This window comes from Deinococcus arboris (genome assembly GCF_009755355.1).
In the GTDB taxonomy this organism is placed as follows: Bacteria; Deinococcota; Deinococci; order Deinococcales; family Deinococcaceae; genus Deinococcus; species Deinococcus betulae.
The window spans coordinates 55,287-111,720 of sequence record NZ_WQLB01000012.1 but is presented as its reverse complement, the minus strand read 5'-3'; the positions used below and the strand labels follow the sequence as shown (position 1 = coordinate 111,720).

Here is a 56,434-nt window from a genome sequence, read left to right as displayed (position 1 = left end):
GCGTGACCTGGTGCGGCTGCGGCGCGTGCGTGACCGGATAGACCGTGATTACGCGCAGCCGCTGGATGTTGAGGCACTGGCTCGCAGCGTCAATATGTCGGGCGGGCACCTCAGTCGCCTCTTCCGGCGGGCGTATGGCGAGTCGCCGTATGCCTACCTGATGACGCGGCGCATCGAACGGGCGATGGCGCTGCTTCAGCAGGGGCATCTGAGCGTCACCGAGGTCTGTTTTGCGGTGGGCTGCTCGTCGCTGGGGACGTTCAGCACCCGCTTTACCGAGCTGGTGGGCATGTCACCCAGTGCTTACCGCCGTGACCGTGCCGGCGCGAGTGCTGGCCTGCCGCCCTGCGTGGCGAAGCAGGTCACGCGGCCGGTCAGGAATCGAGAAGCGCTGGCCGCTGGACCCGGCCTAGAGTAACGGCATGACCCTGACCGTTCACCAGACTTTTTTGCCGCACACCGACCCAGACGCCTCGCTGGCCTTCTACCGGGACGCCCTGGGTTTTGAGGTTCACAGCCAGGTGGAATACGGCGGCCTGCACTGGATCACGGTGGGGTCAGTTCAGCAGGGCGGCGTGTCTATCGTGCTGTATCCGCCGGCGGCCACCCCAGGCGTGACGCCAGATGAGGGGCGCACCATTGCCGAGATGATGGCCAAGGGCACCTACGCGGCCCTGGTGCTGGCCACCCCGGACCTGGACAGCACTTTTGAGCGCCTGCAGGCCCAGGCCGAAGTGGTTCAGGAGCCGACAGAACAGCCGTATGGCGTGCGCGACTGCGCGTTCCGCGACCCTGCTGGCAACCTGATTCGCATTCAGGAATGCCGCTAAAGCCCTCGCCGCTCACAGGTCGCGTTTTTAGGTTCTAGAACAGCACTGGAACCGAGCCAGTGCCACCCTAACGTCCTGTGTTCTCGCTCGCTTCATCCAGAGATGAACGGCGACCTCTTCAATAAGGAGTGACCTCTATGCCGGACAAGACACGTCAGAAAGCCGCCGCCACAGCCGGTTTTACCGAGGACGAACGCGCCGCCATGCAGGAGCGCGCCGCCGAATTGAAGCGCGAAGCCCGCCGCCCACGCGGGGCAAAGACCGATGAAACAGCCGAGGTGCTGGCCAAGATTGCCGAGATGTCAGAGCCAGACCGCGACCTGGCCACGCGGCTGCACGCGCTGATTCTGGCCAGTGCCCCGGTCCTGTCACCCCGCCTGTGGTACGGCATGCCCGCCTACACCAAAAACGGCAAGGTGGTCTGCTTCTTTCAGAGTGGGCAGAAGTTCAAGGCCCGCTACGCGACCCTGGGCTTCAGCGACGCGGCGGCCCTGGATGATGGGACCCTCTGGCCCACCGCCTTTGCCCTGACCGAGTTGACTGCCGAGCATGAGACCAGACTCAGCGAGCTGGTGAAGCGGGCAGTCGGTTAAGGGGGTCGGGGGGCGACACAGGCGCGGCGCTGATGCCTCTCTCCACACGCGCCAGGTGCGCGGTGCGGTGTTGTGTTCGCCCCTCTCCCCGCACGCTTCATCTGGGGCTGGCAACCTCTTCAGGTCAACGTTTCGGTCGCCGCCAGTTCCCGGTAGACAGCGCCCAACTCCAGGGCGGCCTGAAGGTCCGGCAGGCGAAGGGCCGCTGAGACCCGTCCGTTCGTCACCCGGAACAGGGTCTCCACCCTGGTCGGGGCCTCGCTGTCTGGCCAGGTGGCGTCCTGCTCCACGGCCATCAGGCGGTCGCTGACCGGGTGCCACGTCAGCGGCACCCGCCGAATCCCCGAGCGCTGAATCCAGCCGGTAAACTCGGCGGGACTGAGGGTCGCGGCGCCTCTGGGTCCCAGCACCACAGTGGCTGGCGCCACCACCTCGCTGGCGGCGGCAAGGTCGCCGCTCCCCACCACTTCATGCCACCGGGTAATGACCGCTCTGCTGTTGGGGTTCATCAAACCTGTTGTACACCACGGCCTACAGAGGCCAGCGGGGCAGTGGCGTTCAGGATGCCGCAGTCCAGCGTCCAGCTGTGGGTGGATGGTGGTCAGGTCCATTCTGAGGCCAGGGGTGCCTCCCAGGTGCCCTGGATGCTGCGGTGGACTCTGGCCGCCTAGCCCACGGCACCTCGCTGGAACACAACCTCCACGCCCGTTTGCCTGCGTCAACGGCGGCCTTGCTGCAAAGGCTTCCAATGGGCGGCCCTCCTGTCCTCTCACGCACGCGGTTTATCCTGCGCGGCATGATGCGCCGCACTGCCCTGCTGGCCGCCCTGCTCCTGGTGGGCGGCGCGGCGGCCTACACCGTCAAGCCTGGCGACACCCTGTATTCCATTGCGCGGCGGAGCGGCACCACTGTCGAGGCCCTCGTGCGCCTGAACAGCCTGAAGGGCACCACGCTGGAAGTGGGCCAGACCTTGCAGCTGCCTGGCGCAGCGGCCCCCACACCGGCCCCGCCCGCCCGGCCCGCACCTTTACCCGCCGCGCAACTGGCCCCCACACCGTCCACCGTCCGCATTGCTGGCGTCAACATCACAGTACCGGCCAGCCTGCGCATGGGCGAGGCGTTCGTGTTGCGTTTAAGCGGCGCGCGGGCGGGGCAGGCCACCGTCCGTTTTCCCAGTGAGGTGGGCGAGGATGTGCGCCAGCCTGCCGAGGCCCTTAAGCCCATCGGCGCGGCGGGTGAGTATGCCGTACCGGGCCGGGTGGTGCTGGGCAAGACCACCCCGGTGGTCTACGAGGTGACCCTGGACGGGGCGCTGGTGCGTGGGCGTATCCCTGTCAATAGCCTGGAGCAGCCTATTCAGCACCTGAATCTGCCCGCGCGCATCAGCGGGGTGCTGCAGGACCCCGCCCGGCAGGCAGAAGACGCGCTGGTGGAAAAGGCCTATGCCCGGCGCACCACGCAGGCCTGGACCCGGCCTTTCGCCCCGGCCCTGGAGGGGGTCAGGCCCACCAGCAGCTCGTTTGGGCAGCCGCGCACCTATGTGGCGGGTGGTCCGGTGGCTTACCACTTTGGCACCGATTACCCGGCGCGCAGCGGCACACCCGTACTGGCGGTCAACGACGGCACGGTGGTGATCGCCGGGCGCTACCCGGTGCGCGGCGGCCTGGTGGTCATTGACCACGGCGCCGGGGTGACCAGCCTGTACTTCCACCAGAGTCGCGTGACGGCCAAGGTCGGCCAGAAGGTCAGCCGGGGCGACAAATTGGGCGAGGTGGGGACCACCGGCCTGAGCGCCGGCCCTCACCTGCATCTGGAAATCCGGGTGCGCGGCGAGGGCACCAATCCGGCGGGCTGGATGAACCGCCTGTGGCCCAAATAGGCCAGGCCCGTACCGTATCTTCGGCGCATGACGCCTGACCTGGACGCCCTGCTGATCGTCACGCCGCATTCGTCTGGCCACCTGCCCGCCGACGTGCTGCGCGACATGCTGGGCGAGGCCGCCTTTGACACCCCCACGCGCGAGGCCTTTTTGCGCCGCATCTTTCTGGACGGCGACCCTTACACCGACCTGCTGTACCACGTGCCCGGCGCGCGCCACGCCAATGCCCCCTGGAGCCGCTTTGCCGCCGACCTCAACCGCGACCGGGATGACCGGGTGGACAACGGCGTCCTCAAGGTGATTGGGTTTGACCGTCAGTCCCTCTATCCGGCCGGATTCACGCTGACCGAGGCGGCGCGCGAGGCCCGGTTGCGCCGCCTGTGGGACACCTTTGACGCGCTGGTGACGGCCGAACTGGCAGGCGCCCGCCTGATGATTGTGGGTCACAGCATGGCGCCCAGTGGGCCGGCGCTCAGCCACGATACTGGCACGCCCCGTCCGGCGATCTGCCTGATGCCCGGCACGCCCGACGCACCGAGCTTTCCCGCCGCGCAGTGGGAGGCCCTGCGCCGCGCCTGCGAAACAGCCTTTGCTGAAGTGATTGCCGCCAGCCCCGACCCGCGCGTGACGATTGGTGAGCCGTGGGCCACCGATACCCTGAGCCTCAACCACAGCCGGCGCAGTGGTGTTCCTGCCTTCGGAATAGAGTTCAATGCCGGGCTCTATCTGCGGGGCGGTGAGCCTGTGGACGGCGCCATCCGCGCCCTCAACCGCGCCTTTACAGAGTTCGCCCGCACCGCCCTGACCCTGGTGTCCTGAGGGTCCGGGGTGGGGAGGCGCCGCTCTGGGCTTTCGGTGTGAGTAGCACTCAGCCCATCAAAGACTGCGCGCAGAGCCCGGCGTCACCCCCCAATGAGCCCTTCAGGCCTCGCGGCTGGCGAGGGTCCGTACTGTCCTCAGCAGTTCGGCGGCGGCCTGCTGGTCCGGCGCCCCCTCAAGGGCTTCACTCAGCGCCTGCAAGCCCATCTGCGCCTGCTGGTCGGCAAAGGTCTGGGCGCTGGTCACGCAGCCGCTGGCCAGGAGCCAGGCATGAATCTGGGCAATCTGGGCCGGGTCTTTGGCCGGGCGGTCCCGGCGCATCTGGTTCAGAAACACTTCGCGCTGTGCGGGCGGGGCGCCCTCCAGCCAGCGCAGCACAATCAGGGTGCGTTTGCCTTCCAGCAGGTCGCCGCCGATCTCCTTGCCGTATTTGGCCGGGTCGCCCTGCAGGTTCAGCACGTCGTCCCGAATCTGAAAGGCCGTGCCCAGCGCCAGCCCGGCCGCCGTAAAGCCGTCGTGGGGCGCAGTGCCGGCCGCCAGCGCCCCCAGTTGCAGCGGCACCACGACGGTGTAGTACGCAGTTTTCAGGCGCACCATCTCCAGATAGTCGGCCTCGTGCAGGCCCCACTCGCGGCGCTCTACCCAGCACAGGTCAAGGTGCTGGCCCTCGGCGGTGCGGTGAATCATGTCCAGAAAGGCCTCCATGGCCCCCGGCACCCCCGCGCGGTGAACGGCAGCCCACATATAGGCGTGCAGGCCGTCGCCCGCGTTGATGGCCAGGGGGGCGCCGTGCTGGCGGTGCAGCGCGGGCTGGCCCCGGCGCTCCTCACTGTCGTCTTCGATGTCGTCGTGAATCAGGACCCAGTTCTGAAACAGTTCCAGGGCGGCGGCCAGCCACAGGGCCGCTTCCCAGTCTGGGCCGCCTTCCTGAACGCCGTGGGCGCGGGCACTGGCCAGCAGCAACTCACTGCGAATGCCCTTGCCGCCCCGCTGCGGGTAGTCGCGCAGCAGGGCGTAGTAGTCGCGCAGTTCTGGTCGGGCGGCCTGGTCGGGCAGCAGGGTCAGCACGCGGGCCAGCAGTTCGGGGCGCATCGCCGGGCAGCATAGAGCAGTGACCTTCAGTCCGGTGAACGGACTGGGCCGCAGGAATGAAGATTGACTGACCGCACGCTCAACAAAGGGTAACGGCGCGGGATAGGGGAGCCGTTTTACGCTGAACGAATCTATGTCGGCCCTCGCCCCTGCCCCTCAACAGCCGCTGACCCTGCTGGAAGACGCCTGGTCGCTGCGGGACACGGCCCCGGACCTCGCCCGCCAGATGGCCCAGACGGACGGGCGATTTGTGGACGGTCACCCGAGCCCCGAAGCGGGGGTGCTGCTCGCCTACCTCAACTGGCGGGCCGGGCACCTGAGCCGTGCGGTGTCGCAGGTGGGCACCGCCCTGCTGGACCTGCGCGCGCAGGCGGCTGGCCCCTGGCTGATGCGCGCCTTGAATCTGCTGGCGGCCCTGCACAGTCGCCTGGGCCAGCGGGACCAGGCCGCTGCCCTGTACGAGGAACAGCTGGGCCTGTCGCGCGTGGTGGGCGACCCGGAATGCACCGCCATCGCGCAGCATGACCTGGGGGTGACGTTGCGGGCCAGCGACCCGGTGCGGGCCCGCGCCCATGTGGCCGGCGCCCTGGAGACCTTTCAGGCGCTGGGCAACCTGTACGCGGCGGCGGTGGCGCAGCTGCACCTGGTCCGCTTTGACCGTGAAGCGGGCGACCTGTCGGCCGCACAGACCACGCTGGAGCAGGTGCTGGCCTGCCCACTGCTGGGCCAGCACCCGGCCCTGGCGGCCGCCGCCTACGCCGAGGAACTCACGGTGGCTCGGGTGCTGGACCACCCCGAGCGGGTGAAGCGGGCGCGCCGCCACCTGCGAGAGCTATGCGCGGCCCATGACCACCCCGAACTGCACATCACAGCGGCCCTGGCGCTCAGTGTGGGTGCCCAGCCGGCCGCCGCGCTGGCCGTGCTGACGCCTGCGGTGGCAGCGGCGCGTGCTCTGGGGGCCAACGGCAGCCTGCCCACCCTGCTCGAACGGGTGGCCGAGGCCCAGGCGGCGCTGGGACAGCATCAGGACGCGGTGGCGTCTCTGTGCGAGGTGCTGACCCTGGAACGCGAGCTGCACCACGCCGAGCGCCGACAGGGCTTCCGCATGCTGGACGTGCTGCACCGCTTTCATCACTTGGAGGCGGCAGCCCAGGAGCAGCAGCGCTACACCGCCGAGTTGCAGGCCCACCTGCGCGACCTGCAAACCCTCAACGCCCGTATCCGGGAACTGAGCCGCATTGACGGCCTGACGCGGCTGCACAACCGCGACTATCTGTTTCAGGAGGGGGGCCGCCTGGCCGAACTGTGCAGTGCGCAGGCCCCGCTCTCGGCGGCGATGCTGGATATCGACCATTTCAAGTGGGTCAACGACACTTGGGGGCATCAGCTGGGAGACGCCGTTTTGCAGCGCCTGGCCCAGATGCTGCGCGCCGTGGCTGAGCCAGGGGACATCGTGGCGCGGTACGGCGGCGAAGAATTCGTGATGCTGCGCCCAGGACGGCAGGACGCGCTGCGGGCCAGCTGTCAGGCCCTGCAGGGGGCCGTGCGCGACCACGCCTGGGGCGAGCTGCGTCCTGGGCTGCGCGTCACCCTGAGTATTGGGGTCGCTCACACCGAGGCCAACGACTTCGATGCGCTTCTGGGCGAGGCCGACCGCCGCCTGTACCGCGTGAAATCAAGCGGCCGCAACGCCATCTGTGCGGCGGACTAAACAGGGTCAAGCAGTAGAGAACGCCTCGTCCTAGTACACACCAGCGGAGACTCTCGGAGAGGACAGGCTGGACAGAGCTGCTAAAACGTCACTGCTTGAGGCGCGCTGAAGGGGTGCCCTCCAACCTGTAGTGGAACGCAGCTTTGTTGGGCCCCCACGCCTTTTATTGTTCCAATCGGTCATGCAGTTCCTGCCTAACTGGGCTGACGTCTGAATCAAGCGTCAGGTCATAAACCCTCCCCTTTGCCTCTAGCATGCGGCCATGACCCTGCCGGACGCCCTGACCCCCCGCCTCCTTGTCTGCGACGTGCTGTACACCGGCATGGGGGGTGCCCAGTCGCCGGGGGCGGTGGTGGTGGCCGGGCAAACAGTAGCGGCCACCGGCGCGCCGGACGCCCTGCGTGCCGCTTACCCCCACGCCCGCGAGGAACGTGTGCCCGGCGTGATTGCGCCGCCGCCTGTCAATGCCCATACCCACCTCGACATGAGTGACTACGCTTTTCAGGCGCTGCCCTATTTCCGCTGGCTGCCGGAGGTCGTAATCGCTCAGCGCGAGCGGCGTGGGGTGGCTGGCGCGGTGGCCGGCGCTGATCGGCTCGCGGCCCTGGGCGCCGGAGGTGTGGGCGACATCGTGAATGTTCCAGGCGTCATGGACGCGCTGCTGCCCCGTGAAGACCTGAGCGGCGTGCTGTACGCCGAGGTGCTGGGCACCTTTCCTGGGCAGGCAGACGAACGCTTCGCGGCGGTGCGGGCCCAGGTAGAGGCCTGGCGCCGCCTGGAACGGCCCGGCGGCCTGCGCGTGGGCCTATCGCCTCACACGCCCTTTACGGTCAGTCACCGCCTGATGCGCCTGGTGACCGACTACGCGGCGGGCGAGGGCCTGCCCCTGCAAATCCACGTCGCCGAACATCCCGCCGAGAGAGAACTCTTTGAAACCGGCGGCGGCCCGCTCTGGGACCACCGCCTCCCGGCTTATTACCCCGCCGACTTTGCCGAGGTCATCGGCCGTGCCCCCAAACCCGGCCTGACGCCGGTGCGGTATCTGGACGAACTGGGCGTGCTGGCCGCCCGGCCGACCCTGGTGCATATGGTCAACGTCACGTCAGACGATATTGCCCGTGTGGCCCGTGCGGGCAGCCCAGTCGTGACCTGCCCGCGCAGCAACTATCACCTGAGCTGCGGCACCTTTCCCTGGACCGCGTTTGCCGCCGCCGGGGTCGAGGTGGCCCTGGGCACCGATTCTGTGGCCAGCGGCGAAACGCTGGATGTCCGCGACGAGGTCCAGTTTGCCCAGACTATTTACCCCACCCTTGATCCTCGCCTGATAGTGCGGGCAGCGGTCAAGGGTGGGCACCGGGTGCTGGGCACCTCCACGCCCGTCCTGCGGCGAGGAGAAGCCTGGCACGAAAGCTCTATCTGGTCGGTCAGGGCTGGCTGAGGGTGGCCTGGCAGCTGCCAGTGGCCGTGTTGCCTCCCTGCCTCAGGGTCAGGCGGCCCGCGTAGGGCAGGCTCAGCAGCGTGTCGATGGCACAGACGTAGCGCTCGCCCTGCTCGCCAATCCATTCAAAGTTCAGGGTGCGGCGGTCATTGTTGTAGGTGGCCACGCCAAAGCCCGCCTGAGCCCGCGCAAAGGCGTCGGCCTGGTCGCGCCCACCCACGCTGGCGGTGCTGCCCGCCACCTCCACGAGGTCGCGCACATTGATGGTGGTCGTCACGGTCCGGCCGCTGACGGGGCCGCTGACCGTCCACGTCTGGCCCACCGTCAGCGGGCCGGCGCTGCGGGGCACTGGGCCGTCCTGACTCGCCAGCATGGACGTTAAGGGCGCGCAGGACGCGAGCAGAGGCAGCAGGGCAAGAGAAAACAGCAGGCCGGGCTTGGTCATGGGCGCAGCATAGGGTGACTCTATGAGCGTGATACCCATCACCTTCACCGGGGCCAGAGCGGCTGTTCATGGTCCCTGAGCCCTGGCGGCTCAAGTTGCTTATGCGCCCCTCACTGAAATCGCAGCCGCGTGGCCAGGCCAGGGGCGTTATACTCGCTTGTCATGTTCCGTGTCCTGAACAAAATGTTTGATAACAACCAGCGCGACGTGGCGCAGATCGTCAAGGCGATTGTGCAGCCCGTGGGTGCCCTGGAAGAAGAGACCATGAAAGTGGACGACCTCGCCGCAGCGTTTATGGACCTGCGCCGCCGTGTTCAGGAAGGCGGCGAGTCTCTGGACGACGTGGTGGTGCCGGCCTTTGCGCTGATCCGCGAGGCGGGGCGCCGCTCGATTGGCAAGCGCCACTACGACGTGCAGCTGATTGGGGGCTACGCGCTGCACAAGGGCCGCATCGCCGAGATGCGCACCGGCGAGGGCAAGACGCTGGTGGCCACGCTGGCGCTGGCGCTAAACGCCCTGGAAGGTCGGGGCTGCCACCTCGTGACCGTCAACGATTACCTGGCGCGCGTGGGCATGGAAGAAATGGGCCTGCTGTATCGCACCCTGGGCCTGACGGTGGGCCTGGCCAGCCGCGAGCTACAGCCCGCTCAGAAGCAGGCCGCCTACGCCTGCGACATCACCTACGTCACCAACAGCGAACTGGGCTTCGATTACCTGCGCGACAACATGGCCCAGAGCCGCGAGGCGCTGTCACTGCGCGCCGACCATCCCCTGAACTTCGCCATCGTGGACGAGGTGGACTCGATTCTGATTGACGAGGCCCGTACGCCGCTGATCATCTCGGGCGCCGCCGAGAAGGCCACCGACCTGTACTATGTCTACGCCAAGCTGATTCGCCGCCTGCAAAAAGGAGAGCCTGCCGAGCCCGGCGTGCGCCCCGAACCCACCGGCGACTACACCATTGACGAGAAGGGCAAGCAGGTGCACCTCACGGAAGGCGGCATCGGCAAAATTGAGCGCCTGCTGTCGCTGAGTGACCTCTACAGCCCCGAGAACATGGACAAGGCCCACATGATTACCCAGGCCATCCGCGCCCGCGAGCTGTACCAGCGCGAGAAGGACTACATCGTGAACGCCGAGGGCGAGGTCATCATCATCGACGAGTTTACGGGCCGCTCGATGCCGGGGCGCCGCTACGGTGAGGGGCTGCACCAGGCCATCGAAGCCAAAGAGGGCGTCAAGATCGAGAACGAGAACCAGACGCTCGCCACGATTACCTACCAGAACTTCTTCCGCCTGTACAACAAGTTTTCGGGCATGACCGGCACCGCCAAGACCGAGGAAAAAGAGTTCCTGGATATCTACGGCAGCGACGTGCTGGTGATTCCCACCAACAAGAACATCCTGCGGAAGGACTCTGACGACCTGGTGTACCGCAGCCGCCTGGGCAAGTACAACGCGGTGGTGCAGGAAGTGATCGAGATGCACGCCACTGGGCGCCCGGTCCTGATTGGCACCGCCAGCATCGTGACCAGCGAGCAGCTGAGCGATCTGCTGAAAGCAGCTGGGGTGCAGCACAGCGTGCTGAACGCCAAATTTGAGGCCCAGGAAGCTAGTATTGTGGCGCAGGCCGGCCGCAGCACCACTGTAACCATCGCCACCAACATGGCCGGGCGCGGCACCGACATCATGCTGGGGGGCAACGCCGAATTCATCATTGGCGAGGCCATCGAACAGAACTTTGGCATCAGCCGCTTTGCGCCCGAGGCCGAGAACTTCATCAAGGCCGTCAGCCGCCAGGACGAGGGCGCCGTGGCGCTTGCCATGCAGATTCCTGGGATGACCGAGGACTTCGCCCGCCAGGCGGTGCAGCTTCAGGCCGACATCCTGACCGACCGGCAGAAGGTGCGCGACCTGGGTGGCCTGCACATCATCGGCACCGAGCGCCACGAGTCGCGCCGCATTGACAACCAGTTGCGCGGGCGCGCTGGGCGTCAGGGTGACCCGGGCAGCAGCCGCTTTTACGTGTCGTTTGAAGACGACCTGATGCGCCTCTTTGCCAACGACCGTGTGGTGGCCATGATGGACCGCCTGGGCATGGACGACAGTGCGCCCATTGAGGCCAAGATGGTCACAGGCGCCATTGAAAAGGCGCAGGCCCGCGTGGAGGACCGGAACTTCAGCACCCGCAAGCAACTGCTGGAGTTCGACAACGTAATGAGCAAGCAGCGCGACACGGTCTATGCACAGCGCCGCGAGGTGCTGCTGGGGCCGGACGCCGACGTGGAAGAGAGCACCGAGGGCATGATTGCCGACTTCGTGGACATGCAGCTGGCCACGCATCTGCCGGTGGAGCAGGCCGCTGAGACCTGGGATATCGAGGGCCTGCGCTCGGGCGTGGTGGACGCGGTGCCGCCCCTGGAAGACTTTGACTTTGAAGCCTTGCGGGCCCTGAGTCCCGCCGAAGCCCAGGACACCCTGCTGCAGGCGGTGGCCGACGCCTTTGACACCCGGAAAGAAGAACTTAGCCCCACGATGCTCAACAGCCTCAGCCGCTACGTGCTGCTGCAGGTTGTGGACCAGCACTGGAAAGAGCACCTGCACGGCATGGACGTCCTGCGCCAGGGGATTGGGCTGCGCGGCTACGGCCAGCGCGACCCCTTCACCGAATACAAGTTCGAAGCCACCAATATGTTCAATGAGATGATTGACAGCCTGAAGGCAGACGTGACGAAGTTTGTCTTTAGAATGCAGTTTGGCCAGACAGGCTAAGACGCTTTCGCTTTTCAACACGCTGAGGGCGCTCACTGAGTTGTGGGCGCCTTTTTCTGTTTGGCGTTGCGTGGCCTCTCACTGATTCATTGTCTTGATAGCTCCAGCGGTTCAGAGGATAGATAAAAAGAAATCACGGTTGAAGGCTCAGTAAGAGCGCCGATCTGCGCCAAGAACAGCGACAAGACGATCTCTGTGGAGACCATTACCAGGTGAATGCCGTCTTCTATAGCTGCTGGTCTGGCATACAGCCACTCAATATCGAAATATAAAAGGCGCTTCAGGTGAGCAGAGGCTGGCCGGCCAGAGGGGTGCGTAGCGTGACGGCACATGCACCGCACCATGACCATCACGGTTCCAGCTGACCGGACCCACGAACTGAGCCGCCGCCTGGCCGAGATGGACGCGGTGGTGAGCCTCACCCTGAGCCGGGGCGCTTCTCTCAAGCCACCGGGTGATGTGTTCACCGCGCATGTGCTGAACCGCGGCGCCGACGCTGTTCTGAAACAGGTTGAGGAACTGTGTCCCCATTTTTCCGCCACCACCAGTGAACTCAGTGCAATTCTTGACCCTCAGGCACATGACGAGGTGCTGGCCGATGTCGATGAAGCCCTGTGGGAAGAGATTGCCGCCGGCCTGCGGCATCAGATTCGCGTGACCTCCAACTTTGTGGCGCTGATGGCGCTGGGCGGTCTGCTCTCGACGATCGGCATGGTGTCTGGCGGCACGCCGCAGGTGCTGGCCTTTGTGGCTGCCTCGATTGTCGCGCCAGGGTTTGAACCCTTCGCCAAGGTGGCGCTGGGCCTCGTGGTGCGCCAGCCCAAAGCACTGACCATGAGCCTGTGGTCAGCGGCTGTGGGGTACGCCGTATTTATCGCCTTGGCGGGCCTGAGTTTCTGGGGACTGCGGTTACTTGGGGTGGTCGAAGTCACTGACTTTACGGGCAACCCGGAATTGGCCCGCCTGGCGAACCCGACAGCCGTTGAGGTGCTGTTCTCGGCTTGCGGCGCGCTGGCCGGCGCAGTGGTGATGGCGGCGTACCGAGAGCGGGTGATTGCCGGGGCGCTCGTGGCCCTGGTCCTGATGCCAGCCGCCGCCACGGTCGGCATGGCCCTGAGCCTGGCCCGTTGGGAGCTGGCGTGGGAAGGGCTAGAGCGGCTGGGCCTGGACGCTCTGCTGGTGGTGGGGCTGTGTGCGCTGGTCTTTGGGTTAAAGCAGCGTTTTGTGCATCGCCGTCGCCCGCTGCTGTAGAGGTCGGCTAGGGCAGCCTGGGCTGGGACGTGGCTTTTCTTTCGAGAGAAGGTTCCTTCCCACTCAGGTCTGGCTGTTGCAAGGGTCCTTCATCCTTGAGCGGTTCACCCGTAGAGCCGAGACGAGACTGGCCCTCTGTTGCATGGCCGGTCCCATCTTCATTGAGGACAAGCAGTCGTCTTCGCAGGTTCAGAGGATAGGGGGCAAGGGGAGGCTGAGCGCCTCTGGCTTATTTCGTGGGGTTGGCCACCCTAGTCACGGAGCAGCTACGCCGATGAGCAGAGGGGCGCCCCTTCAGCTCAAGCGCGGTGTCTGATACTCCGAACGGCCACAGCGGCCAGTCCCAGTCCCAGCAGACCCAGCCCAATTACGCGTGAGTGCGCCGCTGCCTCGGTATACAGACTGATCTTTTGCACCATGCCCGGGTAGTCCCCGCGTTCACGCAAGTTCTCGGTGGCGTGCCGCAGGATGCTGGCGCTGGGTGGCAGCGCCGGCTCGTCGGTCTGCATGCCGGGAATCACGGTGGCGGCCATACCGCGCTCGGTCAGGCCTGGCGCGAGGGTGCCCAGTGCCGCCATACCTTTGCCGCCGCCCCCCACGTACAGTTCGCGCGTAGGGGTGCTGGCGGCGTGCAGAACGGCGCGCGCCACGGTTTCTGGTGCATATACGGGCGGCACGTGCTTGGGCTTGACCGGCAGATCATTCTGGGCGTTCAGTGGGAACGGCGTGTCAATAGGCCCCGGCTTAATCAGAGTGACCATCACTGGCGCCCCGTCGTGTTCCAGTTCCATACGCAGGGCGTCGGTAAAGGCCTTGACCGCGTGTTTGGTGGCGGCGTACCAGCCTTGCAGCGGAATAGCCTGTTCCGACACCACGCTGCCCATGTTGATCAGGACACCGCCATGCGCTTTAAGCTGCCGCAGCGCTGTGCGAGAGCCGTGCACCACACCCCACAGATTTACGTCAAATAGGCGGCGCATGTCGTCTTCCTGGGCGTCTTCCAGTTTGCCGTACATGCCTACGCCGGCATTGTTTACCCAGGTGTCAAAGCCGCCATAGGTCTCTATAGCCTGCTGCGCTACACGCTGAACATCGACCTCCTGGCTGACATCCGCCACCACCGCCACCGCCTGCCCGCCGCCCCGGCGAATCTCCTCGACCAGGATCTGAAGGGCTTCTGTGCTGCGCGCGACCAGGACCAGCCGCACGCCGCGGCGCGCCGCCTCACGGGCTGTGCTCAGGCCAATGCCGCTGGACGCGCCTGTAATGACCATGACCTGCTCGTTCAGAGGTTTGGGCTGGAAGGAGGACATGACCCAGTATGTGCGGGGGCGCCGGGCCGGGGCTGGGTGAATAGGGTATCGCTCAAGCCCACCTACAGGGCGCCTGAAGATGGGCCCCCGACCCTGGTGTCTGGGTGAGAAGAGGGCTTCCAGAGGCGAGGCAGGAGCTGGCAATCCTCTCTGCCTGGGGCGGAGATACGGCGTATAAGGCGATCTGTTCAGCTCTACACCGCGATCTGAAGACCTAGAGGCTTGCTGCGCGCCGTGTTAAGACGGCCGGAAGTAGCACACGTCCGTCTTGCCGTCCTTGGTCTTGATGCAGTCCATATATTCTTCGTCCTCCAGAGGCTTGCCTTTCAAGATGCTGAAGAAGCTGGCGTCTCGGCGGTAAGTCAGGGCGACCTTGCCGTCCAGGGTCGGCGGCAGGTCAGGACGACTGTTCGGGAATTCAATGGCGTGGTCGCGTGTTCCGAAGGTCAGGCTCATGTACTGGGCGCCGGCACCGTACCCCGTGCCGATCACGCAGGGGGCGCGCTGCGTCATCTTGCCGCTGACAAACACGTAGCAGATGCCCAATCGGTCTGGATAAGGCCGGGCCTCAACGGTGGTCATCAGAGTCAGCAAGGTCAGTGTGGCAACAAAGACTTTCATCGGGCACTCCTTGGGCGGAAAGGCTTGGAACAGGTGATTTGCCCCCCTACCTTAGCGGCGCTGGCTTGATAGGGGTGACAAGGGTTGCCTAATGCACGGGTAAGAGATGGAAGGCCAAAGGTGGCTCAGAACCGACTCTTTCTAGAGAGGGCGAGCGTTGAACTTACGTTTCATGCCTCTCCCCTCGGAGTTATTGGCCAAGCACTCTGCCTGTAAAAAAGAGCTTCATGCACTATTTTGAATGCTTCAAAAACTAAAGCAGACATACGCAATCCTGAGGCCGGGCTCACGTTGGGTGCCTAGGCTACAGATACCCACAATTCAAACCGACCGGGTGAAGTCGGTGAAGGGCCACCCCGCCCCGTGCGGGGTCTTTTCTGGCTGTCTGCCGAACATGGGCGTTCTCTCAGGGTTGACTTGAGATGCGGTCAAGAAGCCGTAACCGCCTCTTGAGGGTCGCGTCATGGAGCCTGAGCAGAAGGCCCGCACACTAAACCTATGAATCTTCTGCTGTTCATGGCGGCCCTGACCATCCTGGTCATGCTGATTGCCTTTATGGCGCTGACGCATGAAGACCGCGCTCTGATGCGCGAGCAGGAAGACCTTCCACTGCGCGGCCTGCAGGCCGGTGACTAAAACTCCTGTCCCACCACGCACGCCGCCCTGGCCTCACCCTCGGCGGCGTTTGCATGGATTGAACGACACGTTTTTTCCTGGTGCTGGGCAAGGCAACTGACCAGTATCCGTGCATCGTCCACAACCTTCAGCTCACGCCGAGGATCTTCGGTCGTCTTGGAGAAAAGCGTCGGTATTCACCAAAGCTCCATGCCGTACTGCACGCGGGCCACGCCTATTACGCCCACAGTAGAATGGTCGGCATGACTGCCGCCGCTCCCGACACGCTGGTGCTGATTGACGGGCACGCTCTGGCGTTCCGCTCGTATTTCGCGCTGCCGCCCCTGTCCAACAGTGGGGGCGAAATGACCAACGCCATCGTGGGGTTCTTGCGCCTGACGCTGCGGCTGGCCCGGCAGAAAAGCAATCAGGTGATCGTGGTGTTCGACCCACCCGTCAAGACGTTCCGCCACGAGCAGTTTGATGGGTATAAGTCCGGCCGTGCCCAGACGCCCGCTGACTTGCCGGGGCAGATTAACCGCATCCGGGAACTCGTGGACGCCATTGGTCTGCCGCGTCTGGAAGAACCGGGCTACGAGGCCGACGACGTGATTGCCTCACTGACCCGCAAAGCTGAGGGCACCGGGATGCAGGTGCGTATCGTGACCAGTGACCGCGATGCCTATCAGCTGCTGGACGATCACGTGAAGGTCATTACCAACGACTTCAAGCTGATTGGCCCGGCCGAGGTGCTGGAAAAATACGGCGTGACTGTGGCGCAGTGGGTGGACTACCGCGCGCTGACAGGCGACGCCAGCGACAATATTCCCGGCGCCAAAGGCATTGGCCCCAAGACGGCGTCCAAGTTACTTCAGGAGTACGGCACCCTGGAGGGCATCTATGCCGCCGCCAAAGCGGGGACCCTGAAGCCTGACGGCACCCGCCAGAAGCTGCTGGACTCTGAGGAAGCCGTGCAGTTCAGTCACCAGCTGTCGTGCATGGTCACCACCCTGCCCCTGGATGTCGAACTGGGCGCAGGCCGCCTGCCCGGCGATCCGGCGCGGCTGGAAGAACTCCTGAGCGAGCTGGAACTGCATTCGGTGCGCCGTGACCTGCTGGCCCTGGACGGCCGCGAGGCGGCGCTGCCCGACAGCGTGCACGACGCCCAGCACCGCGCTGCCCCGGCGGAGGGAACGCCCGCAGAGGAGAGCGCCGCGCCGGCTCTTCAGGTGACCCAGGCCGAGTGGCGTACCCCACGCGGAGGCGTGGTGTGGGGGTACGTGCTGTCGCGTGAAGACGACCTGACAGCCGCCCTGGTGGGCGCCGCCACCTATGAACAGACGCACGGGCAGGCCACCGTGCGCGTAGCCCCCACTCAGGAGCCAGCCGAATGGGCACAGACGGAGGCCGCCGCGCCACCAGCCGGCCTGTTTGATGACCCAGACACGGCGCCGGCACCCCTGACCAAAGCCCAGCAGAAGGCGGCCGACAAAGTCCAGAAAGACATCGAGAAGGCGGCGGCCAAGCTGCGTCAGCAGTTCCCGGCCACCGTGGACGAGGCTGAGTTCGTGGGTCAGCGCCGCGTGACGGCCGCTGGGGCCAAAGCGCTGGCCACCCACCTGAGCGTGCGAGGCCTTCAGGTGGAGCCGGGGGACGACCCGCAACTCATGGCCTACCTGCTGGACCCCGCCAACACCACCATGAGCGCGGTGTGCAGCCGCTACCTGAATGTCCCCTGGCCCGACGACGCGGCTGGACGTGCGGCCCTGACGGCGCAACTGCTGGACCTGCTGCCCCCGCAGCTGGACGCGGCGCGGCGCGAGCTTTACGACGGGATGGAAGTGCCCATGTCCAGTGTGCTGGCGCAGATGGAGGTGCGCGGCGTGCGGCTGGATGCCGACTATCTGCGTGGGCTGTCGGCGTCCACTGGGGCACGTCTGGCCACCCTGGAGGCGCAGATTCATTCGTTGGCTGGGCGTGAGTTCCAGATTCGCAGCCGGGACCAGCTCGAAGCGGTGCTCTACGACGAACTGGGGCTGGCAAGTGGGAAGAAAACCAAACTGACCGGCAAGCGCTCCACCGCCGTCGCTGCCCTGGAGCCACTGCGTGAGGAACACCCCATCATTCCGGCCCTGCTGGAATACCGCGAGCTGGAAAAACTGCGCGGCACCTACCTGGACCCGCTGCCCAACCTGGTGAACCCAAAGACCGGGCGCCTCCACACCACCTTTGCGCAGGGCGCCGTGGCCACCGGCCGCCTGAGCAGCCTGAACCCCAACCTGCAGAATATCCCCATTCGCAGCGAAACGGGGCGCGAGATTCGCAAGGGCTTTATCGCTGATCCTGGCTACTGCCTGATCAGCGCGGATTACTCGCAAATCGAGCTGCGGCTGCTGGCCCACATCGCCGACGACCCCCTGATGCAGCAGGCGTTCCAGGAAGGGGCCGACATTCACCGCCGCACGGCCTCGCAGGTGCTGGGGCTGGATGAGGCGACCGTCACGCCCAATCAGCGCCGCGCCGCCAAGACCGTGAACTTTGGCGTGCTGTACGGCATGAGCGCCCACCGCCTGAGCAACGACCTGGGCATTCCCTACGCCGACGCTGCCAGTTTCATCGAGACGTACTTTGCGACCTACCCCGGCATTCGCGGTTACATTGACCGCACGCTGGAGTCTGGCCGCCAGCAGGGCTACGTGGAAACGCTGTATGGCCGCCGCCGCTATGTCCCAGAGCTGACCGCCACCAACCGCACGCTGCGCGAGGCGGGCGAGCGGCTGGCGTACAACATGCCCATTCAGGGGACGGCCGCCGACATCATCAAACTTGCCATGATTCGTCTGGAACAGGAATTGGAAGGCACGGGCGCCCGCCTGCTGCTGCAGGTGCATGACGAACTGCTGCTGGAAGCGCCCGAGGGCAAAGCCGAACAGATTGCCGACCTCGTGAAGACCATCATGGAAGGGGCCGTGCAGCTGAAGGTGCCGCTGGCGGTGGAAGTCGGCGTGGGCCCCAACTGGTACGACACGAAATAGAGAAGTGGGGCGTGGGGAGTAGGAAGTGGGAACAGCGTTCGGCTGCTGTTCCCACTTTTATATGGGCTCGGATTAAATCGGGCATTCCGCTCGATTTAATCCGAGCGGAGCGGGCAGGAGAAGATATGAATTCTGCGATATGGAGGCGCAGATGGCGCCCTCCCGGTTGTGCCGTAATAAAGTGGAATCCTTATCAGCCCTGTTGCAGAAAGGCCTTGACTGGGCCCAGTCCGCCGGTGTCGAGCAGCAGCCGGCCACTAGGGCGGTGAAGTAGGGCTGGAGTCCGGGTCAGGCGGCACGCTTCTGCCAGCGCCTCAAAGCGTTCAGGCTGCTCTTGCCGGTGCACGACCTCAATCTGATCATCAAAGGCGCCGCGCAGGGGCAGGGCCAGCATGCGTTTTAGGGTTTCGCAGGCGGGGCAAGCGTCCTGGGTAAACAGCACGAAGGGGCGCTCAGTGGACACCGGCGACCTCCTGGGGCCACAGTTCCGCGAAATCCTCATCCTGCAGAGGTTCCACGTTCAGCTTGGCGTAACTGCTGCCCTTGGCGCTGAAGAAGTCGTGGGTGGTGCCACGCGAGCGAATGCCGTTCAGGACCACGGGATTGACATCGTCGTCCTCAAAACGGCGCGGGAGGGCGAGGTTGTCGGCCAGCACGTTGAAGTTAAAGCGGATAAAGCGGCCCACATCCCCGGTCAGACCAACGCCACCGTAGAGGACTTCGGTGTAGGCCAGCTCGTTGGCGTAGAGGGTGTCCAGCGCCGCCTCGTACCAGGCCACCGCCTCGGCCTGTTGGGCGTCGGTCAGGGCGGCAAAGCGCTCCTGGGCCAGGAGCGCCACGTACACGCCGTGCACCGCTTCGTCCAAGATAATCAGGTTGAAAATCTCGCCTGCCGACACCATGCGGCCCTGCCCAGCCAGCAGCAGCGGATAGTAAAAGCCACTGTAAAACAGCGCCGTTTCCAGCATGCAGGACACGACCATCTTGCGCCACAGCCCAAAGTCGCTCTCGTCGGGGTCGGCGAACACATCCTGAATGAAAGCGATCTTGAATTGCAGCTGCGGCTGCGCCTCCACCCAGGCGAACACCGCGCGCTCCTCCAGAGTCGTCAGGAACGTCTTGTTCATTAGGCTGTAGGAGCGGGCGTGAATGTCCTCCATCATGCCCTGAAACTGCAGTGTGGCCTTGCGGATGTGGCCTGGCACCAGCCCCCGCAGGGCCGGCATCCCCACTTCGCCCTGCAAGGTATCCAGCGCGTTCAGGCCCGCCGAAGCGTGCATGTAGGTCCAGCGCTCGGTATCCGAGAGCGCCTTCCACGCCAAGGCGTCGTTGCTCAGTGGGATTTCCTCAGGAAACCACAGCTGAGAGGTGTATTTCTCGTAGAACGTGACCGAAAAACTGTCTTCGGGTTCGCTCCAGTTGGTGGCAGTAAAGGGGGTGCGGGACATGGGGACTCCGGGAAGTGGGGAGTAGGAAGTGGACAGTGGAAAAAGCGGCGCACCTGTGAGCTGCCGTCTTACACCGCGCAGTTCAGGCAGTCTTCGATGCTGACTTTTTTCAGGCGGGTGTAGTACAGGGTTTTCAGGCCGCGGGCGTAGGCGTACAGGTAATAGCGCTGAAGGGTCCGGGTGGTGGCGTTACTGGGCACGAACAGCGTGCAGGAAATCCCCTGGTCTACATGCTTTTGGGCCGTTGCCACGGTGTCCAGCACGCGGCGCTGGTCCATGTCATAGGCTTCCTCGTAAAACCACTCGGTGCGTTCATCCAGGTGCGGCATAGGGTAGACGGTGCGGGCCTTGTTGCTGGTGCGCGTTTCCACCCGTTCGGTAATCGGCATGATGCTGGCCGAGGCGTGCGAGACGTAGCTGATGGACCCGGTGGGTGCAATCGCCATGACAAAAGAGTGCGCCAAGCCGTGCATCTGGATCTCAGCCACAAGCGCTTGCCAGTCCTCGCGGGTGGGTAGGTGGTGCCCTTCAAACAAGGCAGACACTTCAGGCGTGCGCGGCAGGAAGTCCTGGGTCAGATATTGGGCAAAGTGCTCGCCACTCTGGTAGCGGCTCCCCTCGAAGCCCCGAAACACGAAGCCGGTGTCGCGGGCCAGTTCCATACTGGCGCGGCGGGCGTGGTAGTGCACCGCCGCGAAGTACACGTCCACAAATTCCAGCGCTTCGGGGCTGCCGTAGATCAGTTCATTCTTCGCCAGGAAGGAATGCAGGCCCATGGCGCCCAGGCCGATGCTCCGCATCTCCTCGTTGGCGCGCTTGACAGCAGGGACCTCGTGAATGCTGGTCGAGCGCGCCACGTTGTCCAGCAGCTTGACAGCGGCGCGCACCACGCGGCCCAGGTCGCCGCTCCCCAGACTCTGCTCAATAACCAGCGAGGCGAGGTTGCAGCTTACGTCCAGCCCCACCTCGTCGCGGTGCTCCTGCCCATAAGCGTGAAAGGTGCTGGGCAGCGTGGGCTGCAAAATCTCAGAGCAGAGGTTGCTCATCTTGATGCTGCCCACGTTGGAAATGGGGTTGACGCGGTTGGCATTGCCCTCGAACAGCAGGTATGGGTAGCCACTCTCGCCCTGCGTGATCGCAATCTCTTCCAGAATGCGCCGCGCCGACACGCGCTTTTTGCGGATGGCCGGGTTGGCAGCCAGCGCCTCGTACTCGCGCGTCCAGTCAATAGAAGTAAATTCGCGCCCAGTCTCCTGATACAGCGAGTGAGGGTAAAACTGGTAGATGTCTTCGCCGGCGCGGGCCTTCTCCATGAAGATGTCCGGCACCGTGGCGCCCACCGACAGGGTCTTGAGTCGCGCGTCCTCGTCGGTGGCAATCTTTTTGGCACTCAGGGTATCCAGAAAGTCGGCGTGCATGACCGACAGGTAGATGGCGCCGGCGCCAGGACGCTGGCCAGCCTGGTCGGCGTAGCGCAGCATGTTGTCCAGCATCTTCGCCACGCCCATGACGCCCTTGGTGACGTTCTGAATGCCGCGCAGTGACTCGCCGCGCGCCCGCAGATTGCTGACTTCCACGCCAATGCCGCCGCCGCCCTTACTCAGCTCGGCCACGAAGGAAAGCGTCTTGGTAATCGAGTCCAGATTGTCGGTGCAGTCCTGCAGCAGGAAGCAGCTCACCAGGCGCCCGGTGTTCGCCTTGCCCGAGTTCATCAGGGTCGGCGTGGCAGGCGTGAAGGTCTGGCGCACCAGATGCTCGACCAGTTCCAGCGCGTCCTGGGCAGTTTCACTGCGGGCCAGGGCAGTCACACTCAGGCGGTCCTCGTAGCGCTCTAGCCAGGCCTTTCGATCGGGTGTCATGGTGGCGTACTCAGAGTAGAACTTGTAAGCGCCCATAAAAGACCGGAATCGGAAGTTCAGGCTCTCGGCGCGGGTAAAAACCGCTTCCACCTCGGCTGGCGTGTAACGCGCAAAAACTTCCGGGTCCCACACGCCCCGCGCGATCAGGGCCTCAATCTTGGCGGCCAGACTGGGAAAGGTCAGGGTGTTGGGACCGACCTTCTGCTCCAGGTAGGCGGTCAGGGCTGCCTGGTCGTGGCTGGTGTCGGCGGCGGTGCCGGACAGCACGCGGTTGTTCAGTTCAATCCAGGGGTCCATGTGGGTGTCCTTTGGGGTTGGGGTAGGGGCGCAGCGGCGGCGCGCAGCCAGGTCAGCACCTGCTCGCGGTCGGCGGCGGTGCCGCTCTTGTTGATCTGCGCGACCAGCGGTACTTGATAGTCGGCGGCGATCAGGGCGCCGGCCCGGGCAAAGTTGGCACCCCAGTGGTAACTGCCGCTGGAGACCACGCCGCACAGGCCACTGCGGTGGCGTCGCAGAAACGCCTGTGTGCTGGCGGGCACCTGTCCCTGTCCGAAGGTGTAGGTCAGCAGCAGATAGGGCTCCTGCGGCCTGGCCTCCTGCACCCCCTGCATGGTCAGGCCGCCGGCCGCCTGTGCCACGGCCTGCGCGAAGCGGCGCACATTGCCCGTCAGCGAGTCAACGATGAGGTGCAAGGGCGCGCTCCTCTGCGGTGTTCAGGGCGGGTACGGCCACCGGCTGCCCAGCATCGTCTAGGGCCACCAACGTAAAGGTGCCAGTGCAGGCCAGTTCACGCTCATCGCTGTACATGTCCTCGCGGTAGAGGTTGACCAGTACCCTCATGCTGGTGCGCCCGGTGTGCGTAACCTGCGCCACCAGTTCCACCAGCGACCCCTGCGGGATGGCATGACGAAATTCCATAGCGTCCAGATGCCTCGTAACCACCTTGCGCCGGCAGTAGCGGGTGGCGGCGATAAACGCGGCCGAGTCCATCAGGGCCAGGGCTTCTCCGCCAAACAGGGTGCCGTGGTGGTTGGTATCGCCGGGAAAAACGACGTGGGTAACGCGGGTTTCGCCCGTAAAGGGGCGGGGGAGGGAAGCCAGAGTAGACAGAACGACCTCGTACGGCACAGGGCAGGGACGCGGCCCCTGTGACGCAGGGCCGAACGTAAAGAGAGACAGGGCGCCTCAGACCAGAGGGCAGGGAAGACCAGCGTGAGATGGACTGTTCAGAGCAGGGACCGCCTTGTGCCCCTGACGCGGGGGCCGGTAAAGAGGGCGAGGTCTCCGCGAGGCGAGCGTTCGGACTGAAACCGTGGCGCGACCGTGCCGGACTGAAGACCCCAGCTGGGGGCGTAACCGGACTTCCCTCGAGTTCCTGCGGAGTGTTGCCACCTGGCAACTGTGACGAGAGTCTACATCTTGTATCTTCCCTGGTCAAACCGGGCGTCTGGGTACAAGATCTGGACCAAAGAAGCGGGCCACCCCACGACAGGAGGCGGCCCGGCACGCCCAGTAGCTTACACCTTGACAAATTCCTGCACGCCCATCACGAACATCACGGCGCCGCCCACCGGTACCTCGACCGGATCATTGACCAGCCCTTCGTTCTGTTCGCCCATCGGCACGCTGGGGGCCACCAGACGGGTGCGGGTGCGGCAGGTCCGCTGCACGTGCCGCTTGAGTTCGTCCAGGCGCGTATCGTCCACGCCAATCATCAGGGTGGTGTTGCCTTCCCGCAGAAAGCCGCCGGTGCTGGCCAGTTTCGTGACCTCAAAGGCGTTTTGCGACAGCACACGCACCAGCGCGGTGGCGTCGGCATCCTGAATCACAGCCAGCACAAGCTTCATGCCCCGCAGAATACCAGACGGTTTCTCAGTCGCCCGTCAGGTGCTGGTCAGCCAGCAGGGAGGGGCGTGAGCGGGCTGAATCTCAGCTTGCTTGAGCTGAAAAGGTCTTCAAATCTACCGTTGACCCAGACGAAGGATGTTCGGGCAGGCAACAGGCAGGTATGGCGGGGAGCTGACTGATAGGGGCCTTCAAGACACCAAGCTCTGTCAGCAGCGGCTGAGCAACTCGGCAACGTGCCGTAAGAAGACCGGCCAGGACCGTGCTCATCCTGTCCAACAAAAAACCCCCGCCGGAGCAGGGGTCAGCAGATGGGCAGCTTAAGCGACGTTCTTCTTGCGGCCGGTGGCGACCTTCTCGGGGGCCGCGCCTTCCTGACCCAGGGCCTGCGTTTCTTTCAGGCGGAAGATCACCAGGCTACCCACAAAGGTGCAGGTGATCATGCCGTGGGCGTTCAGCAGGCTCAGGGCCGCCATCACGTCTTCACGGGTCATGCGCAGCTGATCGCTCATGTACAGGGCGCTGTCGGCGCGGCCTTCCAGGTAATCGCGCACCTTCTTGGCGTCGTTCGTCAGGGGCGTGGCCGGCACGTCGGCCAGGCCAGGGTCAGCCAGGCCGTAGACCGCGCGGGTGCCGGTGCCGGGGAGACGGCGCACGCGGCCCTGGTCCAGGAGGCTGGCCAGCGCGGCGCGCAGGTGCGACAGGGCCAGACTGGTGGTCTTGGCCAGTTCGGTTTCAACCCATTCGGGTTTGCTTTCCAGGGCGCGCAGCACCAGCTTCTCGTTGGCGCGGCGGGTTTCTTGCAGGTCTTCCAGGGTAGGGGGGTTAAACATGAACAGCCTCCGGATGTGCTGCGGCGCCGCAGAGGGCGCGCAGAAAAAGCGCGGGGTGATGAAGTCGTTTCAGCCTAGAGCCCAAGGGGACTGCAGAGCAGAGAACCAATGAAACTGGAAAAATGGACGGCGTCCAACGAAAGCCAGCGGGATGCGCCTGGCAGCGCAACTTTCCTATTGTTACAGATTTTTTCTCATCTTGCATGAGGCGCGGGGGACTTGCTTTTCAAGGCCGTCCTATGAAGCGGAACGAGGCATTGAGGGACTTCTAGACGGCGTCAGCGGACTCACACCGTTCTCATGTATAAAATGGTCTGAAATCGCGCTTGATGACCCTTGACCAACGGTGCAACTTTCACGGTTCGCATCCCGTAGCCTCTTGACACGGCACACCACTGCCTTGCCAGGAGGCCCATGCTCAATATTCAGACCGTTACCAAAAGCTACGGCACATTCAAGGCGCTGCGCGGCGTCTCTCTGCAGGCGCAGGGCGGCGAGGTCTTTGGCCTGCTGGGCCCCAACGGCGCCGGCAAAACCACGCTGCTGCGGATCCTGGCTACATTGCTACGGCCCGACGGCGGCGCCGTGACGCTGGCTGGTCACGATATTCAGGCGGACCCCGAAGCGGTCAGGCGCTCGGTTGGCGTGGTGAACGGCGGCATGGGTTTACCTGCGCGCCTCACCGGGCGCGAGGTGCTGCGCTCGTTTGCCGTGCTGTATGGCCTGAGCCGTGCCCAGGCCGACGCGCGCATCGCCGAACTGGATGACCGACTGGAACTGGGCCGCACGCTGGACACCCGCGCCGGGGACTATTCCACCGGCATGAAGCAGAAGGTGGTCATTGCCCGCGCTGTACTCCATGACCCGCCCGTGCTGGTGCTGGACGAAGCGGCCAGTGGCCTGGATATCTTTGCGCGGCGCACGCTGCTGGACTTTGTGCAGGCTACCCGCGCGCCGGGGCGACTGACAGTGTATTCGACCCACGTCATGAGTGAGGTTGAGGAGGTCTGTGACCGCGTGGCCATTCTGCACGAGGGCGCCCTGGTGACCGTGGGCCGTCAGGCAGACATTCTGGCAGCGACGGGCGAACGCAGCCTGGAACGCGCCTTCTTTGCGCTGGTGCGGCCAGAGGTGAGCCGTGCGCGCTAGGGCGGCCTCGGGGAAGGGCTTACGCCCGGCTCTGGTGTGGCAGGTGGCAGCCCGCGACCTGCTGGCGACCCTGCGCGACCGCCGCACCCTGAATGCCACCATCTTTATGCCTCTGCTACTCATTCCGCTGCTGACACTGGGCCTGCCGCTGCTGATGGGCAGCTTGCTGGGCGGGCAGCAGCAGGAGCGGCAGACTGTGGGGGTAAGCGGGCCTTTGCCAGCGGCGTTGCGCGCGGCCCTGGAGCGGGACGAGACGCTGCCAGGGGGCGTGGTGGTGCGGGCTGGCGTGAAGTTGCAGGCCGTGCCTGACGCTCTGAAGGCCGTGCAAGATGGCACAGTAGACGCCGCCGTGCGCGCCGATGGGCCGCTGCCCCAGCGGGCGGGCGACGGCACCGGCACCCTGGAACTGTATGCCAAGCTGGGGAACCTGCGTGCCCAGGCCGGCGCTTACAGCAAGGTGTCCGACGTGGTGGAAGGTTACAACCGCACGCTGGCCGTCGAGCGCCTGGGGACGCTGGGGCTGGACGAGACCGCTCTGGCCCCCATTGCCCTGAAACCGGTGGACGCCAGCACCACGCAGGAGCAGCGCAGCGGCCAGCTGGCCTTCCTGATTCCCATGCTGATGGTGCAGTTCATTCTGTCTGGGGCGATGGCCACCGCCCTGGACGCCACTGCCGGGGAAAAGGAGCGCGGCACCTTAGAAAGTCTGCTGGTCTCGCCTGTGCGCCGCGCCGAGGTGGTCGCTGGGAAGTTGCTGGCCACGACCCTCACAGCCCTGACCAGTGCGGCATTTAGCGTGGTGGGCTTCCTGGTCAGTAGCCTGGCCATGCGCGCCTGGCTGAGTGGGCAGCCGGACAGCGTGGTGCCGATGGTGCAGGCGCTGGGCGGGCAATTGAGCCTGAGCCTGGGCAGCGTGCTGGCGCTGCTGGGGGTGGCTGCCAGTGCGGCCCTGGTGGTCAGTGCTCTGCTGATGGCGCTGGGCATCTACGCCCGCTCGTTCAAGGAGGCCCAGACGTACGCGGCGCCCATCACCCTACTGCTGGTGTTACCGGCCATCCTCCTGCAATTTGCCGATTTTTTGCAGGTGGGGCTGGGGGTGTACGCCATTCCGGTCATTGGTGGTCAGGTGGCCATTCTGGAGATGGTGCGCGGCGCCCCCCAACCGCTACATGTCCTGCTGGCCATAGCGGCCAATGTAGTGGGCGCCGCTCTGCTGTCCGGCGTGGCTCTGCGGTCCTTTGGCCGCGAGGAAGTCATTTTCCGCAACTGACGCAGGGAGCGGTTAGGGGTAAGGCGGGGCACCGGCGGTGAGAGTCGCGGGTGCCCCGCCTCTTTGCCTGGTTGAGTGAGCCTTCTGTGGGTCGAGGTTTGAACCTCCAGAACGGTCTATTGTTGCACCTCCGCCTTGTTAGAGAAATCACAGCAGAACCCTCCACCACTCTGGGGCGAACGAAATGAGTCGCTGGAAGGGACAGTGGCAGCGGTGGAATTGAGGAAGAGGTTTTGACCCCTCAATGGAAGTGGCAGCCGCTGTCACATCTCTCTGATCTGCCCCTGAGTCTTCCGATAGCCTTGCCCTACAATGCGGCCCGGATGAGGGTGGCGGTTCTGGCGGATATTCACGGCAACGCCGATGCCCTGAAGGCCGTGCTGGCCGATGCCTCAGCGCAGGGCGCCGAGCGGCTGCTGGTCAACGGCGATGTGGTCAACCGTGGCCCCGACTCGGTGCAGGTGATGGAGACCCTGTTGGAGCGCCCGGATGTGCAGTTCACGCTGGGCAATCATGACGACCTGCTGCGGCTGTGGCATGCGCGCAGCACAGCGCTGCCAGATGACTGGCTGTCTGACCCCTTCTGGGGAGCCACCGACTGGAGTGCCCAGCAACTGGCCCAGGCTGGCCTGCTGGACATCCCAGCCATCTGGCCCATGACCCTGACGCTGGACGAACCAGGGGCCGGGCGGGTGCTGGTGGCCCACGGCACCGCCGACCACTACCGCGAAAGCCTGAGCGAGCACACTGCGCCGGAACGGGTGCGTGCCCTCAGTCGGGACGCGGCCGGCGGCCCTTACGACGTGCTGGTGGGCTCACATATTCACCGGCCGGTTCACACAGTGGTGGCAGAGACGCTGGTGCTGAATACCGGTGCAGTAGGGGCCCCGGCCAATGGCGACCCACGCGCCCAGTACCTGCTGCTGACGGCCACGGCGGGAGGCTGGGTGCCTCAGTTCCGCGCGGTGCCCTACGACCGCGCCAGGGTGCTGCGCCGCTTCGACACCTCTGGCCTGCTGCGCACCGGGCTCAGCGCCGAGATTTTCCGCGAGGAGGTGCGCACAGCCCGCAGCCTCTACACGCCCTACTGGCTGTGGACAGAAGAAACAGGGACGCCCCGGACTCCCGCCAGTTGGGCGCAGTTTCTGAGTGACAGAACCACAAAAACGGCCCCGCCTTGAAGGGTAGGGCCGCAGGAAGGGTGAGGGTTTAGCGGAGGGTCGGGGGCAGCAGAACCGTGTCGATGGGGTAGACCACGCTGTTGCCTGCGTCGGCGCGGGTGCTGACCAGACCGCCGGTCACGGTGTCGCCGCTGCGGACGCCCACGCGTACGTTGCCGCCTTCCATCATCAGGTCCAGGCTGCTGCCTTCCACCGAGCGCAGCTGCAGCACATTCAGGGCGTCATCCACCACGCGGCCTGTGACCACATGGAACTGAAGCACTTGCGTCAGCTTGGCGGGGTCGGCCAGCAGGGCGTCCAGGGTCGCCTGAGGCACCTTGGCAAAGGCGTCGTTGGTGGGGGCGAAGACGGTCACGTCGCTGGCGGTCAGGCTGGTGACCAGGTTGGCGCGCTGCAGCAGGCTCAGCAGGGTGCTGAACTGGGGCTGCGACAGCACTTCGGTCAGGTTGTTGCCCGACTGCGCCGAGGCCAGGCTCAGGGGGGCCACGGTGGTGGTCGTCGTGGTTGCCGTGGTCGTGTTGGTCGTCGTCGTCGTGGCGGCCGTGTCCGTGGTGGTCGTGGTGTCTACGGTCGTTTCACCAGTAGGCGCCTGCGGCAGCACCAGGTCGGGGGGCAGCAGCACCACATTGATGGGGTAGATAAAGCCGTTGCTGGCTTCCAGGGGGCTGGCCGTGACCATCCCGGTGTTCACCATCTGCGAGCTGCCGTCCAGGCGCAGGTCGAGGCTGGCGCCCTGCTCGCTGCGCAACTGTCCGCCCTGCTCCAGCTGCTCGCCGGTCAGGCGGCCACTGACCACGTGGTACAGCAAGACGGCCTTCAGGGTTGCGGGGTCGCTGGCAATCAGGGCCAGGGTGTCGGCGTCCACGGCCTCGAAGGCCTCGTTGGTGGGTGCAAAGACGGTGTACTCGTTGTTGATGAGCACGTCGGTCAGTTCGGCGTCGCTGAGCAGATCGCGCAGGGTGCTAAAGCGCTCATCCGTCGAAATCGCGTCGTACAGCGTGTTGCCGTCCACCACCGTAGCTGTGGTGTCGGTCGTGGCTGTGGTGTCCGTGGTGGTGGTCTCGGTCGTGGCGGCCGTGTCGGTCGTTGTGGCGGTATCGGTCGTCGTGGCCGTATCGGTGGTCGTCGTTGTGGTCGTGGTCACCGTCGTGCCAGTCACAGGCAGGGCCGGAATGCGGGTGATGTCGGTGGCGGCCGGGGCGGTGCTGGGCGCCGGAGTGGTGACCGTGGCAGCCGGCGTGGGGGCTGGTGCCGGGGTCGTGGCCGCCGGTGCCGGGGCCGGCGCGGGAGCAGGCGTCGGGGCGGCGGCCGTGTCCATCGCGGGCATCAGGACGGTGTCAATAACGTGCACCACGCCGTTACAGGCGGCCACATCGGCGCGGGTCACGGTGGCGTTGTCAATCATGACCTTGTTGCCCATCATGCTGACCAGGAAGCTGGAGCCCTGCAGGGTGCGGCCCGAGGACATGCCCATCACTTGCTTGGCGGTGACTTTGCCGGGCACCACGTGGTACAGCAGGATGCTGCGCAGCATGGCGGCGTCGTTCAGGGCCATCGCCAGGGTATCGCTGGGCAGCTTGGCAAAAGCGGCGTTGGTGGGGGCAAAGACCGTGTACTGGCCGCCCCTCAGCGTCTGGCTCAGGCCAGCAGCCTCGACCGCCGTGGCCAGGGTGCTGAAGTTGGGGTCGCTCATGACAATCTGGGCGATGGTCTTGCAAGGTGCGGCGGCAGGCTGGGCCACAGGCGCGCCAGCGCCACCGGCAAGGGCGGGCGTGACAAGCATCAGGCCAAGCGTAATAAAGCTGGTTTGCTTCTTCATGGAGTTCACCTCGGGGGGAAATTTGAACTGCTAATCCGGCCCCTAATGTTCACCAAGTCGCCCCCAAAAGCAACTTTAGGAAGCTTTCAAACAAGGGACATAAACGAAAAAGGCGGCCCTGTTATGCCACCTCTCATAGAGGGCTAATGACCTAAAGGTTTTGTTGAGATTTGTGCGCTCTCCTTCGTTCAGCGGCCGAAATATTCGGGTAACTCGGCCTCGCTGATCAGGACGTCGCGGGGTTTGCTGCCCTGATGCTTGCTGACAATCTTCATGGCTTCCAGCAGGTCCATGAGCTTGCCGGCGCGGGCATGCCCCACCGACAGGCGGCGTTGCAGGCGGCTGACGCTGCCCTGTCCCTCTTCAATGCAGATCTGGGCGGCCTGACGTAGCAAGGGGTCGGAAAAGTCCATGTTGCCGCTGCCGGTGCTGGGCCCACTGGCTTCCACGCCACCTTCAAAGTCGGAGCCGTAGGCCTCGACAAAGGCGTCCTCGAAGACCTGACGGCGCAACTCGTCGGCAATGCGCGCGGACTCCACCTCACTGATATAGGGCCCCTGCAGGCGCACCGGCTTGATGAGGCCCGGCTGGTAAAACAGCATGTCGCCCATGCCGGTCAGGCGCTCGGCGCCCAGGGCGTCCAGAATGGTCCGGCTGTCGTGGCTGCTGCTGACGGCAAAGGCGATGCGCGCCGGCACGTTGACTTTAATTAAGCTGGTCAGGATATCCACGCTGGGGCGCTGGGTCGCCAGGACCAGGTGCATGCCGGTGGCGCGCGCCATCTGGGCCAGACGCATAATGGCGCTTTCCACTTCTTTGGGGCTGGTGATCATCAGGTCGGCCAGCTCGTCAATGATGATGACCAGATGCGGGAGCTCGGGTTCGCCCACCTGGCGCATCTTGGCGTTGAACTGCTCCAGGTTCTTGGCGCCCACCTGCGACATCATCTTGTAGCGCCGCTCCATGTGGGCCACGGCGCCCAGCAGCACGCCCGCCGCGTCCACGGGGTTGGTGACCACGCCGCGCACCAGATGGGGAATGCCGTCGTAGGGCGTGAGTTCCACCATCTTGGGGTCAATCATGAGAAAGCGCAGTTCGGTGGGCAGGTATTTAAACAGCAGCGACGTAATCAGGGTGTTGACGCACACTGACTTGCCCGAGCCAGTACTGCCCGCCACCAGCAGGTGCGGCATCTTGGCCAGGTCGCCCACCATCAGTTCGCCGTCAATGCTCTTGCCCAGGATGATGGGCAGCTTGGCGCGGGTGCTCTTGAAACTGGGGGCCGCCGCCGCCTGGTGAAAGGTCACGGGTTCGCGCTCGGCGTTGGGCACCTCCAGGCCAATCACGCTTTTGCCGGGCACCGGCGCCTCTACACGCACGCCACCCACCGCCAGAGCGCGCGCCAGGTCGTTGCTCAGGCCTGCAATGCGGCTGATTTTCTCGCCGGGCGCCGGCTCGATTTCGTAGCGGGTCACTGTGGGGCCTCGGGCGTAGTCCACCACGCGCGCCTGAAGGTTGAAGTGCCGCAAGGTCTCGTCAATCAGGCCAGCCCGCTGCCGCGCAGAGACTTCCAGCGCTGCCATGTTGAGTGCCGCCGCCGGCAGAGGGTCCAGCAGGGCCTCGTCCGGCCGGGCCAGGGGAAGGGCACCTTGAACGGGGCGCGGCGCATTGGCTTCGCCGGTAAAGAGGGGCACCTGGGTGGTGGGCCGGGGCGCGGCGACCTTCTCGGGGGCCGGGCTTTCCCAGGGGGCGGCGCTGGGAGCTGGGGGCGTGGGGCTGGCTGGCAGAATGCTGGCCGGTGGCCCGAACGGCAGGTCGTCGTCGTCCCAGTCGCCGAAGGGGTCCAGACCGTTCAGCAGGGGGTCGGGCTGAGCCTGGGGGGCCGGGGTGGGCACAGGACGGGTGACCGGTGGGGGAAGGGTGACCGTCGCCGCATGTGGTGGGGGGCTGACCGCTGGCAGCGGGTCGGGGGCCAGTGCACTGAAACTGGGTACGCCCTCTAGCTCTGGCGCGGCAGTTCGGCCCGGCGGGGACCAGAGGGGCGCCGCTCCTGCTCCCTCTACGCTGCCCGCTTCAAACCCGGTGAAGTCGAAATCCAGTGTGGGCAGCGCCGCTGGCATCCCCATGGCGTCCACCCGGCGGCGGGCGTCCTCCTGGGCCTGGGCCAGGACGGCGCGCCAGCCGCCGGGGTCGAGCAAGGTGCCCTCGGGGTCCTTGTCGAGGGCCGCTTCCAGCTGGGCGGCAACCTCGGTGGGGGCGCGGTCAAAGGCCGCCACCAGGTCAGGCCAGCCGACATACGCGGCGGCGCGGCCCCGCCAGGCGGTGAACTCGTGGCTCAGGGCCGTCCAGTCCTCGGTGCGGGTGCGGTGCGCCGGCCATTCGCGGGCCAGGCCCGCCGCATCGGCCCTGGCCAGGCCTTTTTCGGCGGCCTTGCGGTCCCGTTCCAGTCGGCCTGCGCGCACAGCCAGGCGCTGGATGTCAGCCACCAGCGCGCGACGGTAGCGTTCCAGGGCGCCGCAGGCCAGGGTGCTGGGCAGCTCGGCGCTCAGGTCATGCCGCCCGGCGCGCAGTTCGTTGGCGGTCGCCTCGGCCTGCGCGCCCGCCTCGGGCGCCTCGGCGGCTACCAGGTCACGCAGGTCGCGCGCCGCGTCACCGACAAAGGTGGTCAGCACCTCCTGCCAGCCGGTCAGGGTGCGGTCCATGTTCTTCAGCCCCGCCTCATCCAGAGCACGCACCTCGCGCTGGGCGTCCCGGACCTCGGCCTGAAGGTCACGCAGGGGCCGGGCTTCGGGATAGAGGCGGCGCAGGCCCTCCAGTTCGCGCGTGAGGGCCGCCAGCCCCTGCCGCGCGCCAGTGCGGGCGCGCGCCGATTCGCGGCCGTCCTGCCGCGCCTCGATGACGCCCTGTACCTGCGCCGCGCCGCCGCCCAGCAGCACGCTGGCCCAGCGGAAAAAGCCCTTGAGCAGCGTCAGCGGGGCCAACCGCAGCATGATCTCGGCCCCCAGCGTCAGGGTCACGAGCGGCAGCAGCACTGACAGCAGATTGACCGCCCGGTACAGAGGCGCCATGACCTGCGCGGCCAGCGCGCCGGCCTGTCCGGGCGCAAAGACCTCGTACAGCGCCAGCAAAGAAGCCACCACGACGGCGCCGCCCAGCACCCGGCGGGTCAGGTTGCCCAGGTCGCGGCCCAGGAAAATCAGGGTGCCGTAGGCCACGGGCACAGTGGGCAGCAGCCACGCGGCCCAGCCCAGAAAGGTGAGCAGCAGCCCGCGCGCCTGCCCCATAAACTGCGCGGACGCCGCTTCGTCCTGCGGTAGATACACCGTGACACCCAGAAAAATGCCCAGCGCAAACAGCACCAGGCCCAGCGCCTCTCCATCGAACCGACTGACCGGAGCGGCCCTTTTTGAACGAGCCTTCGCCATAGCGGGCAGTGTACCCCAAAGCGGGGCGCGCAATTGCCCGCCAGCACGGCGTTCCCGGCCCCTGACTGACCTAGAATGCCGGCGTGAGCCTCCTGCTGCCCCCGGCCCTGCACCGCGAGCTGTGGCGTCACGCCCGGCAGGAGGCCCCGCGCGAGTGCGTGGGCGCCCTGGGCGGCGTGCGCCTCCACGGAGGCTGGGAAGCCCGCACCCTCTACCCGCTGCCCAACATTGACCCGCAGCCCGAGCGGGCGTATCTGGCCGATCCCGGTCACCTGCTGCGTGCCCTGCGGGCCATGGAGGCTGAGGGCCTGGAACTCGTGGGGCTCTATCACAGCCATCCGCGCGGCCCGGCGCGGCCCAGCCTGAGTGACCAGGCACTCGCCGCCTACCCCGTGCCCTACCTGATTGCCGATGTGGCCGGGGGGACCCTGCGGGCGTACCGGCTGCCGGGTGGGGAAGAGGTGGAGATTGGGTAGCGAGAAGCGGTGCGCGGGACGCGGCAACAACGGTCAACCGCGCACCGCCCTCTGCCTAGGGCAGCCGCCCGATGCGCTCCAGGAGCAGCTCGAAAAACTCGTCATCCCGCACGCCCACCGCCACCTGGGCATTGGCGGGCTGGGCGGTCACGCCGTACAGGTCGCAGACGGTGCGGCCCAGGTTCAGGCCCTCTTCGGTCTCGACCTGCACGTTCATGGGGTGCCAGGTGAGCAGGTCAGGGCGCAGAGCGGCGGCGACGGCCAGCGGGTCGTGCAGGGCGCCCCCGCTGAGGCCGTAGCGGCGCTGGTACACCGCCGCGTAAAAGGTCAGCAGCTCGGCGCACACGGCCCCGGCCTGGTTGCCCAGGGCGCGCAGGGCCGCCACCCGCTCTGGTGTGGCGATGCACTGCATGGTCACGTTCAGGCCCACCATCTTCAGAGGCACGCCCGCTTCAAAGACGATCTGCGCGGCGTGGGGGTCGGCCAGGGCGTTGAATTCGGCGGCGGGGGTGCGGTTGCCCTGCGCGGTGCTTCCGCCCATCCACACGATCTCACGGAGAAGGGGCGCGATGTCCGGGGCCAGGCGCAGCGCCAGGGCCACGTTGGTCAGAGGGCCGGTGGGAATAAGGGTGACCTCGCCGGGCCGCTCCCTCACCGTGCGGATGATGAACAGGGCGGCATGTTCCGCTTCGGGGTCACGCCCCGGCTCAGGCAGGTGCTTGGCGGGGAGGCCGGTGTCGCCGTGAACCGCTGCGGCGCTCAGCGGTGGGCGCACCAGGGGTCGGTCGGCGCCAGCGTAGACGGGCACCTTCTGCCCCGCCTCGCCGGCCAGTGCCAGCGTCACCCCAGCATTACGGGTGGTCAGCGGCAGGGCCACATTGCCGTGCACAGTGGTCACGCCCAGTACGGTCAGGTTTTCAGGACTGGCCAGCGCCAGCAGCCAGGCCACGGCGTCGTCCAGGCCAGGGTCACCGTCCAGAATCACGGGCAGGGGAGAGTGGGTCATGGGCGGCAGCATAACGAAGGAATGCCGCTCAGGCGCGGGGTCGGAAAGCAGCCTAGGTGAACCTCTTTTGCGCTCGGCTCAGCTTGGTCGGGAAGGGCTTGACGTGCTGTATACCTGTGTCACAGCTTTGGTAGTCAACGTGGAAGACCTTTGACCGTTGCACCCACGACATCCTGAAGATCAGCTACTGGGCGCAGAAGGATACATAAGTCTTGTGGCGGCAGTAGGGCGAAATGGAGATCTCTGACCATGTGCTGCTCTGAGCGGTGTTCGTCCCAATGAATACTGATTTGGTCGCCAGATTGAAGGTGCCCCGTCCACTGCTCAAATACCAGAATCAAGCCTGTCATGGCGGACATAGGGAAGACGGCCGAGACTCGTCCCAAGAAGGGTTCGGTCTCAGCCGTTTCATTCATGTAGTTATCTTAGCGCTCGCATTTCCTCGCTCTGGTGCAGCATTTGTGCCACAACAAGAAATATTCGAAACCTCGCGCGCTCAAGCCTCTTCTCATTTCCCGACGAACACCGCCGTGGTCAGGGCCGGCACCGTCACGCTATTGCCGCTGGCCTTGCTGGTTTTGACGGTTGCGTCGGTGCTGGCGGCTAGCACCGGATGCAGGCTCAGGTTCAGGCCCGAGAGCGCGGCGTCTTGCAGGGTCACGCTCTGGTCGCTGGCATTGAAGACCACGACGACAGTGCGGTACGGGTTGGTGGCATTTACCGCTCCACTCAGCTTCATGGCGATCACGCCCGGCGTCTGGTTCGGTCCCACGTTCAGGAAGGTCAGGCCCTGTCCCACCTGCGCCGCCGTATCCATGCGGAACAGGGTGCTGGAGTAGCGCACGCGCAGCATCTCCCGGTAGTGGTCAAAGGCGCGTCCGATCTCGGCAGCGCCCGGCTTCAGGGCCGTGTTGCCCAGCAGTGGGCGGTACAGGTCCCAGTTCGCTGCATTCTTTTCGGCGGACGGCAAGCCCTTGCCAAAGCCGTTCGAGGCGCGGGTGAAATCCAGGGTGTTGAACCAGTCGCCCGAGTTGTAGCTGTCGGTATCGAAGCTCTTGGAACGCAGAATCTCGTCGCCAGCATAGGAAAACGGCAGGCCCTGGCCCAGCAGCACCACACTGTTGGCCAGATTCTGCATGCGGGTGCGCTGGGCGGGGGTGGCATTCGCCGGAGCTTTCAGCAGCACCGCGTCGTACAGCGTCTGGTTGTCGTGGGCGCTGACATAGGTGATGGCCTCGCGCGGGCTGGCGGCGTAGCCAGCGGGGGCGTCGCCGTACTTCAGGCCCGCCCCGGTGACGGTCTGGCCCGACGCGTTCGTCAGGCGGTAGTCGCGCAGGTTGCCCGTCAGGCCCAGGCGCACCAGGTCGGCCAGGGCCAGGGCTTTGGCCTTGTCGGCGCCGCCCGGCAGGCCATTGGGCAGCACGAAGGCGCCCGTGGCAAAGCCCTGCTCCTGAAGGCCCCCAAAGGGATTGCCGCCGCGCACCGCGTCGCGCAGGCGGTCATTGAAGGTGCCGACGCCCTGCCCGAACAGGTTCAGCTGCGTGGCGTTCTTGCCGCGCGCCCCGGCGGCCACCTCGCCAAAGTCCCAGCCCTCGCCATACAGGTAAATGGCCTTGCCGTCCACGCCGTCTTTTTGCACGGTCAGGGCGTCCAGGGCTGCGCGGGCCGCCTGCAGGTCGCTCACGAGGTGGTGGCCCATCAGGTCAAAGCGGAAGCCGTCTACTTTGTAGGCGCGGGCCATCAGGACCAGCGTGTCCACCATGAGTTTGCGCATCATGGTGTGTTCAGTGGCGGTGTTAGCGCAGCATGTGGAGTTCTCTACGCCGCCGTTGACATTCAGACGGTGGTAGTAACCGGGCACGATCTTGTCCAGCACCGAGCGCTCGGCCTGCCCGCTGGCGGCCGTGTGGTTAAACACCACGTCCTGCACCACCCGCAGCCCGGCGCCGTTCAGGGCGGCCACCATGCGGCGGTATTCCAGGGTGCGCTGGTCCGGGTTCACGGCGTAGCTGCCTTCGGGGACCATGTAGTGGTAGGGGTCGTAGCCCCAGTTGTAGGGATCAGCGTCTCTGACGGCCGCAACAGCCTTTTGCTGCTCGTCACTGTTCGGCGCAAACCGGCTCAGGTCGCCGGGCGTCTTCCACTGCCCCTTGTCCTCATTGATGGTGGCGATGTCAAAGGTGGGCAGCAGGTGAACGGCTTTCAGGCCCGCGTCGGCCAGGGCCTTCAGGTGCGTCATACCGCTGCTGGCGGCTTGTGTAAAGGCCAGATAGGTGCCGCGCTGCGCGGCAGGCACGGTGGCGTCGGCGGCGCTGAAGTCGCGCAGGTGCAATTCGTAGAAGCTGAGGTCGGCCGCACTGCGCAGCGCGGGTTTTTTCAGGGCGTCCCAGCCCTGCGGCTTCAGGGCGGCGTCGTTCAGGTCCAGTAGGACGCTGCGGGCGCTGTTGCGCGTGAGGGCCACGGAATAGGGGTCAGTGACGAGGTTCGTTTCCACCTTGCCGGTGCTGGGTGCGAAGACCTTGACCTCAAAGCGGTAGCTCCCGCCTTTCCAGCCGGCTGCACCTTTGGCGGTCCACACGCCCTGCGCGTCGCGGGTCATGGGCACAGTGGTTTCGGTGCTTGCGCCGATCGCGCTCAGGCGCAGCTTCACGTCCTGCGCCGTGGGGGCCCACAGCCGCACGGTGGGCACGTTGCCCTGCCAGGTCACGCCCAGTGGGCCCGCAGCCGTGAACAGGTCGTCCAGAGCCCAGGCCGTCTGTACGCCGGTGGCGTCCAGCACGGTGCCGTCGGGCAGCACACTGGAGAGGGCCAGCTGACCGCGCAGCGCTTCGGGCAGGCGGGCGCGGTCCTCGGGGCGCACCCGCAGCAGGGCGTAGTTGGCGAGGTAGGGCACTTTGGCCTTCAGGGCGGCGGTCAGGCCACCCTCTACCGCTTCCAGGGTCAGGCTGTCGCCACCGTCCACGCCGGCAGCGGTCAGTTTCAGGCTGGCGTCCTTCGCAGCGTGCAGGGTCAGAAAGGCGCCGGGCTGCACCAGTTCGGGCTTTACGGCCACCAGGTCCCGCGAGAGCATCACGGCTTGCTGCTTCATCAGGTCGCCCACCTGGCGCACGCTGGTGTCGGGGCGCGTGGTGTACACCTCGGTCTTGCCGCTGACCACCCACGCCTGATTGCCTTGCTCGCTGCTTAGGGTCATGTCGGGGCCGGGGTCTTTCTCGTCGCCCTTGTGGACGATGAAATTCAGTTTTTTCCAGTCGGTCTTCATCGGCACGTCCCAGTAGGCACCAAAGCTGTTGGTGCCCGTCTGGGTCAGCGGTTTGGTCCACTCCACGCTGGCGGTGGTGTCTTCCCAGACATGCAGGCCCCAGCCGTCGTATTTGCCATCGGGGCGGAAGTAATTGATGCGGGCAAACCCGGCGCGCACGGGTGGGTCGCTCAGGGCGGCGGGGGCGCCGTAGGCAAAGTCGGCTTTGCCGCTGGTCACGGTCACTTCACGCCCTTTACTCAGGTCGGCAAACAGGTCTGCGCCGGGGTCCTTGTCGTCGCCCTTGTGCACGATAAAGCCCACCTTGGCCGCGCCGGCTTTCAGGGGGACGTCCCAATAGGCGCCGCCCGCGTCCACGCCGGTCTGGGCCAGCGGCTTGGTCCATTCCACCGCCGCCGTGGTGTCCTCCCAGACATGGAGCCCCCAGCCGTCGTATTTGCCGTCGGGACGCACGTACCGCACGCGCAGGACGTTCTGAGGAATGGGAGTGCTTCCAGTGGCCGCCGGCGCGGCCGGGGCCGGAGTCGTAGCAGGTGCAGCCTGCGCCACAGGCGCTTTGGTGGCGTCCACAGTCAAGGCTTCTCCCTTCGCATAGGCCACGTTGCTGCCCCCCGATTTCAGAAACAGCTCGCGCCCCCTGCTCAGGTCAAACCAGAGGTCGGCGCCGGGGTCTTTGGTGTCGCCCTTATGCACCAGAAAGCCCACCTTCTGCGCGCCGGGCTTCAGGGGAATGTCGTAGTAGGCGCCCCAGTCGTCGCGGCCGGTCTGGGCCAGCGGTTTATCCCAGGTGACCTGCGCCGCAGTGTCTTCCCAGACATGCAGGCCCCAGTCTGCGTAGGCGCCGTCCGTGCGCTGGTAGTGCACGCGGGCGGTGTTGGCGGGCAAAGCGTTTTGCGCCGCTGCCGTGGCAGCCAGCGCGACCGTCAGAAGGGTCGCAAGACGTTTCATGTACAGGAATTGTAGCGGTTCCACCAAGGGCAGAGACCCGTAGAAAGCCGAATCAAGAAAGACAAGGAAGCAGCCCCTCAGCCTGAACCCACCGAGCCTCAGCCCGGCGACAGGCAGGCCTGTGAAACACAGACTTGCCGCAGACCGAGTCGCCGGAGCTGACGCATCAGAGCATACGAGGAGCCGCCTCTAAGCTCTTGACCCATCACTCGGGCGGATGCCGTCTATTTCCGTAACACCTGGGAGGGCGTTGTGTGTTCCCCGCCTTGAACGCTTTAGAAGTCCGATGCCTAGAAATCCGTCTCTCTCTCCGCTTTCAGTCAGCCAAAACATCTTTCGGATGAGGCTGGAGTGCGTATCACGCAGCCATCAACCTTAGAGCGTGATTACTGGCATCTGCTGGACCGATTCCCTGACTACTGGCGCGGCCCCAGGTTTCAATGTGTGATAAGCGGAGGCTTGAGAAAACCTGCCTGAGACGCTGCCCTGTCCCACTACTCAGACTTCTTTCGGAAAAAGGACTTGTGGGACGGACTTTTCAGTCACAACCTTGAAAATGTTCAGCCTGTTGCTCAAGTCCTCTTGACGCGGGGCACACGTCCCCGCGCCTGCGCCTGCCTACCCTGCCTCCATGACTGGACACCGCAGCGACGAAACCAACGACCGTCCGCAGGAACACCACAGTGACGCCGAAAGCCTGCGCCACATTCCCCATCACGACAGCGGCGTGGTGCAGGACAGCCCCGGTAATCCCGATATTGGCGTGCAGCACGGGGAACCCAACCGCCAGAAAGACCCCCAGCGCGACACCAACACCAACGACGGCGAAATCTGAACACCGGTAGACAGAGGGCGGCCCTGATGAATCTTTCTCAGGGCCGCCCTCTGTGCTGTGGCGAGCTTATGGAACGACTTGCCGGCCTTCCGGGCCGTACCCGGCCAGCACCTCGGCGGCAATGGCAGTGGCCTGACCCGCCTGCACCAGCGCCACCACCGCCCCGCCAAAGCCCGCGCCGGTCAGGCGGGCGCCGTACACCGCCGGGTGGGCCTGCAGCCGGCTCACCAGTTCGTCCAGCCGTGGGTGCGACACCGCGTAGTCATCCCGCAGGCTGGCGTGGCTGGCGTTCATCAGGGTGCCGAAGCGGGCGGCGTCCACGCCTTCTTCCAGTGCGGCCAGCACGCGGGCGTTCTCGGTGACGACATGTCTGGCCCGTTCCAGAAGCGGCGAGGGGAGACCCGTCAGCGCTTCCACCTCTGTAATGTCCCGCAGTTCGGGGACGCCCAGAAGCCGGGCGGCTTCCTCGACCTGGGCGCGGCGCTCGTTGTAGCCGCTGCCCGCCAGGGTGCGGGGCACGCCGCTGTCCAGCACCAGCACCTCGGCGCCGGCCGGAAGGGGCCGCAGCTGGCGCTCCAGGCTGCGGGTGTCCAGCAGCAGCAGGGTGTGCGTGTCGGCCACGCTGCTGGCCATCTGGTCCATGATGCCGCACTGCACGCCCACAAACTCGTGTTCGGCGCGCTGGGCCACCAGGGCAATGTGCTCGTCGTCAGCCTTCAGGTCTCCCAGGCGCCGCAGCGCCCGCAGCACCGCCACCTCCAGCGCTGCGCTGCTGCTCAGGCCCGCGCCCATCGGCACGTCCGAGGTGACATGGACGTTCAGGCCGCCCGAGGCGCCGCCCAGCGCCAGCGCCCCGGCCACATAGCGCGCAAACGGAGCCTGGGCGTTTTCTCCGACCGGGAACGCCGCCCACTCGTCCAGGTCAGCGGCGTAAACGCGGTGTTCGTCGGTGCCGTTGCGCGCCAGCGCCACGGTGGCCTGCTGGGGAATGGCCGTGGGCAGCACGAAGCCGCCCTGGTAATCGGTGTGCTCGCCCAGCAGGTTCACGCGGCCCGGCGCGCTGGCAACCACGTCGGGCGCCTGGTGGAAAACGTCAGCAAAGGCCTTCATACAGCCTCCGATTCAACCGTGTGCACATGGGTGAAGCCGAACGGAGCGAGAAGAGACACGGGTTCCGGGCGTGGAGTTGGCAAAACGGCGACCTTCTTTGTTAACACAAGAGGCGAGATGCGTATCACAGGCCCTCTCCCGCGCTGGGGCTGACAGCGCGCAGTTCGGCGGCGGCGACCTCGGGCAATTTGTCGTTGGCAAACTCGCCCGCGCCCTGCTCGGTGCCTGCCAGGTATTTCATGCGGCCGGGGGCGCGCAGGTAGGGATACAGCTCAATGTGCAGTGGGAATTCGGGGTGGGGACCGTCCAGCGGCGCCTGATGCACCGTCAGCAGGTAGGGCATTCGCACGCCAAACAGGCCGTCCAGGCGCAGCAGGGCGTCTTTGAGCACCCGCGCCAGGCTGGCTCGCTCGGCGCCGCTCAGGTCCGACAGCAGCCCCACCGGGCGGGCGGGCAGCACCCAGGTTTCATAGGAGTAGCGCGCAAAGGGCGGCACCACACTGAGGGCCAGGCCGTCGTCCCGCACCAGCCGCTCGCCGCTCTGGCGCTCTTCGGCCACAAAATCGGCCAGCCAGGGCCGGCCGTGCTGGGCGCGGTAGGCGCCGGTCTGGGCCAGCATCCGCGCCTGTACAGGCGGAATATGGTCGTAGGCATAAATCTGGCCGTGGGGGTGGTGCAGGGTCACCCCGACCTCGACCCCCCGGTTTTCAAAGGCCAGCACGCTCTGAATCTGCCCGGTGGCCGCCAGGCGCGCTGTGCGGTCTGCCCACACCGACAGCAGCAGGGTCACCTGTTCGTCCCGGAGGTCGCACAGGCGGCCCTGGGCGCTTTGGCTAAACACCACGACCTCGCAGGCCCCCACCCCGGCGCGGGTGCCCGCCGGGCCAGCAGGCGGCTCGGGGGCCGTCAGGGTCAGGCTGGGAAACCGGTTGTCAAAGACGGCGATGTCGTAGTCACCCTGCGGCAGCTCGGTGGGGTGCTGGGGGTCTGTGGTGGGGGCCAGCGGGTTGTATTCAGGGGGCGGCAGGAAGGTGCGGCCCATGCGGTGCGCCGCGTACATGACCCACTCGCCGCGCAGCGGGTGCCAGCGCAGGGCCGGGCGGGCGTCCACCGGGTCGGGGCTGGGGCTGGGGATGGCCCCCCGCACGCGCACCGGGGCCAGGCCGTACAGGGTCAGGGGGCGGCCGTCCGGCTTGACACAGTCGGCGGCGTAGAGGGCAGTGGGCGGCGCGGGGTCAGCCATGATGGCCTTTACGGTAGCTGTGCGCGGCCAGGCCGCCGAGCCGCATGTCTGCTAGGTTAAAAGTGCCGCGCGAAAAATGGGTCACGGCTCCGCCAAAACTCTGGGTCAGGGCCGCTGGCCGGTCCGGCGTGCTGATGGTCAGGCAGCGGCGCAGCAGGGCCAGGCCCTCGTCGTCCAGCAGGGCAATCGGGTCGCTGCTGGCGCGCAGGCCTCCGATTACGTCCAGCATGCCGGCCACCGCTTCCCGCTCCTCGTGGCTCAGCAGGCTCAGTTCGCGGCGGCAGATGGCCACGTCGGGGTCCGGCTGATACCAGGGGTGCTGATACCAGCGCGACAGGGCGGTGTGCAGGGCGTTGCGGGCGCTGGGGCCAGTGGCGTCGCCCAGCCACACACGCCGGGACTCCTCATCCCAGAAGGGCGCCACGTCGGGCCCGGTGCGCATGGCGTCCACCAGCCCAATGCTCTGGGCCAGCGGCGCCCCGCAGCCCAGCAGGAAGGCGTCCTGTCCGGCCCCGTCGCGCAGGGCTTGCAGGCCCTGCCGGTACGCCTGGGCGCGGCCCACCTGCGGGTTGTGGCGCACGCCGGGCAGCGCCGCGCCATACAGGAAGTCCAGCTTGAGGTAGGTGTAGCCCCAGCCGCGCACCGTGGCCGCCAGATCGCGCAGCCAGGCCAGCACCTCGGGGTGCGTGGTGTCGAGCGCGTAATACGCCCCGCCCCAGTTGTGGCCGACAGGCAGCGGCTGGCCGTCCTCGCCGCGCAGCATCCAGTCGGGGTGCTCGGCAAAGAGGCGCGAGGACGGCGCGGCCAGAAAGGGCGCCAGCCACAGGCCCGGCGTAAACCCCAGGTCCCCGAGCGGGCCAGGCAGGTCGCGGGCGTGGCCGCCAAAGTGGGCGCTGGGCTCTGTCCAATCTCCCAGGTCGGCCTGAAAGCCGTCGTCCAGCTGAAAGACTTCAAAGGGCAGGCCCAGGTCGCGGGCCCGCCGGGCATTGTCCAGCATGGCGTCCAGGGTCACGGCGCGGTAGTACGAGTACCACGAGCACCACACGCGCAGCGGCGCAGGCGTGCGGGCGTGCATGGCGCGGCCCAGCCGGACTGCCTGCGCCTCCAGGGTGGCGGTGACATCTGAGGTTTCTTCCCACAGGACAGGTACTTCTGGTCCTTCCAGGGTGCAGGTCACCGTCACCTGGTCGCCGCTGGCGCGCGCTTCCCAGCCCACAAAGGTCTGCGTGGCGTCGCCGGCCCCGCCCACCCAGCCGCTGCCGTCCGGGCGCACCAGCGCCAGCACGGTGTGACTGCGCCACACGCCCGCCTGCCCGCTGGGCAGAAAGCCGGGGTCGTGGCCCTGTTCGTGGCGCCAGCGCATCAGGGGCACGGCCTGCGTGTCTTGCAGGGGGCGCAGCTCGGCTTCACTCCACGACTGAAAGCCGCTGACCAGCACGCGCAGCTCGGCGGGGTTGACGTTCAGGGTCCATTCAGGCATGAGGGGCCTCCGGCTGCACCGCGAAACTGACGGGGGGGAGGGTCTGGCCGTTCCACTCGGCGGGCTCCGGGTTCCAGTTCTGCACGAGGACCTGACCAGCGCGGCGGCTGAGGCGTACGCCGTCAGGCAGGGGCGTTACTGGGAGCCCCGCGCCGGTCAGCACACCAGTCAGTACAGCGCGAATCAGGGCGTCACTGTGCGCGCCGATGACGGTCACGTTGTCCTGACGGATCACGGCGGCCTGGCCGTCCAGGGGCCCGCCCTGGTAGGTGGCCAGCGCCTGTGCGCCGGTCAGGCGGTAACTTTCGGCCCAGGTGTGGGCGCTGTAGACGCCGAAACTGCCCCCCACACCCTGCGCCAGCCCTGGCCGCAACGAGTCGTAATTTAGCAGGTTGGCCCCCACCAGGCCGGCCAGCGGGCCAAATTGCCCCCCCTCCCAGGTGCCGCCGCCTGGCGTGCGAAAGGCGGTGCGGGGGCCACAGACCAGCGCCGTGCCCCCGGCGACCGCCTGCGCCCAGCGCCCGGCGCGCGCCCCGTCCACCAGCGTGATGGCCGGCGCCACGGCCACCGCGTAGCCGCTCAGGTCGGCGTCGGCGTGCACCACGTCCACGTCAAGGCCCAGTGACCGCAGCGCCGCGTAGTACGTGACGGTCTGCGCCCAGTAGCTCAGGCCCGCCGCATGCGGCTGCGCGTCGTACAGCCACAGGCTCTCGTAGTCGTGCAGCAGGGCCACGCGCGCGGGCACTGGGCCCAGCGGCAACTGTGCCGTGTCCAGCGCCGCCACCTCGGCGTGGCCGGGGCTGGGCGTCTCGTCGTGGCGCAGCAGCCCCGAGTGCATGACCTCCTGCGCCATCGTGGCCGCCCGCCAGCGGAAGTAACTGACCACGTCGGCGCCGTGCGCCCAGGCCTGCGCGGTCCACAGCGCCACGGCCCCCGGCGCGGGCAGCGGGTTGTGGGGCGCCCAGTTCACGGGCCCGCACTGCTGCTCCATAACCCAGAAACCCGGTTGTGGGCTGTGGGGTGTGGGCTGTGGGGTCTGCGCTGTTCCTACAGCCCACAGCCCACGTCCCACTACCCCCCGGTACAGGTCATGGTTAAACCCCACCAGGTCCGGGTGGCCGGTGCGGGCAAAGCGGGTCTTGACCTCCTCGGCCATGCCAGGGGGCGCAAAGAACTCCAGCATGCCAGTGGGGTAGTTGTCCCAGCTGGTAAAGTCCAGGCCGGCGGCCACCTCGTAATGGTCAAAGCCGGTTTCAAAAATCATGAAATTGTGGGTCAAAAAACGGCCTGGAGACAGCTCGCGCAGGATGGCCAGCTGCTCGGCCTGGAACTCGGCAATCAGGCCCGAGGCAAAGCGGGCGTAGTCCAGCACATGCGAGGGATTGGGTTCGGTCACGGTCAGGATGGGCGGCTTGATCTGTGCCCAGTCGCTGTACTCCATGCTCCAGAAGACATTGCCCCAGGCGTCATTCAGGGCGTCCAGGGTGCCGTATTTCGCGGCCAGCCAGGCTGGAAAGCGCTCGGCGCTGGCGCCTCCATACGAGCGGCCTGTGGCGTGGCAGCCAAATTCGTTGTCGGTCTGCCAGCCGGCCACCGCCGGGTGCTGCCCGTACCGCTCAGCCATCGCCCGCGTGATGCGGCGCGAGTGGTCGCGGTACACAGGCGAGGCAAAGTCGTAGTGCCGGCGCGAGCCGAACTCGCGCACGCGGCCCTGGGCGTCGTGGGCCAGCAGCTCGGGGTGGGCCCGCACCAGCCACGCGGGCGGGGTGGCGGTCGGGGTACACAGCACGACCTTCAGGCCCTGGGCGGCGTAGGTTTCGACGGCCTCGTCCAGCCAGGTCCAGGTGTACTCGCCGGGGCGCGGCTCCAGGCGGCTCCAGGCAAACTCGGCCAGGCGCACGTAGCTCAGGCCCAGGGCGCGCTGCTGCGCGGCATACGGCGCCCAGCGGTCTTGCGGCACATGTTCGGGATAGTCACAACTGCCAAGAAGCAGGTGGGCAGGCAGGTCAGCAGGGGTCATGCAGGGTCATCCTTGAAAAAGAGAGTGGGGACGTGGTGCCCGAAAGAGGGGACGAAGGGTGGCCACAGGCTGCGCACCCGTGTTAGCCCTTCACTGCGCCGCTCGCCAGCCCGCCCTGCCAGTAGCGGCCCAGAGTCAGGAAGGCCGCCACCAAGGGCAGAATGCTGACGAGTGCACCCAGCACGATGACGGTGTACAGCGGTTCCTGTCCGCTGGAACTGCTGGTCTGGTTCCAGACGCTCAGGCCCAGGGTCAGTGGAAACAGCTCGTCGTTGCTGACCGCCACCAGCGGCAGAAAGAAGTTGTTCCAGGCGCCCACAAACGAGAACAGCCCCACTGTCACCAGCCCGCCCTGCACCAGCGGCAGCCCCAGGCGCTGAAAGATGGTCCATTCGCCCGCGCCGTCAATGCGCGCGGCCTCGGTCAGTTCCCTGGGAAAGCCGGCGTCCCAGAACAGGCGCATCAGGTACAGGCCAAAGGGATTGACGAGGCCCGGCAGAATCACCGCCCAGTAGGTGTTCAGCAGGCCCAGCTTCTGCATCATCAGAAAGAGGGGCAGCACCAGCGCCGTGCCCGGCACCATGATGGTGGCCAGAATCAGGGCAAACAGGGCGTTCTTGCCCCGGAAGTCGTAGGCCGAAAAGGCGTAGCCCGCCAGCGCACTGACCAGCACGCTGCCCAGCGCCGTGGCCCCGGCGTAGACAAACGAGTTGAGCAGCCAGCGCCGGAAGATGCCGTCCTGGCGGGTCAGCAGCGTCTGCACGTTCTCGGCCAGGTGGCTGGGGCTGGCAAACCACAGGCCAAAGGTCGAAAACAGCTGCCCGTTGTCCTTGAACATGGTCACGATGACCCACCACAGCGGCAGCAGCGCGTACACGGCAAACAGCGTCAGCGCCAGCAGTTGCACGGGGGTAAAGCGGCCCCGCGTCACAGCTCACCCCCACGCCGGGTAAAGCGCAGGAACACGGCGCTCAGCAGCAGCGTGAAGGCGGCCAGCACCATCGCCAGGGTGGCCGCGTAGCCAAAGTTGCCGTCGCGGCTGGCCACCAGATACAGGTACGTGTTCGGGGTGATGTTGTCTGGCACGTAGCCCAGCGGCCGAATCACGAAAGGCTCGCTGAAAATCTGCATGGTGCCGATAATCGAGAAAATCAGCACCAGCAGCAGGCTGGGCCTCAGGAGGGGCAGCTTGATAAAACGCGTCAGGGTCCAGCCGTCGGCGCCGTCAATGCGCGCGGCCTCGTACAGGTCGCCGGGAATGTTTTGCAGCGCGGCGTACAAGGTAATCATGTTGTAGCCCGTCCAGGTCCAGGTGACGATGTTGGCAATGCTCCACAGCACTACGTCGCTGCCCAGAAAGTCAAAGGAGCGCCCAGTCAGCTGGTTCAGCGGTGACAGGTTCTTGGAATACAGGTAGCCCCACAGCAGGCCCGCAATAACGCTGGGGATGGTGTAGGGCAGGTAAAACGCGGTGCGGAACAGCGCCTGGAGGCGTCCCCGGCTGGCGTCCAGCATCAGGGCCAGGGCGGTGGCCAGCACCATCATCAGCGGAATCTGCACCAGCCCGAACTTCAGAATGTTCCACAGGCTGGTCAGAAATTCGCTGTCCTGAAAGGCGCGGGCGTAGTTGGTCAGGCCACCGAACACGTCGCGGGCCGGCCCAAAGCCCACGCGCTTCTTGATAAACAGGCTCAGATACCCGGCGTACAGCACTGGCGCCACGTAAAAGGCGGCAAACAGCACCAGAAAAGGACTCAGGAACAGCCACGGCACCGCGCGCGGCGGCTTCATGGGCGTCCCGGTGGAGCAGCGTCAGTCATAGGCACCCTCTCTTCAGGCGGCAGGGGGGCAAAGCGCAACCCACGCGCCCTGCGCCCCCAAAGCCGCTCACCCGCTTTACCGGACGTCGTAGCCCTGTTTCTTGGCCTCGGCCAGCGTCTCGCGCTGCCAGGCGTCCAGGGCCTGGTCGGGCGTCAGGCGCCCCTTGAGCATCAGGTCCATCTGCTTATTAAAGTTGTCGTTGGCGTACGGGAACCACGGCGCCCACTGGAAGTTCACGTTCACGCCCCGGCTGGCACGCGCATAGACCGTGCTGATGTCCTGGCCGCCAAAGAACTTGCTGGGGTTCTTGGTCTTGTCTTTCAGAACGGCCAAGTCCAGACCTGCGTCGCTGGCGGGAAACAGGCCGCCGTTAATCCAGTTGTTCGAAATGGCGTTTTGCGAGAGGTTCAGCCACAGGCTAAACAGCATGGCGGCGTCCTTATTCTTGCTCTGGGCGGTCACCACATTCGAGCTGCCGCCCCAGTTGCCTGACTTGACGGCCGTGCCCGCCGTCCACTGCGGCAGGTTGGCCGCGCGCCACTGGCCGGCACCCTTGTCCTTCAGGCTGCCTGCGTAGCCGCCCGGTCCCCAGGCCGCTTCCATGTTCGACACGACCTGGCCGGCCCCGGCGGCGTTCCAGTAGTCGCTGGTAAAGGCGTTCAGGGTACCGACATGACCTTTTTTAATCATGCCGTACCAGTAGTTCAGGACCTTCTTGGCCCCAGGGTTGTTGAGGGTCTGCACCCAGCGGTCGCCGTCGCGCTTGAAAAACTGCGCGCCGTCGGCCCAGGCCAGCGCCATGAACCATGGGGCAAAGGTGGCGTAGAAGTTGCCCATCTTCACCTTGCCGCCGCTCTTGGTGTAGACGGTGGCGGCAGCCTTTTCGTACTCGGCCCAGGTTTTGGGTGCGCTCAGGCCGTATTTTTTCATCAGGTCGTCGCGGTAGACCATCGCAAAGGGGCCGGTGTCCTGCGGAATGGCGAACACGGCCTTGCCGTCGGGGCTGACCTGGCCCCAGGTCCAGGGCACAAAGTATTTCTTGTAGTTGCCCGCACCCAGCGTACTCAGGTCGGCCAGGCCGCCCGTATCCACAAAGGCCGGCAGAAAGCCGTACTCAATCTGCGCCACGTCCGGGGCGCCGGTGCCGGCTTTCAAGGTGGTCAGCAGCTTGGTGTAGGTCTGGGGACCGCCGCCGAGGTTGGTCACTTTCACGTCAATGGTGGGGTAGGCCTTTTCAAAGGCCGTTACGGTCTTGTCCAGACCCGGCACCCACGACCAGACATCCAGCGTCACCTTGCCGGCAGGCGCTTTGGGAAAGGCGGGGTCGGCGGCCAGGGCGGTGCCGGCCAGCAGGGCCAGGGTCGTCAGTAGAGCTTTTTTCATACATCCTCCAGGAGGTGAGACGGGCGGGGGTGAGGGGAACTGGACAGCCGGGTGCAGAGACATAGGCCGGCTCAGACGAGGTGCAGATTAGGAATGGCCCGGTGCAGGGCTTCGGGTGGCTCGGGGCCACGCCGGTTGGTCACGAGCGCCGAGACGCGCCCAGTGGGCGCCACATGCGCGCGGCTGACCTGAAAGAGCTTGCTGTGGTCGGCGACCACGATGACCTCGCGGGCCTGCGCCACCATGACGCGCTTGACCTCGGCTTCCTCGTGGTTGGCGTTGGTGACGCCGTGTTCGGGATGAACGCCGTTGCAGCCCAGAAACAGGCGGTCGGCGTGAATGTGTTTCAGGACGTCCAGCGCGTAGGGGCTGACCAGCGAGTGCTGCAGAGGCCGCAGCGTGCCGCCTGTGACGATGACCCGCACGCCGCTGAGGCGTTCCAGTTCCAGAGCAATATTGAGCCCGTTGGTCACGATGGTCACGCCCTGCAAGGTGGGGGAGAGCGCGCGGGCGACCTCGGTGGTGGTGCTGCCCACATCCAGAAAGACCGTCTCACCGTCGCGTACCAGGGCGGCGGCGGCGCGGCCAATGCGGCGCTTGGCCGCCGTGTGTTCGTGGCGGGTCTGTTCCAGTGGGGACTCGCGCCGCACGTCCAGCGGCAGCCGCACGCTGCCGCGTGTGCGGCGCACCTGCCCAGCGTCGGCCAGCACCTTCAGGTCGCTGCGCACCGTGACCTCTGAAACCCCCAGAAGTTTCGAAAGTTCCGTAACTGGCAATTCTCCATGCTGCTGGACCAGCGATAAAATCTCGCTTCGGCGCGACTCAATCAAGGCAAACCCCTGAACAGTAGATTTCGTTACTTACGAATCTTACGGTCAAATGAAAGCGGCCGTCAAGCGCTGACGCTGGAAGCCCTTCCAAGAGGTTGGAGGACTGGGGAGCAGTCAAGTCAGGCCAGCTGGTCTGAGACCACTGCATCAGTGGCCGAAAAATGCCCGCTCAGACAGATGTTGTGGAATAAGGACGGGGGCAGTTGCTCACTCGGGGGCCGGGGGTGTTTTCACGTTGTTGCAGGCCGGCTGCCTCTCTGGCCGCCCGCTGACCAGAAAAAAGCCGAAGAGCTTTCAGGCTCTCCGGCTGGGCTCAGGGGTTTTCTTTCAGCGCACGTCCACCAGTTCCACGTCGAACAGCAGGGTGGCGCCGCCAGGAATGACGCCGGGCACGCCTGCGTCGCCGTAGCCCAGATGGGCCGGCACGGTCAGGCGGGCCTTGTCCCCAACCCGTAGCTGCGCGATGCCCTGGTCCCAGCCCTGAATGACGTAGCCCACACCCAGCGGAAACTCGATGGGTTCACCGCGGTCACGGCTGCTGTCAAACTTCTGGCCGTTTTCCAGGGTGCCGGTGTAATGCACGCGCACCATCTTGCCCGCCTGTGCGGGTGTGCCTGTGCCTTCTTCGTACTTCTCGACCTTCAAGCCGCCTGTTGCGTCCGCCGTCATGCGGGTCAGGGTAACCGCTGGGCTGGCCAGCCGTCATCCCAGTGTCCCGCCTTCTGAAGTGACCATGAAGACATCGGGTGCCAGGACGGGGTAGGTGCGCTAGCCTGGGCAGCTGTGACGGCGCGCTCTTCCTCTTCGTCCTGGCGCGCGTGGGTGCTGGGCGGCCTGCTGCCGGTTTACCTGCTGACCACCTTTGGCTTGACGGTGGCGCGGGTAGACGGCGACTCCATGCAGCCCACCCTGACCAGTGGGGACGCCCTGCTGCTGCTGAAATACCCGCGCTGGCTGCGTGTCTGGGGCCTGGGCGGGCCGTACCCCCGGCGCGGTGACCTGGTGGTGTTCAAGGCGCCGGCCGACAGCGGCTACGCTTACGAGACGGCCTACGGCCTGCGCTGGCGCCCCTACAACATCAAGCGGGTGCTGGGGCTGCCCGGCGATACGGTGGCGGTCCAGGACGGCCGGGTGGTGGTCAATGGCCGTGTGCTGGCCGAAAGCTACGCCAGCGAGGGGTTCGTGCAGGACCAGCCAGCGGTGCAGGTCCCCCCCGGCAAGCTGTGGGTCATGGGCGACAACCGTCGCCTGGGGGAAAGTCTGGACAGCCGCGCCTACGGGGTTGTGTCGCTGCGCGACGTGGCTGGCCCGGCCAACCTGCGGCTGTGGCCCGCGCCCGGCCTGCTGCCCCGCTGATCAGCTCCAACCGCACTCACCTTCGGCTGCTACGGTGCCCACCATGATGGTTGCCTCTGCCCAAGTTGCCCGCCGCCTGACCCTGCTGGCTCTGCTGACCGCCTCTGCCGCCCACGCCCAGACCCTGGTGCCGCTGAACGAACCCAAACTGCCCTTTGCCGTCAGTCTGCCCAAAGGCTGGCTGGGCGCGGATTTCCAGGACGGCACGCTGGGGGTCAGTCTGGTCTCGGCCAAGGCGCCGCCCGCCACCATGATTCGGCTCCTGTACACGCCAAAAAACGGCGCAGCTCCGACCCCAGCCGGCGAATTTCAGAAGTTCGAGGCTGGCATCAAGGGCACCGGGGCCACCCCCAAGCAAGTCAGCAGCCGCGTCATCGGGTACGGCGGGGTCAGCGGCTTAGAGCGGCAGTACACCGTGACCCATCCCCAGGGCCAGCTGAGCATGCGCGTGTGGTACGGCGTGGGCGCCAAGAACCTCTATTCCTTTCAGCTGACCGACAGCCCGGCGCGGTTTGCCCAGGCCAGCGCCCTGTTCAGCAAGGTGCTGGCGAGCGTGAAGTTCAAGTAAGCGGGCCGGAAGCCCTGCCATATTTGGAGGTTAGTAGGGTAAAAGGTAAAGCGGCGTCCTACAGATAAAAGGCGGCGGTCCGTGGCACAGGCAAAGGCATACCGAGAGGCTGTCCGTTTCATGAGGCTTGAGAGCAGGTCCTGCAAAGAGCTGGCACTCTGCGGCCTGCCTGCGGTACGGTGCCCCCATGCGCCGACCTCTGATTGCCCTGCTCACCATCAGCGCGTTGTGGGCCAGTGCGGCCCAGGCGAATGAACGTCTGCCTGTCGCGCACATTCAGTTTTCGGCCACAGGAGAGCGGGTGGTCACGGTAGTCAGCGGCGAGCGCGATGGCAGCGGCTTTGGCTATGCTGCCCTGAACGTGCTGTCCACGGGCAGTGGGCAGACCCTGGCTAACCGCACAAGGACCGGCGAAGACCAGTCAGCGCCCCAGGTGCGTCAGGCGCTGCTGAACGAGGCCGCAACCCAGACTGTGTTGCGTGGCGCCGGCCTGACGCTGGGGAAAGCCAGTGTGCCCCGCTACACCCGCGCGTATGCCACGCCTTACCCGCGCTGGCAGGATGGGCTGCGGCCCGGCGTTACTCAGGTCACGCCGGTCAAGCTCTGGAGCCGCGCTGTGCCCGTCAGCCTGAAGGTGGTCCCCCTGCGCGCCCAGTCCTGCGCTTACCCCGACTTCATTTTCCCTGGCGAGCGCCCGGCTGGCTTCGAGCTGCGTATCAACGGCCAGCTCATCTACCAGGACACCCTGTCTTCGCCGGGGCGCAACTGCGCGGTGCGCTACAGCCTGGAACGGGTGGACGTGCAGGGTAACCGCGTGCTGGTCACGCTGCGGGCCTACTCGATGGGCTTCGAGGGCCCAGACGCGGCAGCCGTCTTCGTGGCCGCGACCCTGAAATAATGGTTAGAAAAGATTCGGTTTTATGGCCGGCTGCTGACGCTTTCGCCGCACATTCCAGAAGCCTTAAGGGGTGACGCCGGGGTCACTTTGGGGCAAACAAAGCGGTTCTCGGGGAGAGGGTGTGCTTTCTCACCGACCACAAAGCGGATAACCTCTGACAAAGCAAAGAGATGGGTCTCCAACCCTTTCCAGGTCAGAGGTAGCGCTTAGAGGCCATCGCGCTTGGCCTTCCGTGCCCAGTCGCTCCTCGTCCGGCATGGGCATGAATTGATCCCCCTTCCCGTCAGCACGCTTCGGCCTAGACCTGAGCCGCCACCTGCTGCATCAGGGCGCGGGCCGCGTTCAACTCGTCCGTATTGATGCTGTGGCCTAGGCCCGGAATGATCTGGGCGTCCACTGCTGCGCCGCGCGCGCGCAGGTGCTCGGCGCTGGCAGTAAAGCGGGCCAGGGGAATATGCCCGTCGGCCGGGTCGACCCCCATCACCACCGGCAGGCCCCGCAGGTCGCCCGTCTGGTCCAGTGTGATGAGGCCGCCGCTGAAGGCCACCACGCCGCCCAGTTTGGCTCCCGTGCGGCTGGCATATTCCAGCGCCAGGCACGCCCCCTGGCTGAAGCCGGCCACCACCACCCGCTCTGGGGGAATGCCCTGCCCCGCCAAGTGCGCCATCAGGCCGTCCACAGTGGCCAGCGCCTGATCCAGATGGGGCTGGTTCTGCGCGACGGGGGCCAGAAACGACAGGGGATACCAGGTGTTGCCCGGCGCCTGCGGGGCCAGATAAGCAAAGGCGCTCAGATTCAGCTCGTGTTCCAGACTCAGGATGTCCTGCGCCGTGCCGCCCCGGCCGTGCAGCAGGAGAACAGCCACCCGCGCGTCGGCCGCCGGGCGGCCAGCCGTCAGCACCTTGACGCTGGGCGTGATGGGCTCGGTCGCCGGGGCGGTGTCCAGGGTGCGCGTGCCCAGGTCCACCCTGTATTCCGGGCTGTGCAGACGCGGCAGCTGCGCTTCAATCTGTGGGCGCTGCGCTTCAAACCAGGCGGGCAGTTTCAGCGCGTAGCCCAGCGCCTCGACTGGCTCGTCGCTGGCAAAGCCGGGCGCGTCGGTGGCAATCTCGAACAGCACGCCATTCGGTTCACGGAAATAGATGGAATGGAAATACTGCCGGTCCTGCACCGGGGTGGGCCGGTAGCCGGCGGCGCTCAGGGCGTCCAGGTACGTGGCCTGTTCGGCGTCGTCACGGGTGCGCAGCGCCACATGATGAACGCTGCCGGCGCCAAACTGCCCGCGTGCCAGCCCTGGGCGCTCGATCACATCCACATACAGCCCCACGCCCGCGCCGCTGCCCCGAAACCGGGTGCGGGGGCCGTCGGTGTCCTGCTCGGTGCCCACCTCGGTCAGCCCCAGCTGGTCTACCAGGAGGTCGCGCACCGGGGCCACGTCGCGCACCCAGGCCGTCACCCCATGAAAGCCGCGCAGGGCAAAGTCGGCTGGCACAGGCGACTGCGGCCAGGGCTGCACTGGGGCGCCGTCCTCAAAGACCAGTTCGGTCCAGGTGCCGTCGGGGTCGTCAAAGGTCAGGGTGGGGTGGCCAAAGCGGGTGCCGGCGCGCAGGTTCAGGCCTGCGTCGGCAAGCCGCGCCTCCCAGTAGGGCTGTGAAGAGGCGGGGGCGCTGTAGGCTACTGCCACCACCTCGCCGTGGCCGCGCACGCCCCGGCGCGCTCCCGGCCAGGGAAAATGCGTCATGATCGTGCCCGGCTGCCCGGTGTGGTCGCCGTAATACAGGTGATAGGTGCCGGGGTCGTCAAAGTTGACCGTCACCTTGACCAGCCGCTGCCCCAGCACCCTGGTGTAAAAATCCACGTTGCGCTGCGGATCGCTCGCCATGATGGTGACGTGGTGCAGGCCCTGAACCGGCGAGAGGTTAGACATGGTCATGGCTCTATATTACTTAACATTAAACGATTTGGGAAGCAGCTGACTGGCCGCCGCGTACGTTCCTCGTCAGCGGGTGGAGGCCAGCCCGCGACTCTCACGGCTGCCCTGACCTTGCAGGGCCAGGCCCAGCTGCCGGGTCAGGCGGGTCAGCTGCGCCAGCTCCTCGGGGTTGAGGACGCCAAACACGGCCCGGATGCCTTCGACATGGGCCGGCAGGATGCGTTCAATCAGCGCCTGCCCCTGCGGCGTCAGCGACACCCGCATGATGCGGCGGTCGGCGGGGTCGCGGTCCCGGCGCACCAGGCCGTCGCGTTCCAGATTGTCAATCACCATCGTCAGGTTGCCGCTGGAGCGCAAAATCTTGTCGGCCAGCTGGCGCTGGCTCAGGGGCCCCAGGTGATACAGGGCTTCAATGACGCCAAACTGGCTGACCGTCAGGCCGTGGTCGGCCAGGTGCCGGTTGGCGCTGACCTCGACGGCGTGGGACGCGCGCCACAGTTTGACGTAGGCGTCGAGCGCCGCGCGTTCGTCGGGAGAGCCAGCGTACCGGTTGGGCATGGGGCCTATCCTCCGGGTGGGTGTGCGCGAAGTCAAGACGAACGGACGGCGGCCAGCGCCAGAAAAAGGGGCGTCCAGCCTTGCGGAACGCCCCTGTTGTGTTGTAACCGATTGCGTTTAGCGTGCCCGGTGTTCCTCGGTCGCCAGGCGCACGCAGGTGGCCACGGCGCGCATGGCTTCGTAGACCTCGGCCACCGGAGGCCGGGTGGGGGCCAGGCGAATGTTGCGGTTGTGGGGATCCTTGCCCGCAGGGTAGGTGGCGCCCGCCGGGGTCAGGCTGACGCCCGCCGCCTCGGCCAGGGCCACCACGCGGTCGGCCACCGGCTCAGTGGTGTCCAGGCTGATGAAATACCCGCCGCGTGGGCTGGTCCAGCGCGCGTAGCGGCCGTCCTGGCCCAGTTCCCCGGCCAGCACCTCGTCCACCGCGCGGAACTTCGGCGCAATCAGGGCGGCGTGCGCGGCCATCAGGCCGTCCAGCCCGCCGGAGTAGCCCTGCAGAAACTTGACGTGCCGCGCCTGCTCCAGCTTGTTGGGGCCGATGCTCAGGGCATTGAGATACCCACTCAGCCAGCGGATGTTGTCCTCACTGCTGCCCACGAAGCCCAGCCCCGCGCCCGCAAAGGTGACCTTGCTGGTGCTGGCAAACACAAAGGCGCGGTCGGGGTGCCCGGCGTCCCGGCACAGCGCCACCAGATTGACGGGCGTGTCCTGCTCGGCGGGGTCGGCCGAGAGGTGATGCACGCGGTAGGCGTCGTCGGCGAAGATGGTGAAATCGGGGGCCGCAGCGTTCAGGCCTGCCAGGTGCCGCGCTTTCTCAGCGCTGATGCTCTCGCCGCCGGGGTTGGAGTAGGTGGGCACGAACAGCACCCCCTTGACCGTGGGGTCGCCGGCCGCCAGGCGCTCGATGGCCGCCACGTCGGGGCCGTCGGGCTGCATGTCCACGGTCAGCAGCTCAAAACCCAGGGTCTGAAGCAGCAGAAAGTGGCGGTCATAGCCGGGGGTCGTGACGATCATCTTCGGGCGGCTCCCCACCCAGGGTTGGCCGCCGCGCAGGCCGTGAAGCAGGGCAAAGGTCAGCACGTAACTTTGCAGTTCCAGGCTGGCGTTGTTCCACACGACCATATTTTCCGGCTTGAGGTCCAGGTACGCCCCAAACAGCGCCCGCGCCGAGGGCAGGCCCGCCACGCCGCCAGGGTAGTTGCGCAGGTCCAGGCCGTCCAGGTGGGTGTCTGCTGGCCCCAGCGCCGCCAGCAGGTCGTTACTCAGGTCAAAGTCGGCGTCGGCGGGTTGACCGCGCTGCATGTTCAGTTTCAGGCCGCGCGCCTGCACGTCGGCGTAGGCCGCCTGGGCCTGGGCCAGAGCCGAAGAGGGGCCACTTTGCACGTCGCTCGTCATGCCTTCAGGGTAACGGCCCGGCCCGCACGGCAGGTGGGCGGTGTCTACCACTGCTGTCTGCCCGCGCCC

General features: G+C 66.1%; 48 protein-coding genes (1 of these 48 running past the window's edge). 19 read left to right on the top strand and 29 right to left on the bottom strand.

Annotation, left to right across the window (positions count from 1 at the left end):
* The 3 genes from GO986_RS10810 to GO986_RS10800 all read left to right on the top strand — a co-directional run.
* Positions 1-418: the 3' portion of a helix-turn-helix transcriptional regulator gene (locus GO986_RS10810; RefSeq protein ID WP_157459303.1), read on the top strand. Its footprint begins 32 nt before the window's first position; the window shows 418 of its 450 coding nt (coding positions 33-450); the start codon falls outside the window, past its left edge; its stop codon occupies positions 416-418.
* Between the two features lie 4 nt (positions 419-422).
* A complete protein-coding gene (locus GO986_RS10805) occupies positions 423-830 on the top strand; it encodes a VOC family protein (RefSeq protein WP_157459302.1) in 408 nt (135 codons plus the stop codon).
* 137 nt (positions 831-967) lie between these two features.
* Positions 968-1,423, top strand: coding sequence for an iron chaperone (locus GO986_RS10800; protein WP_157459301.1), 456 nt, complete (start codon positions 968-970; stop codon positions 1,421-1,423).
* A gap of 119 nt (positions 1,424-1,542) precedes the next feature.
* Here GO986_RS10800 and GO986_RS10795 read toward each other — a convergent pair whose 3' ends face one another.
* A complete protein-coding gene (locus GO986_RS10795; RefSeq protein WP_157459300.1) occupies positions 1,543-1,932 on the bottom strand; it encodes a hypothetical protein in 390 nt (129 codons plus the stop codon).
* 287 nt (positions 1,933-2,219) lie between these two features.
* Between GO986_RS10795 and GO986_RS10790 the strand changes: the two genes are divergently transcribed.
* A complete protein-coding gene (locus tag GO986_RS10790) occupies positions 2,220-3,302 on the top strand; it encodes a LysM peptidoglycan-binding domain-containing M23 family metallopeptidase (protein ID WP_198170591.1) in 1,083 nt (360 codons plus the stop codon).
* Positions 3,303-3,329: 27 nt separating this feature from the next.
* The gene (locus tag GO986_RS10785) at positions 3,330-4,121 is read left to right on the top strand and encodes an N-formylglutamate amidohydrolase (protein WP_157459299.1); all 792 of its coding nucleotides are present in this window, start codon (positions 3,330-3,332) and stop codon (positions 4,119-4,121) included.
* A 102-nt stretch (positions 4,122-4,223) separates the two neighbouring features.
* Here the strand turns inward: GO986_RS10785 and GO986_RS10780 are convergent, their stop codons facing one another.
* On the bottom strand, positions 4,224-5,213 hold the full coding sequence (locus tag GO986_RS10780; RefSeq protein WP_157459298.1) for a polyprenyl synthetase family protein: 990 nt from the start codon (positions 5,211-5,213) through the stop codon (positions 4,224-4,226).
* A gap of 133 nt (positions 5,214-5,346) precedes the next feature.
* On the opposite strand from GO986_RS10780, the gene GO986_RS10775 reads away from it, so the two are divergent.
* Entirely contained in the window at positions 5,347-6,924 is a 1,578-nt protein-coding gene (locus GO986_RS10775; RefSeq protein ID WP_157459297.1) for a diguanylate cyclase, read from the top strand.
* Positions 6,925-7,186: 262 nt separating this feature from the next.
* Positions 7,187-8,362 (top strand): amidohydrolase family protein, encoded by a 1,176-nt coding sequence (locus GO986_RS10770; protein ID WP_157459296.1) that lies wholly within the window; start codon positions 7,187-7,189, stop codon positions 8,360-8,362.
* On the opposite strand, the gene GO986_RS10765 is transcribed toward GO986_RS10770, so the two are convergent.
* Positions 8,349-8,807 carry a hypothetical protein gene (locus GO986_RS10765; RefSeq protein ID WP_157459295.1) on the bottom strand — a complete coding sequence of 153 codons (459 nt, stop codon included), beginning with the start codon at positions 8,805-8,807 and terminating at the stop codon, positions 8,349-8,351. The genes GO986_RS10770 and GO986_RS10765 overlap by 14 nt on opposite strands.
* A gap of 162 nt (positions 8,808-8,969) precedes the next feature.
* Here GO986_RS10765 and secA point away from each other — a divergent pair, with 162 nt between their 5' ends.
* Positions 8,970-11,579: a preprotein translocase subunit SecA gene (gene secA / locus GO986_RS10760; RefSeq protein WP_157459294.1), complete on the top strand. Its 2,610-nt coding sequence runs from the start codon at positions 8,970-8,972 to the stop codon at positions 11,577-11,579.
* A 330-nt stretch (positions 11,580-11,909) separates the two neighbouring features.
* Positions 11,910-12,830, top strand: coding sequence for a DUF389 domain-containing protein (locus GO986_RS10755; protein WP_157459293.1), 921 nt, complete (start codon positions 11,910-11,912; stop codon positions 12,828-12,830).
* A gap of 299 nt (positions 12,831-13,129) precedes the next feature.
* Here the strand turns inward: GO986_RS10755 and GO986_RS10750 are convergent, their stop codons facing one another.
* On the bottom strand, positions 13,130-14,143 hold the full coding sequence (locus GO986_RS10750) for an SDR family oxidoreductase (RefSeq protein ID WP_157459292.1): 1,014 nt from the start codon (positions 14,141-14,143) through the stop codon (positions 13,130-13,132).
* Between the two features lie 237 nt (positions 14,144-14,380).
* The gene (locus GO986_RS10745; RefSeq protein ID WP_157459291.1) at positions 14,381-14,764 is read right to left on the bottom strand and encodes a hypothetical protein; all 384 of its coding nucleotides are present in this window, start codon (positions 14,762-14,764) and stop codon (positions 14,381-14,383) included.
* 498 nt (positions 14,765-15,262) lie between these two features.
* Between GO986_RS10745 and GO986_RS10740 the strand changes: the two genes are divergently transcribed.
* On the top strand, positions 15,263-15,400 hold the full coding sequence (locus GO986_RS10740; protein WP_157459290.1) for a hypothetical protein: 138 nt from the start codon (positions 15,263-15,265) through the stop codon (positions 15,398-15,400).
* A 242-nt stretch (positions 15,401-15,642) separates the two neighbouring features.
* A complete protein-coding gene (gene polA / locus GO986_RS10735) occupies positions 15,643-18,414 on the top strand; it encodes a DNA polymerase I (protein WP_157459289.1) in 2,772 nt (923 codons plus the stop codon).
* A 193-nt stretch (positions 18,415-18,607) separates the two neighbouring features.
* On the opposite strand, the gene GO986_RS10730 is transcribed toward polA, so the two are convergent.
* From GO986_RS10730 to GO986_RS10700, 7 genes are all read right to left on the bottom strand, one after another.
* Positions 18,608-18,877 carry a thioredoxin gene (locus GO986_RS10730; protein ID WP_369409309.1) on the bottom strand — a complete coding sequence of 90 codons (270 nt, stop codon included), beginning with the start codon at positions 18,875-18,877 and terminating at the stop codon, positions 18,608-18,610.
* Positions 18,867-19,862, bottom strand: a complete 996-nt coding sequence (locus tag GO986_RS10725) for a ribonucleotide-diphosphate reductase subunit beta (protein ID WP_157459287.1) — start codon at positions 19,860-19,862, stop codon at positions 18,867-18,869. Before GO986_RS10725 ends, GO986_RS10730 begins: the two co-directional genes overlap by 11 nt.
* A gap of 68 nt (positions 19,863-19,930) precedes the next feature.
* The gene (nrdE, locus tag GO986_RS10720) at positions 19,931-22,018 is read right to left on the bottom strand and encodes a class 1b ribonucleoside-diphosphate reductase subunit alpha (protein WP_157459286.1); all 2,088 of its coding nucleotides are present in this window, start codon (positions 22,016-22,018) and stop codon (positions 19,931-19,933) included.
* Positions 21,997-22,413: a class Ib ribonucleoside-diphosphate reductase assembly flavoprotein NrdI gene (nrdI, locus tag GO986_RS10715; RefSeq protein ID WP_157459285.1), complete on the bottom strand. Its 417-nt coding sequence runs from the start codon at positions 22,411-22,413 to the stop codon at positions 21,997-21,999. The genes nrdE and nrdI overlap by 22 nt, the downstream gene beginning before the upstream one ends.
* Positions 22,397-22,849 carry an acyl-CoA thioesterase gene (locus tag GO986_RS10710; protein ID WP_369409308.1) on the bottom strand — a complete coding sequence of 151 codons (453 nt, stop codon included), beginning with the start codon at positions 22,847-22,849 and terminating at the stop codon, positions 22,397-22,399. The genes nrdI and GO986_RS10710 overlap by 17 nt, the downstream gene beginning before the upstream one ends.
* A gap of 389 nt (positions 22,850-23,238) precedes the next feature.
* Positions 23,239-23,568, bottom strand: coding sequence for a cyclic-di-AMP receptor (locus tag GO986_RS10705; RefSeq protein WP_157459284.1), 330 nt, complete (start codon positions 23,566-23,568; stop codon positions 23,239-23,241).
* A 318-nt stretch (positions 23,569-23,886) separates the two neighbouring features.
* Positions 23,887-24,399, bottom strand: a complete 513-nt coding sequence (locus tag GO986_RS10700) for a transcription initiation factor IIE subunit alpha family protein (protein WP_157459283.1) — start codon at positions 24,397-24,399, stop codon at positions 23,887-23,889.
* A gap of 414 nt (positions 24,400-24,813) precedes the next feature.
* Here GO986_RS10700 and GO986_RS10695 point away from each other — a divergent pair, with 414 nt between their 5' ends.
* The 3 genes from GO986_RS10695 to GO986_RS10685 all read left to right on the top strand — a co-directional run bounded on the left by GO986_RS10695 (position 24,814) and on the right by GO986_RS10685 (position 27,999).
* Positions 24,814-25,548, top strand: a complete 735-nt coding sequence (locus tag GO986_RS10695) for an ABC transporter ATP-binding protein (RefSeq protein WP_157459282.1) — start codon at positions 24,814-24,816, stop codon at positions 25,546-25,548.
* Positions 25,538-26,818, top strand: a complete 1,281-nt coding sequence (locus tag GO986_RS10690) for an ABC transporter permease subunit (RefSeq protein WP_369409307.1) — start codon at positions 25,538-25,540, stop codon at positions 26,816-26,818. The genes GO986_RS10695 and GO986_RS10690 overlap by 11 nt, the downstream gene beginning before the upstream one ends.
* Positions 26,819-27,141: 323 nt before the next feature.
* Positions 27,142-27,999 (top strand): metallophosphoesterase family protein, encoded by an 858-nt coding sequence (locus tag GO986_RS10685; protein ID WP_157459281.1) that lies wholly within the window; start codon positions 27,142-27,144, stop codon positions 27,997-27,999.
* A 28-nt stretch (positions 28,000-28,027) separates the two neighbouring features.
* Here the strand turns inward: GO986_RS10685 and GO986_RS10680 are convergent, their stop codons facing one another.
* Both GO986_RS10680 and GO986_RS10675 read right to left on the bottom strand, forming a co-directional pair.
* Positions 28,028-29,782 carry a fasciclin domain-containing protein gene (locus tag GO986_RS10680; protein ID WP_232337738.1) on the bottom strand — a complete coding sequence of 585 codons (1,755 nt, stop codon included), beginning with the start codon at positions 29,780-29,782 and terminating at the stop codon, positions 28,028-28,030.
* Positions 29,783-30,006: 224 nt separating this feature from the next.
* Positions 30,007-33,243 carry an FtsK/SpoIIIE family DNA translocase gene (locus tag GO986_RS10675; protein ID WP_157459279.1) on the bottom strand — a complete coding sequence of 1,079 codons (3,237 nt, stop codon included), beginning with the start codon at positions 33,241-33,243 and terminating at the stop codon, positions 30,007-30,009.
* Between the two features lie 83 nt (positions 33,244-33,326).
* Here GO986_RS10675 and GO986_RS10670 point away from each other — a divergent pair, with 83 nt between their 5' ends.
* The gene (locus GO986_RS10670; RefSeq protein ID WP_369409306.1) at positions 33,327-33,719 is read left to right on the top strand and encodes a M67 family metallopeptidase; all 393 of its coding nucleotides are present in this window, start codon (positions 33,327-33,329) and stop codon (positions 33,717-33,719) included.
* Between the two features lie 55 nt (positions 33,720-33,774).
* On the opposite strand, the gene GO986_RS10665 is transcribed toward GO986_RS10670, so the two are convergent.
* From GO986_RS10665 to pulA, 3 genes are all read right to left on the bottom strand, one after another.
* Positions 33,775-34,725: a nucleoside hydrolase gene (locus tag GO986_RS10665; RefSeq protein ID WP_157459278.1), complete on the bottom strand. Its 951-nt coding sequence runs from the start codon at positions 34,723-34,725 to the stop codon at positions 33,775-33,777.
* A gap of 134 nt (positions 34,726-34,859) precedes the next feature.
* Positions 34,860-35,141 (bottom strand): hypothetical protein, encoded by a 282-nt coding sequence (locus GO986_RS10660; protein ID WP_157459277.1) that lies wholly within the window; start codon positions 35,139-35,141, stop codon positions 34,860-34,862.
* A 92-nt stretch (positions 35,142-35,233) separates the two neighbouring features.
* Positions 35,234-38,935 (bottom strand): pullulanase-type alpha-1,6-glucosidase, encoded by a 3,702-nt coding sequence (gene pulA / locus GO986_RS10655; protein WP_157459276.1) that lies wholly within the window; start codon positions 38,933-38,935, stop codon positions 35,234-35,236.
* Positions 38,936-39,566: 631 nt separating this feature from the next.
* Here pulA and GO986_RS10650 point away from each other — a divergent pair.
* Positions 39,567-39,770 (top strand): hypothetical protein, encoded by a 204-nt coding sequence (locus GO986_RS10650; RefSeq protein WP_157459275.1) that lies wholly within the window; start codon positions 39,567-39,569, stop codon positions 39,768-39,770.
* A gap of 66 nt (positions 39,771-39,836) precedes the next feature.
* On the opposite strand, the gene galK is transcribed toward GO986_RS10650, so the two are convergent.
* From galK to GO986_RS10605, 9 genes are all read right to left on the bottom strand, one after another.
* Positions 39,837-40,880 (bottom strand): galactokinase, encoded by a 1,044-nt coding sequence (gene galK, locus GO986_RS10645; protein ID WP_157459274.1) that lies wholly within the window; start codon positions 40,878-40,880, stop codon positions 39,837-39,839.
* A 124-nt stretch (positions 40,881-41,004) separates the two neighbouring features.
* Positions 41,005-42,123: a galactose-1-phosphate uridylyltransferase gene (gene galT, locus GO986_RS10640; RefSeq protein WP_157459273.1), complete on the bottom strand. Its 1,119-nt coding sequence runs from the start codon at positions 42,121-42,123 to the stop codon at positions 41,005-41,007.
* Complete coding sequence (locus tag GO986_RS10635) at positions 42,116-43,603, bottom strand: glycoside hydrolase family 36 protein (RefSeq protein ID WP_157459272.1); 1,488 nt, start codon at positions 43,601-43,603, stop codon at positions 42,116-42,118. Before GO986_RS10635 ends, galT begins: the two co-directional genes overlap by 8 nt.
* Complete coding sequence (locus tag GO986_RS10630) at positions 43,596-45,623, bottom strand: beta-galactosidase (protein ID WP_157459271.1); 2,028 nt, start codon at positions 45,621-45,623, stop codon at positions 43,596-43,598. The genes GO986_RS10635 and GO986_RS10630 overlap by 8 nt, the downstream gene beginning before the upstream one ends.
* A gap of 82 nt (positions 45,624-45,705) precedes the next feature.
* Complete coding sequence (locus GO986_RS10625; RefSeq protein ID WP_369409305.1) at positions 45,706-46,554, bottom strand: carbohydrate ABC transporter permease; 849 nt, start codon at positions 46,552-46,554, stop codon at positions 45,706-45,708.
* Complete coding sequence (locus tag GO986_RS10620) at positions 46,551-47,414, bottom strand: carbohydrate ABC transporter permease (protein WP_157459270.1); 864 nt, start codon at positions 47,412-47,414, stop codon at positions 46,551-46,553. The genes GO986_RS10625 and GO986_RS10620 overlap by 4 nt, the downstream gene beginning before the upstream one ends.
* Positions 47,415-47,519: 105 nt before the next feature.
* Positions 47,520-48,827 carry an extracellular solute-binding protein gene (locus GO986_RS10615; protein WP_157459269.1) on the bottom strand — a complete coding sequence of 436 codons (1,308 nt, stop codon included), beginning with the start codon at positions 48,825-48,827 and terminating at the stop codon, positions 47,520-47,522.
* Between the two features lie 71 nt (positions 48,828-48,898).
* On the bottom strand, positions 48,899-49,657 hold the full coding sequence (locus GO986_RS10610) for a DeoR/GlpR family DNA-binding transcription regulator (protein WP_157459268.1): 759 nt from the start codon (positions 49,655-49,657) through the stop codon (positions 48,899-48,901).
* Positions 49,658-49,984: 327 nt separating this feature from the next.
* Positions 49,985-50,326 carry an FKBP-type peptidyl-prolyl cis-trans isomerase gene (locus tag GO986_RS10605; protein ID WP_157459267.1) on the bottom strand — a complete coding sequence of 114 codons (342 nt, stop codon included), beginning with the start codon at positions 50,324-50,326 and terminating at the stop codon, positions 49,985-49,987.
* A 114-nt stretch (positions 50,327-50,440) separates the two neighbouring features.
* On the opposite strand from GO986_RS10605, the gene lepB reads away from it, so the two are divergent.
* The 3 genes from lepB (at position 50,441) to GO986_RS10590 (ending at position 52,479) form a co-directional block, all read left to right on the top strand.
* Positions 50,441-51,013, top strand: coding sequence for a signal peptidase I (gene lepB / locus GO986_RS10600; protein ID WP_369409304.1), 573 nt, complete (start codon positions 50,441-50,443; stop codon positions 51,011-51,013).
* A 43-nt stretch (positions 51,014-51,056) separates the two neighbouring features.
* Positions 51,057-51,581, top strand: coding sequence for a hypothetical protein (locus tag GO986_RS10595; protein WP_232337737.1), 525 nt, complete (start codon positions 51,057-51,059; stop codon positions 51,579-51,581).
* Positions 51,582-51,768: 187 nt separating this feature from the next.
* Positions 51,769-52,479 (top strand): DUF2259 domain-containing protein, encoded by a 711-nt coding sequence (locus GO986_RS10590; RefSeq protein ID WP_157459266.1) that lies wholly within the window; start codon positions 51,769-51,771, stop codon positions 52,477-52,479.
* A 298-nt stretch (positions 52,480-52,777) separates the two neighbouring features.
* Here the strand turns inward: GO986_RS10590 and GO986_RS10585 are convergent, their stop codons facing one another.
* The 3 genes from GO986_RS10585 to GO986_RS10575 all read right to left on the bottom strand — a co-directional run bounded on the left by GO986_RS10585 (position 52,778) and on the right by GO986_RS10575 (position 56,365).
* Positions 52,778-54,412, bottom strand: a complete 1,635-nt coding sequence (locus GO986_RS10585; RefSeq protein ID WP_198170589.1) for a VOC family protein — start codon at positions 54,410-54,412, stop codon at positions 52,778-52,780.
* 66 nt (positions 54,413-54,478) lie between these two features.
* The gene (locus tag GO986_RS10580; RefSeq protein WP_157459265.1) at positions 54,479-54,970 is read right to left on the bottom strand and encodes a MarR family winged helix-turn-helix transcriptional regulator; all 492 of its coding nucleotides are present in this window, start codon (positions 54,968-54,970) and stop codon (positions 54,479-54,481) included.
* A 117-nt stretch (positions 54,971-55,087) separates the two neighbouring features.
* The gene (locus GO986_RS10575; protein WP_157459264.1) at positions 55,088-56,365 is read right to left on the bottom strand and encodes an aspartate aminotransferase type Ic; all 1,278 of its coding nucleotides are present in this window, start codon (positions 56,363-56,365) and stop codon (positions 55,088-55,090) included.
* Positions 56,366-56,434 lie beyond the last annotated feature (69 nt).

Excerpts from the sequence above, each read along its gene's own strand:
- GO986_RS10770 (WP_157459296.1), top strand. The coding sequence starts at position 7,187 with ATGACCCTGCCGGACGCCCTGACCCCCCGCCTCCTTGTCTGCGACGTG.
- GO986_RS10685 (WP_157459281.1), top strand. The coding sequence starts at position 27,142 with ATGAGGGTGGCGGTTCTGGCGGATATTCACGGCAACGCCGATGCCCTG.
- polA (WP_157459289.1), top strand. The coding sequence starts at position 15,643 with ATGACTGCCGCCGCTCCCGACACGCTGGTGCTGATTGACGGGCACGCT.
- GO986_RS10765 (WP_157459295.1), bottom strand. The coding sequence starts at position 8,807 with ATGACCAAGCCCGGCCTGCTGTTTTCTCTTGCCCTGCTGCCTCTGCTC.
- galT (WP_157459273.1), bottom strand. The coding sequence starts at position 42,123 with ATGGCTGACCCCGCGCCGCCCACTGCCCTCTACGCCGCCGACTGTGTC.
- GO986_RS10790 (WP_198170591.1), top strand. The coding sequence starts at position 2,220 with ATGATGCGCCGCACTGCCCTGCTGGCCGCCCTGCTCCTGGTGGGCGGC.
- GO986_RS10800 (WP_157459301.1), top strand. The coding sequence starts at position 968 with ATGCCGGACAAGACACGTCAGAAAGCCGCCGCCACAGCCGGTTTTACC.
- GO986_RS10755 (WP_157459293.1), top strand. The coding sequence starts at position 11,910 with ATGCACCGCACCATGACCATCACGGTTCCAGCTGACCGGACCCACGAA.
- galK (WP_157459274.1), bottom strand. The coding sequence starts at position 40,880 with ATGAAGGCCTTTGCTGACGTTTTCCACCAGGCGCCCGACGTGGTTGCC.
- nrdE (WP_157459286.1), bottom strand. The coding sequence starts at position 22,018 with ATGGACCCCTGGATTGAACTGAACAACCGCGTGCTGTCCGGCACCGCC.
- secA (WP_157459294.1), top strand. The coding sequence starts at position 8,970 with ATGTTCCGTGTCCTGAACAAAATGTTTGATAACAACCAGCGCGACGTG.
- GO986_RS10620 (WP_157459270.1), bottom strand. The coding sequence starts at position 47,414 with ATGAAGCCGCCGCGCGCGGTGCCGTGGCTGTTCCTGAGTCCTTTTCTG.
- GO986_RS10665 (WP_157459278.1), bottom strand. The coding sequence starts at position 34,725 with ATGACCCACTCTCCCCTGCCCGTGATTCTGGACGGTGACCCTGGCCTG.
- GO986_RS10775 (WP_157459297.1), top strand. The coding sequence starts at position 5,347 with ATGTCGGCCCTCGCCCCTGCCCCTCAACAGCCGCTGACCCTGCTGGAA.
- GO986_RS10700 (WP_157459283.1), bottom strand. The coding sequence starts at position 24,399 with ATGTTTAACCCCCCTACCCTGGAAGACCTGCAAGAAACCCGCCGCGCC.
- GO986_RS10585 (WP_198170589.1), bottom strand. The coding sequence starts at position 54,412 with ATGACCATGTCTAACCTCTCGCCGGTTCAGGGCCTGCACCACGTCACC.
- GO986_RS10630 (WP_157459271.1), bottom strand. The coding sequence starts at position 45,623 with ATGACCCCTGCTGACCTGCCTGCCCACCTGCTTCTTGGCAGTTGTGAC.
- GO986_RS10795 (WP_157459300.1), bottom strand. The coding sequence starts at position 1,932 with ATGAACCCCAACAGCAGAGCGGTCATTACCCGGTGGCATGAAGTGGTG.
- GO986_RS10785 (WP_157459299.1), top strand. The coding sequence starts at position 3,330 with ATGACGCCTGACCTGGACGCCCTGCTGATCGTCACGCCGCATTCGTCT.
- GO986_RS10705 (WP_157459284.1), bottom strand. The coding sequence starts at position 23,568 with ATGAAGCTTGTGCTGGCTGTGATTCAGGATGCCGACGCCACCGCGCTG.
- GO986_RS10590 (WP_157459266.1), top strand. The coding sequence starts at position 51,769 with ATGCGCCGACCTCTGATTGCCCTGCTCACCATCAGCGCGTTGTGGGCC.
- GO986_RS10680 (WP_232337738.1), bottom strand. The coding sequence starts at position 29,782 with ATGCTTGTCACGCCCGCCCTTGCCGGTGGCGCTGGCGCGCCTGTGGCC.
- GO986_RS10635 (WP_157459272.1), bottom strand. The coding sequence starts at position 43,603 with ATGCCTGAATGGACCCTGAACGTCAACCCCGCCGAGCTGCGCGTGCTG.
- GO986_RS10660 (WP_157459277.1), bottom strand. The coding sequence starts at position 35,141 with ATGAATGAAACGGCTGAGACCGAACCCTTCTTGGGACGAGTCTCGGCC.
- GO986_RS10675 (WP_157459279.1), bottom strand. The coding sequence starts at position 33,243 with ATGGCGAAGGCTCGTTCAAAAAGGGCCGCTCCGGTCAGTCGGTTCGAT.
- GO986_RS10595 (WP_232337737.1), top strand. The coding sequence starts at position 51,057 with ATGATGGTTGCCTCTGCCCAAGTTGCCCGCCGCCTGACCCTGCTGGCT.
- GO986_RS10745 (WP_157459291.1), bottom strand. The coding sequence starts at position 14,764 with ATGAAAGTCTTTGTTGCCACACTGACCTTGCTGACTCTGATGACCACC.
- GO986_RS10695 (WP_157459282.1), top strand. The coding sequence starts at position 24,814 with ATGCTCAATATTCAGACCGTTACCAAAAGCTACGGCACATTCAAGGCG.
- GO986_RS10575 (WP_157459264.1), bottom strand. The coding sequence starts at position 56,365 with ATGACGAGCGACGTGCAAAGTGGCCCCTCTTCGGCTCTGGCCCAGGCC.
- GO986_RS10805 (WP_157459302.1), top strand. The coding sequence starts at position 423 with ATGACCCTGACCGTTCACCAGACTTTTTTGCCGCACACCGACCCAGAC.
- GO986_RS10740 (WP_157459290.1), top strand. The coding sequence starts at position 15,263 with ATGAATCTTCTGCTGTTCATGGCGGCCCTGACCATCCTGGTCATGCTG.
- pulA (WP_157459276.1), bottom strand. The coding sequence starts at position 38,935 with ATGAAACGTCTTGCGACCCTTCTGACGGTCGCGCTGGCTGCCACGGCA.
- GO986_RS10605 (WP_157459267.1), bottom strand. The coding sequence starts at position 50,326 with ATGACGGCGGACGCAACAGGCGGCTTGAAGGTCGAGAAGTACGAAGAA.
- GO986_RS10615 (WP_157459269.1), bottom strand. The coding sequence starts at position 48,827 with ATGAAAAAAGCTCTACTGACGACCCTGGCCCTGCTGGCCGGCACCGCC.
- GO986_RS10725 (WP_157459287.1), bottom strand. The coding sequence starts at position 19,862 with ATGTCCCGCACCCCCTTTACTGCCACCAACTGGAGCGAACCCGAAGAC.
- GO986_RS10780 (WP_157459298.1), bottom strand. The coding sequence starts at position 5,213 with ATGCGCCCCGAACTGCTGGCCCGCGTGCTGACCCTGCTGCCCGACCAG.
- GO986_RS10750 (WP_157459292.1), bottom strand. The coding sequence starts at position 14,143 with ATGTCCTCCTTCCAGCCCAAACCTCTGAACGAGCAGGTCATGGTCATT.
- GO986_RS10580 (WP_157459265.1), bottom strand. The coding sequence starts at position 54,970 with ATGCCCAACCGGTACGCTGGCTCTCCCGACGAACGCGCGGCGCTCGAC.
- GO986_RS10650 (WP_157459275.1), top strand. The coding sequence starts at position 39,567 with ATGACTGGACACCGCAGCGACGAAACCAACGACCGTCCGCAGGAACAC.